The organism is Gottfriedia sp. NPDC057948 (genome assembly GCF_042887255.1).
In the GTDB taxonomy this organism is placed as follows: domain Bacteria; phylum Bacillota; class Bacilli; order Bacillales; family Bacillaceae_G; genus Gottfriedia.
On record NZ_JBHVPN010000023.1, the window covers coordinates 1 to 55,506 of the forward strand.

Below are 55,506 nucleotides of genomic sequence, written 5' to 3' on the forward strand. Positions count from 1 at the left end.
GTATGTCTTTCTAATTTTCCCCATAAATAAATTCCCCCTATAGTAGACAGTACAGCACCTTTCTTTTAACTGTCTACTATAAGGGGATTATTACAACATACTTAAGTCCTCATCGTTAAAAAAGTATAAGCCTCAGTCGTAGTTTTCGACCAAGACATTCAATTTTTTAATCTGTTCTTCTACACCAGTATCCGCATTTACGAATATTTGATATGTGTCATTACCTCTTGTTCCTACAAATTCATAGCAAAGTACTTCTTGATTCAATTTATTTAAAATGATCGCTTCGCGCTCTTCCATTATTTTTAAGTTTGAACTAACACTATTTCTCGCTTCTTCAACCGATATTTTCGGCTTTGAAATCGTTCGTTTTGTATATGCTGCTAAGTAATTTCTTGATGAAAATCCTACAATACTTCCGTCATCAAGTGCAATTTTCATCGTAACAGATTCAGGATAGATTCTTACACCATCCTGCTTTGTTACATATGTAAATACACCAATCGTATCATATTGTGAGCTTTCAGTTAGCTCCATATTAGAGAATTTATTACGTTCTAAAAATTTAAGCCCATTAATAGAAGCCTGATTTAAATCGATTTTTTGCGCCTTAATATTTCGACGATCAATCACCCAAACTGGATATCCTCCTTTTTCGGTAATATCCATATAAATTTCGCTATTTGTTTTTGGTTCCCTAATTTCTAAGCTATAATACCGATCTGCTAATTTTTCCCCTGTAAGATCTACTTTTATTTGTGCTGTACTATTTAATTCAAGAAACTTTTTTGCAATGTCCTTCGCTTGCTCTGTCGTTATTTTTTCTCCTTTCACATTCGAAAGGCTAGCACGATTTACTTTATAATTTGTCAGTGAAGGATCTGCATTTGCATCGGAATATGTCATTACATTCCTTTCCACTGTCTTAAATCCATCAATAATTACGTTATTTTTTGGATTTTGATCTTTTGCATAAGCAAGCTCTACATCCATCCAACGTAATTTATTCTCAAATACCATATGCTGAACTTTCCTAATCTCACCTTGAATTTCAGCAGAGTTATCATATAACTTTTGCAGTGTTGCGTATTCATTTTGGGTCAATGGTTCTTTATCTAAATCTCTTACCGCAGTTCGATAACTAAAATCACCAATATTTGTTAGAAATTCCTCCGTTTTATTAACTGGTAATAGTCTCAAAGGAAGTTGCCCTACGTTTGATCTAGCTTGAGAAGTTAGTCCCCATACTTCGACTAGTGCTGGAGAGAGGGATGACTTTGATTTCATTGCTAAAGTATCGCCAATTTTATCATGTAATAAATCTAATTCATAGGATAGTTCATGAAATGCCCGTTGATAGTTGTTTTCTGCCTGGATATTTATTTCATTTTTAGCCTTATGCTCTGTATAACCCCAGTACGATGTTCCGATAAGTCCAATTGCTAACACGCCTATTGCAGCTTCCTTAATCACTTAAAACACTCCTTTCTTATCGGCAAAATATATGTCTACCAATTTGTTTTATTTGTGGTCTGCTCCAAATCCAAGCACTTGTGGCTGTGTCTGGATTAAAATAATAAAGTGCACTTTCACTAGGATCCCAACCATTTACAGCGTCTAAAACAGCTTTTTTGGCCGTCTCATTTGGAGTTAAATAAATTTGTCCGTCAGACACTGCCGTAAATGCACCCGGCTCAAAAATCACACCTGACACTGTGTTTGGAAACGATGGATTGCTAACGCGATTCAGAATTACTGCAGCAACTGCTACTTGTCCGATATATGGTTCACCACGTGATTCACCATAAACTGCATTAGCCATTAGCTGAATATCATTTTGCGAATAACCATTCGGAACATTTGATCCAGCACCTGCATTTTCACCTTTTTCATATTTTGTAGCTTTTACGAGCATCGCTTTTGTCTTAGCTCCAACAATTCCGTCGACAGGCATTCCGAAATTATTTTGGAAATTCCTAACCGCCCAATATGTGTTGTATCCAAATACCCCATCGACCTTGCTAGTGTAATAGCCGTTGTATTTTAAACGAGACTGTAATTCAATAACATCTTCTCCTGTAGCACCCATTTGAAGGACTTGGCTTGTAAAAGCATTTACATTTTTAAGTTGAACATTACAAAAGAAACTAAAAAATACGATTAGTAATATTAAAGGACCTTTTAAGAAAACTAGTTTCCTCATCTCAAACCTCCTAAAGTATAATTATCTCTTTTTGTATTTTTATCAAGAACCACCAATTTATGTAAATACTTTTGAAAATGCAATATGATTTCTTTCCGAGGTCTAAAAACAAGTCAGTTTTTTACCCAATAAAAAAGGGACCTTTTGGTCCCATTTTTACATTTTATTAAAGGTTATACCATCACCATATACTCGATCATAGATTACCCAATCCCAAATATCATTTGAATGATTTTGAAGTACCCAATCATACCATGAATGTTCAATCTGACCGTTTGTTAGAACTTTCATTAGAAGGGGGGCAATTTCGTAGGATTCTAATTTAAGATTTCCTTTTTCTAAAAATGGCTTCGAATAGTTTCTAATCTTGTCCATTGTATTTTTGTCATTACTCCAAATCCACATCGGTGTTTCATTATACCAATCTTCTCCTTCACTCTTCTCCACTGGTGCTCCCCAATGCTCGTATGTTGCCTTTTTATCGCCAAATGTAGGACGATGGTCACCATAAAAAAGGACGATGGTTGGATTCTTACGTTTTTTTATTTCTTGCCATACTGAAACAAGAGAATTGCCGCTTTTATAGATACCACTTGCATAACTCTCCACTTTTCCTTTTAACTCCTCATCCATAGGTACTCCACTAACTCTCATGTTCTCTTCAGGAAAATGACCTTTACGCCAATCAAAATGATTTTGCATTGTCACAAAAAATACAAATTGACTCCCCTTTTTATTAATTAGAGACAATGCTTTTTTCGAGCTACACTCGTCTGATAAATAGGAGCCAAATTTTTGGCAAGAAGATAAATTTGCTTCTGACAAGAACTGATTAAATCCTATGTTAGGATAAACTGCTTTTCGTTTGAAAAATGATGTTTTAAATGGATGAAGGGCTATCGTATCCATACCAAAGTTTCTAACATCTCGAATGAAACTAGGTGAAAGTCTATTCCCCATTTTACCTTCTTGGTATGGTGTTCGATCTTCGAATTTACGTTTTAATTTTAGACTAGTTAATACTTCAAACTCCTCGTTAGCCGTCCGTCCTCCAAATGTATTACTAATTAGAGTTCCATGAATACCTTCATTTATAGAGCGAAGAGGTGCATTTGGATCAGTGTTCCATTTTAATTTCATGTCATCTAGATTACTGTATGCCTCACTTTGAATCACTAAAATATCTGGTAATTGTTTAGGTTTAGAAAGTGGTTTTAAAGAATTGATTTCTTTAATGACCTCATTTTTCACTTTATTAGATACTTTAGGTTCTTCACGTTTGCTATTTACATAAGTTACTAAAAATGCTGGATACATACCATATCTTTCAACACTAGTCTCGTAATTCCAAGGTATATATTCTACATTTGAGTTTTTTACAAAATAAGCATAGCCTTCTTTTGAACCAAATGTAAAAAAGACCCCAAGTAATACGATTAGTAAAAGACGTAGACTATTTTTCCTTGCAGTAGCATTTCTCCATTTTTTATAGGCAAAGAAAGTCCCTAAAAAAAGAAATGTTATGATTCCAATTAGCCCTCCCCATTTGAGAAGAAATGGAAGCTTTGAAAATTGTAAAAAGACAATTGGGTCACGCAGGAAAAATAAATCACTTGGATGAAACGGCTCTCCAGTATATTTTATTTTCTCTGATAATGCATATGAAAAAAAACCAATTGATCCTACAATCGTAATTAAAATCCACCAAACATTAAAGCCTAGTACAGAAAGTCCAATTACTAGTATTGAAACAACAACTGACACAATCATAAAGTTCCACTTAAAAAAATCCGTGATGATCCAATTCTGATAAAGATTTACATTGTTTTTCCACAAATAATTATGAGACCAAATAACAAGTAAATAGCTACAGACCAATCCGATTAGAATTGGTCCTAGCAAATTAAAACTCTTTTTAATCATGAAGAATCTACCCTTTACAAAATTATTATCATTAACTTTGTTTATTTTCTTTTTTACATTAATTTCTCATTAGGTAATGCTTCATCAAGTTTGTTGAATTGTTGAATTAATTTCTCCGTAACTAATGATTCAAACACTTTAGTAGCACCTTCAATATCGCCAATTTCAGATTTGTATTTTGTTTCAAATCTACTGAGAATACTGCCTTCTTCAAAAATTCCCCATATATTATTCCCACTACCTTTGTAATCACTCAACTTAGAAGGTAAGTATGGATTAATATTTTTATAATCCTTCGTAAACGCATCATTAACAATTAGACAATCGAATTTTGTTGTAAAATTTAAAAACTCTAAAAAGTTAACATATGGATTTACTTTTACATGTTTTTCAATTATTTCTCCCGATAGTTCATTTGCAAGCGATTTTGGATCTGAAGTGAATACATGAAGTTTAATTTTATCTCTTAAATCAGGTTTCGTTAATTTAAGTCCCTCAATTATTTCATTTAATTTCCTCGTTTGATAAAACGTTCCGAAGTACCCTAGGTTTACCTTGTTTTCATCAATTCTATATTTACTTGCTTTAACGTGATAATATTGCTTCGGTAATGTCGGTTGATTACAAATTCTAGCTTTATTTAAAATAACTTCTTTCATTTCTTTCATTGGGAACATTTCAGACATATATTTCAATTGATTTTCATTTGTAAAAACAATTTCATCTGCAAATGCATAAGCAATATATTCACACCAAAAAAACATATTGTTATTTAATGCTAGTGGGAAGTTTTTTTTCTTTAAAAGTGCATTTACTTTTTTATAAAACCCTAAATCAATAATTGCTGACTTCCGTTCATTTCCATGAATATCTAATAGGATCGGATCAGAGAATTCTGCAACCCATTTTGCCTTTGGATTTTTTAATTTATACTCAAACGCTAAAAAGTGTGAAGCAGGCCATAGTGCTCGGCTATAAATTTTATGGTATGTACCATTTCTTTTTTCTTTCAATTTAATTTCCTTAAGGGATTTTTTAATAAAGTCTTTCATTGATTTCCACTGTTTAAAGCTACTAGTTGATGATATTTCCATCCGATTATTAATAAAACCATCCACCATTGCATTTTGTCGATAATCAGTTTCCCTTACCTTCGACATATTATTATAAATTACGTCTACCACTTCATTATTTTCGATAATACGTTTAGCCATTACTGTACCACTTGTATCAACATATGGTGGAAAACAATAAGAAATAATTAAAGAACGCGTCTCTCCATTGTATAGCTTAAAATAAGGGAAATAGACGAAACTGTGTTTATTTACTTCTTCAATTACTGTTTCTCTCAATTCATTTTTATTGTTAATATACCTGTCTATAAAGCCATATTGAGCATGTATTTTTCCTTTAATGAATTGTTGGATTGTAGGACTATTCGTTTCTCCTAGTAAAACATCAAGATGTTTCATGACTTCCAAACGTTCTTTTACATTAAACTCAAATGAATTTTTACGTCTAGAAACTGAATTATCTCTTAAAACTCGATAATAAATTGCCTGCTCTTCTAATGGAACAATCTTTAAATGAAAATGATGTAAAGCAAACAATTTAGTAAAAAACACTACATCTTCTCCACTTTTTAATCCGAGTTCGTAGCGTTGGGTTTTTACTTTCTTTGTTGGTATCAATTTACAAGCATTCATTGTTAAAACACTATTTAAATCAGTATAAGTATAAATTTTTGCATCCAACGCTTTTTTAATTTGGGAATTAACAGGATTATTAGGATTACTATTACCTTCTAGATCTACGTCCACAACTTGTGAAATGACAACAGATTCTTCATCAGCATGATTGAATAGTTTTTCAAGAAAGTTAGGTGAAATATAATCATCGTCATCCAAGAATGTAATGTATTTTTTTGATGCTTGTTGAATTCCCAAATTTCTTGCAGCTGAAACACTAGCTTCTTCTGAATGAAGAATGTTGAAATGATTAATATCATGTTCCTTAATGAAATTGATCAATATCTCTTCGGTTAGATCTTTTTCTCCATTGATAATAAAGATCACTTCAAAATATTTTGGTGACAAAGTTTGATTTTTCAATGATTCAATACATTTTTTTATCACTTTTTCACCTTTGTAAGTTGGTATGATTACGCTAATACCGTTTATTAACTTTTTAAAATGATATTTTGAAAATATTAAGTCTTCCGGGATTTCCTTATTCATTCGTTGGTAAATTTCAATCTTTATTCTTTCAATTTCTTCTAATCTTTGCTGAATTTCAAACTTGTTCAAAACCTACTCACCAACCTCTTATCTTTCTAAAAAGCCATCTTTTAGCTTTCCAATAAAACTGAATTAATCTGCCAAGCTTTGAGTGCATTACTTTTCGATACCGTTCTTCCATTATTTGAATTTCATTCTCTAGCTTTTCAATATACTTTATATTTTTATAATGCAGCTCTAACGCTGTTTCTTCATTAATTAATAAGGTTAAGAATTGTTCATAAAACTGAGACTCTATGTCCAAATTATTTAAATTTGATTTAAACTTGTTTAATTTTATAAACCAACTAGGTATTTCTAATTCATTCTCAATTGTTTCTGCATTTAATGAATGAGTTCTTGGATCGATTGTCATCTTTGATGAGTCCTTCCTAATAGCTTGAATACTTAATAATATGCCCTAAAAGAGCAGTTTTTTTTCATGAAATGATGAATTAGAATTCATTTCTTACGATAAAAAAAAAGACAATCACTTTATCGGTGAATTGTCTTCATGTTGTTGAAAAAAAATTTGTCAGTTATATTGTTGATAAATAAGTTGTATGATATTGATTTCCACTACAGGGTGCTCGCTTTCCATGGGGCGAGACCTGAGCCTCCTCGGCGCCGCCTGCTAAGGTCTCAGCCTTCCCGCTAATCCCATAGGAGTCGAGCACCCTTTCATTCCAATCAAGTTCTTGATAAATAAGAACAATCTTAAAAACAAAAATTGAACGAATGAATGATTCTTTATAAAGTTAACCTCTAATTAAATAAAAAAACCGCCCCAAATGGAGCGGCGATATCTACTTCTTTCCCAAAGTTAGAGTAAACTGCACGAGCTAATGATATGTTAATTTTTGCAAGTTAGCTAAAGTATTTATAAATCAATTAAAATCACTTGTTTATCAATAAGATGAAAGATAAAACAAATTTAGAATTGGATTTGATTATCCCTTTTAAATTTGCGAGTTACATCTTCATATACTCCTGAACCAAACAACACACCTATTAAAATTAAAATAAATCCGACTACTTGAGTTAAAACAATTTTTTCACCTAAAAATAATACCGCACCAATAAGTGAAAAGAATGGATTTAAATTTAAAAATATAGCCGCCTCTGTTGTGCCAACCTTACCAAGAGCAAAATTATATAGCATATGCCCCATAGCTGTTGCAACAACTGCTGATGCAAAAAATACCGCCCAAATCCCTACTGAATGATGCACCATACTAGCCATTCCACCTGGTTCAAGTATTTGGCTAATTCCGAATAAAATAATCGAACCCATTACTAACATATATCCAGTCATTAATCTTGGATCTAATGTTTTCGAAACTTTTTTTATTAAAACAAAGCTTGATGCTTGAGCTAAGATTGCTAAAAACACATAAAAATCTCCATGCGAAACACCATGAAAACCTCCACCGCTCTGGAAAACAATAAAAGCAACACCTGCAAAACCAAATAAAACGCCTAAAATTCTTACAAAGTTCATTACACTTCCTAAAAAGAAAACTGACAATAAGGCTGTTAAAAGCGGCCCCATTCCAAGAATTAGTCCCCCGTTTGATGCTGAAGTCTGGGATAGACCGATTGATAAAAAATAATGATGTGCAACTACATTTAATAGCATCGCAAAAAATACATACCCGAACTCTCTCTTAGTAAGCAAACGAACTTTTTTTATTAAAAATAAAATAATAAAAACACTTACTCCAGCAGTGAAAACACGGATAGCTGTCATCGTAACTGGCATAAAGTTCTCTACTAGAACTTTTGTTGCAATTACATTAAATCCCCATACCACCATAATACAAAATAAAATGATATAAATTTGTTGCTTCTTCAACTTCCCCACTTCTTTCTACTGGCCTAAATATAAAAAGAGGGCAAGTACCCCTCTTTTAATTTACTTTTTCTAATATAGTAAATTTTTAAGATTTATTCAAAGTGTATGCTCAGATTCACTAAAAATATGTTCCTCGTTTTACTTAAAAATAAATACTACCCTAGAAAAAGGTAGTATTTGTACTATAAAAAATATAAGAATATAATCATGTACCACAGAAAGTCTGATAAGGACGATCCGGATCAGGAGGTAGTGTACAATAATTTATCTGTTCTTTTGATTCAATAAAAGGATTAGAAAGTGCTTTAAGCAATTTCTCCATCACGGTATAATCTCCGTTCTCTACCGCTGCTTCTAAAGCTTCTTCTACGCGATGATTTCTTGGGATTACGGTAGGATTGTTGTCTCGCATTAATTGAAGAGAAGCTTCTTTTGATTCTGATTGTCTACTCAACCTCTCCTGCCACTGCTTCTCCCATTGGTTATATTCAGATGATGTAAACAATGGTAGTTCATCTTGATTACCATATGATAATGCTCTAAATGTATTCGTATAGTCTGCTTTATACTTTTCCATTATTTCAAGTAACTCATCAATTAATGACTTATCCTGTTCTTCTTCATTAAATATTCCTAATTTTTTCCTCATGCCTGCAATCCAATTATCAACATAAATAATAGGGTATTCAGAAATTGCATTCTGAGCTATTTCTAAAGCTTTTTCCTGATCATCATGCAATAAAGGTAATAATGTTTCAGCAAATCGTGCAAGATTCCAGCCAGCCATTTTTGGTTGATTTCCATACGCATAACGACCGCGAAGATCAATTGAGCTAAATACAGTTGCTGGATCGTACGTATCCATGAATGCACATGGACCATAGTCAATTGTTTCACCACTAATTGTCATATTGTCAGTATTCATTACTCCATGTATAAAACCAACTAATTGCCATTTGATAATTAGGGAAGCTTGGCGCTTAATGACCCCTTGGAGCAATGAAAGATATCGATTTGGATCATTTAGGTCAATTTCCGAATAATGCCTTTTGATTGTATAATCAGCAAGTTCTTGAAGTTCATTCAAACTACCCCATCTTGAAACATACTGAAACGTACCAACACGAATATGACTAGCAGCAATTCGGGTCATAACTGCCCCAGGTAATCGAGTTTCACGCTGGATTTGTTCACCTGTCGTTACAACAGCAAGACTTCGTGTTGTTGGTATCTTTAGTGCATGCATCGCCTCACTAATAATGTATTCGCGAAGCATCGGGCCAAGTGCTGCACGACCATCTCCACCTCGTGAATAAGGTGTTCTACCTGAACCTTTAAGTTGTACATCAAATCGCTCGTTTTTTGGAGTGATCTGTTCACCTAGTAATAATGCTCTTCCATCACCAAGCATATTAAAGTGTGCAAACTGATGCCCTGCATATGCTTGGGCAAGTGGCAATCCACCCTCTGGCACTTGATTCCCGGCAAAAACATTTACACTTTCTTCGCTTTGAAGTGATTGAACATCTAGACCAAGTGATAAGGCCACTGGTTTATTTAGAACAACCAATTTCGGTGAACTTACCGGATTTAAGTCTTGAGTAGCAAAAAAGAATTCCGGTAATTTTGAATAACTATTATCAAAATTCCATCCTGCATCATTTTTCACATTTCTCTGAGTCATCTTATCCCCCTTTTCCACTTCTTTCTTTTTTATTATTTACTCTCTACATATAACAAAAAAACCATAGATTTACTATGATTTTGTTTTCACAATCCATTCCTCTGGTTAGTGTCTACTCACAACTTCAATATATTCTAACATTGAATGAAAAAGGGCATAACTTCATTTAAATCATTTAACAAAAATAACGGCTACTCTACAGCAGCCGTTACTAGTAACGAATCCCGTGTAATCGTACGGTTCAACTTTCTCAATTTTAAAATTCCTGTTTATCAACAATTTCTCTATCCTGGACACTGCTTGATGTATTTACGATAAGTTTAGTATAAACCTTATCACAAAGCTTGATAACACAATAGCCAAGCAATCCTCCAGAGGTATTTAGAATTAGATCATCCACATCAAAAATCCCTAGAGAAAAAACAACCTGTAAGCTTTCTATGCATAAACTAAAACTCAAAGAACTAACGAATACGCTTATGAATGACATCCCTCTATTTTTAGATAATAGAACAAGAAACATTCCAAATGGGATGAATGCTATGATATTCCCAATCAAATTACTAAAATCAGGCCATGATGATAGACTCTGAATATTAATGAATATCGTTTTAAATGGGATAAGATTTCCCATTTTCAATTCGTTTATGAGATTAACAGGATTCCCGAGATTATTCTTAAGTTGATACAAAAGAAAGGACAGATCTCTCCAGCGGAATTTAAATAGAATGACTCTAATTATTGCATACATATAAAAGACAAATAGTACTGAAACAAAAATTTTGTTCATTAATTTGATTATTTTCATTCTGCTAAACTATCCTCCTTAGTATGTGCCCCGCTGTTAAATATCGTCACAATCACACCATCCATATTGTTACCTGATATATCATAACGAAGATTGGTAGGCACTTGAATGGTCGTATTTTTAGTATCAGGGTAATAAGATATTTCGTATTTTTGGCCATTTATAGTAGTAGATATAGACTTTTGTTTTTTTAAGAAATCCAAATACTCTTCTAAAGAAAAATTCTTTTCCTCCATGATCACACTATGCGGTAATCCAACGTAGCGAATATGCCAAGGTTCATATTGAATGCCTGTAATTGCCGTTTTATCCTTTGGATAGCGTATGATAAAGCCATATTTCCAAGCATTATTTTCTAGCCACTTACCTTCAAGTGCCTCATTCATTTTCATTTTGGTAGATCCTACATCAAGTGATAAACCCAAATTATGTTCACTATGGCCTGCAGGCAAGGCATAGTCTGAGCCCATTTCTTGATAAAGTGCATTTTGCTCATCAAAGTCTCGAAAGCCACTATTAATTGTAAAATGACGAACTCCTTCTTTTCTAGCATCAACGATCATCTTCGAAAATTTACGGGCAACATCCTGTGACAATTCAATTTTCGTATCAAGCAATTCGTATCCTTTTTCCAATTCTTTGTGAGTGAATAAGTTTACAACATCTGATTTTATACTTTCCTCGTGCACAGGATATTTTTTGTTTATTAAGACTAAGTTTCCTTTATAGACCTGTTCTTTTGTAATGGCCTTTGTTTGGAAACTTTCTGAAATCTCACTGTTATCTAACTGTACATTGTTAATTTTTTTATATGTTTGAATCTCTACTTGATCTTGAAGCGACGTTTCTTTATTAACGAATGTAAAAATCAGGCAAATTACTAAAGTAACTAAAAATCCCCACTTCTTCATTTTCACGTTCCTCCTAATACTGATTAATTCTAGAATAGGAAAAACTTTTTAAATAAAAAGTGGGGTAAACTTTAAATTTTTCTTAAATTCTTTATGAAACATTTAAACTTGGTCAATTGGGATAGTTTCCTGCGGTAATCGAACTTCAAATACAGTCCGGATTATACTACTTTCAGCCGTAATTGTTCCATTATGTTGCTCCACAATATTCTTTGCAATGAATAAACCAAGCCCTGTGCTATCTTCTTGATGAGTTCGTGCTTTGTCACCGGTATAAAACATATCAAAAAGATATGGAAGTTCCTCCGGAGGAATACAATCCCCATAATTAACAACCTGAACAATCACTTCTTGCCCATCAACAAACCCGTTAATATCTACAAACTGACCATCATATCCATATCGATTTGCGTTGGTTAAAAGATTCTCAAACACACGAGCTAACATCTCTCCATCACCCAAAATAGGTAAATTGGGCAAAAGATTCATTCGAGCGCTCAAATTATTTTTCTCGAAGACAGGGTACAATTCTTCTTTTAGTTGAAAAAGTAAATCACTTAAATTAATTTGCCTTTTTACAAGAGGTAACATGCCATAGTTCATCCTAGTTATTTCGAATAATTCATCAATCAGTTTTTCTAAACGCTGAGATTTAGTAAAGGCAATCGTTAAAAAATGCTTGACTTGTTCCTTAGTTAGCTTCTCATCCTTAAGAATTAAATCTAAATAACCTAACACAGAAGTTAGCGGAGTACGCAAATCGTGTGCCAAATTTACAACTAATTGTTCTTTACTGTTTTCTGAAAAATCGCCTCTTTGTACGGCCTCTTCTAATTTTTCACTTGCTAGATTAATTGCTTGAGCAATATCTTCGAACTCATCATTTGACTGGATCGAAACCCGATGTTGAAAGTTGCCACGTGCAAGATTATGAATTCCGTTTGATATTTCATTAAAATAAGTTGAATAGGGCTTAGTGAGTAAATAGAAAAACAATATCGAAAGTGGGATAAATAGAAATAGAAAGAAGTTAACGTCTCCAATACTCTGTATGAATCGACGAAGCTGGGCCAAGGGATCACCATAACGAACCATCGTGTGATAATAAAGCTGTAATCCTTTAAAAATTATGTAAGTTATAATACCAGCCAGAGTCATACTTAAAGCAAATAATACGATGATTTTGGAGCGAAAACTGCGTATTATCTTATCCATTAAATGAATACCCCACTCCCCAAACCGTTTTGATTAGCTTATTTTTTCGCTTATCTTCTCCAAGTTTTTTCCGCAAGGTGCGAATATGTACCATTACTGTATTACCACCTTCAAAATATGAATCACCCCAAACCTGCTGAAAAATATTTTCTACACTAAAAACTTTCTTTGGATGACTGGCTAATAAATACAAAATATCAAACTCTTTCGGTGTTAGCTCGATGTTTTCACCATAATGCAAAACTGTCCGTTGATCAGGGGAAATCATTATTTCACCAAACTCCAAAAGAACTTTATGATCATCTACTTTCGGTTGGTTTAACTTCATAAAGCGCCGTAATTGAGCATTCACACGTGCAACCAATTCAATGGGGGTAAATGGTTTCGTTATATAATCATCTGCTCCAATAACCAATCCTTGTACTTTATCGAAATCAGATGTTTTAGCACTCAAAAAAATTATTGGCATATTATGCCGCTCGCGAATGAGCCGCGTTACTTCATATCCATCCATTTTCGGCATCATAATATCCAATATCAACAAATCAATTGACCCGGTCTCGACTACATGAACAGCCTCCTGTCCATCCGAAACTTTAATAATTTGATAACCTTCTTTTTCTAAATGTAAGGCAATCAGGTCAGCAATCTCCTGTTCATCATCCGCTATTAAAATAGATATAGGCTTCATCAACAAATTTTCCTCCTATTTATCGTTACATCCAGTGGATGATTATCCTATTAAATATACTAGCTTTAGTTCTCCAATAAACTTTAGACTCTGTATTATTTTCTATTATTTCCTCTTATTCTTCAAGAATATGGTCCATTTTGGAATAAGGCAACTTTTTCAAAATTCTTAAAGTCATAAAAAAATACCCCTTTAGATCTTCACATCTAAAGAGGTATTTCTTCACTACTTTTATATTCCACACTTCAACTGAACTTGGCAATTATCACATGTATTACAACCACCATGTTCAACTACAGTACCAGATAGGCAGATTGGACAAGTGTCTCCGTTTTCTACACCTACGTTACCTGTTTTAACTTGAGCAGTTACATCAGTATCGTTTGTCGTTGCATCTTTACTATTTTCAACTGTTTCTAGTTCTACATTTGTAAAATCATTTTCTTCATTCGTTAGCGATAATACTTGGGCATCACGTGAACCGTCTACATAAACAGTCCCGCCTTTCGCTCCACCTTTGTGTAATCTTTCATACACTTTTGCTACTTGTTCAACAGAATAACCTTTCGGAGCATTAACTGTTTTACTAATTGAAGAATCAATCCATCTTTGGATAATACATTGTACATCAGCATGCGCCTCTGGAGAAAGATCCATTGTTCCAACAAATTGTTCAGGAAGATGTTCAATCATCTCATAAACATTTTCCTCAGTTACTTCATATCCATTTGCTTCTAACCATTCTAGTGCGATATCAGCTACAACTGGAATGAATTTACCTAAACGTCCTGAACGGAAGTATACGAAGTTAAAATAAGGCTCAAGTCCAGTGCTAACATTCATCATCGTTCCAGTACTTCCTGTAGGAGCAATTGTTAATAAGTGTGAATTACGAATGCCACTTTCTAAAACAGCTTCACGAATTTCTTCAGGCATTTTCTTCATATATCCCGAGTTAATAAAACGTTCGCGTCCATCTTCAAAAGTCGATAAGAATGGGAATTCTCCCTTTTCTTCCGCTAACTCAATTGAAGTATTATAAGCAGTAGTTGCAATCACTTCAAAAATTTGATCAACTAGTTTGTTGCCAGCTTCCGATCCATATACTAGCCCACAACGGATTAGTAAATCATGTAACCCCATCACACCTAATCCGATACGACGTTCACCTTTTGCTTGCTTCGTATTCTCTTCTAGGAAATACGGCGTTGCATCGATTACGTTATCTTGCATTCGCGTTCCGATTTGAACAGTTCGCTTTAATTTTTCCCAGTTAACTTTACCATTTTCCGTCATTTCCGCTAAGTTAACAGCTGCTAAATTACAAACAGAGAATGGCGCAAGTGGTTGCTCTCCACAAGGATTTGTTGCAACTACTTTTTGACCATAAGACACAGCGTTTGTCATTTTGTTGGCATTATCTAAGAAGAAGATACCTGGCTCAGCAGAATACGTTGCACAAACATTGATTAAATCCCAAAGTTCTTTTGCTTTTATTGTGTGGTAAGTTCGGACACCATATCCACTTGCAGCCCATTCACGTACATCTCCACATTCCTGCCATTCTTGATCATAAATTAAACGCATTTCATCATCATAGTTTTCTAAATCAGGGAATTGAAGCTTGTATTCTCCATCATTTTCTACTGCTTCCATAAAATCATCAGTTAAACAAACAGATATATTTGCACCAGTTAAAAAGTCAGGGTTGTGAACTGAGTACTTACCACCGTCATTTAGCAGTTCTTTTGCCTGTTCTATTTCAGGTGTATTTAATTTCCCTTCAATTGTTGCAATATGAATTAAAGCTTCATAAGCTGCTTTTTCAGTTGCACTAATAGGTTCGAACTTTAATTTACGCATTACTTCTTCACGAATTAATTTCGATTTTGTAGTTTGCGCAATATAGCGTAAAACCTTTGGATTTTGGTTCTTTGATACGATGAACTCTACAATATCAGGATGGTTGACGTTCATCATAATCATTTGCGCACCACGTCTTGAACCACCTTGAATAACTAAATTTGTCAATTCAGATAAATCATGTAACCAAGATACTGATCCACTTGAGCGTCCATTCACACTATAAACAATTGCATCGCGAGGACGTAAAGTTGATCCGTTTGTTCCAACGCCACCACCACGTGACATAATTTCCATTACCTTCTTACGGTGTTCACCAATCCCATCACGAGAATCGTGAATATGAGGCATTACATAACAGTTAAAGAATGTTGTTGAAGCTCCTGTACCGGCACCAGCCAAAACACGTCCCGCTGGTACAAAAGTTTTGTTAGCTAAAATTTCATAAAACATCTCTTTTACTTCGGAGAATTTTTCTGGAGTTTCTGCAGATGCAAGCCCACGTGCAACACGGTCTGCAATCTGTTCGTAGAAGATTTCAAGTGGCTTGTCTACTTTATTAAATGCAACTGTAATGAGTGCCCCGTCTTCAAACTGAGAATCTAATTGAACAGTTACTTCTTCCTGACTATTGTCAATAGCAATTACTTCACCATAACCACGACGAGGAAACTTTGGATCATCCTTATATGTTAGTACAACTAGGTCACCTACACCTAATGTAACAAGCTTAATATCTTTAAATGCGTATCGATCTAACATAACCGTTCTAGATACACCTTTAAATGTTGTTTTATGCATCTTTGGATTAATAGGTGTAATCATCGGAAAATGCATTATGTCTTGATTTAATTTCTGTATATTCGCAGGTAATTCAGCATCAATTATTGTATTTATCATCACCTGTTCCTCCTCGCAAAAGATTATATCGATTTTACCATATATCGATATATAGGTGTTCTCTTTCTTTTTAACACCCATATGTAGTATTCATCCCGTCTCAACAAGATATAAATATACCGACTTAAGAAGTAAAAGTCAATGTAAACGACTGAAATAAACTTATTTAAATTTGCACCATTTCCTACAAATTTCATTGACAAATATAAAATTTTAGTACGGGATGTTTAAAAACAACTACAAGAATTCCTTATACATAAATATCCTTCAATGAAAAGTTTGTTCATATAATTTTTTTATTTAAGTATGCTAATTTCTTTATTAAATAGTGTACAATTTATAGATATTAAAGAATGGAGAAATCACATGGTAACTTGTAATGAAACAAGAGTCATTAGAACAAATTTAGTTCTTCCCAATGATGTAAATAGTCATAACACTTTGTTTGGTGGAAAATTAATGAATGACTTAGATATTATCGGAAGTATATCAGCAATGAAATTCTGCCGATCTTCAATCGTAACTGCTTCAACCGATTCAGTTGACTTTCTTCACCCGATCACGATGAAAGATTCGGTTGCATTCGAAAGTTATGTAACTTGGACTGGTACCTCATCGTTTGAAGTATTCGTTAAAGTAACTGCAGAAAACTTAAAAACGGGTGAAGAGAAAATCGCAGCAACTGCCTTTTTAACTTTTGTTGCCTTGGATCAAGATGGAAATTTAGTTAAAGTTCCACAAATCGTTCCCGAAACTGAGGAAGAAAAATTCCTATATCAAGGCGGAGAAGAACGCGCTAAAATCCGTAAAAATAGAAGACTTAAAAGCAAGGAATTAGCAGACTTTTTTTATAAAAAATAGGCTCTTTATAAGTAAATTATTGACCTTTTGAACAAAAGAAAAAGACCACATAATGTGGTCTTTGCTTTCTCTACGAACCCAAACCCTCTTGCTCTTGGTATTAAAACCTTTGTTTGACTTGCCTATCGGCTAGGGAGCTCCTCAAAATTGGATAGGCCATTAATTTGTGAAATGTAAGTTAATAATTGAATCTACAGTTTCTAAAATTGAAATAATAGCTGTTTTTTTTTGTTTATTCACTAGCAATAAAACATCGTACTTATTATTTAATTCATTAAGTTGTAGACTTAATGGTGTAACAAATTCTTGTAAGATTGTTTCGTTACGATATTGTATAAATGCTTTCTCAGCTGTTGAATATCTTGTCCTAACTTTTTCTATTTCTTTTGTTAAATCCACTAACTCTTTATCTAGTCTTTTAATTTCTGCGTTTAATTCTTTCTTCCATTTAAGTAATCCATGTACATTCGTATTACTCAATGTGTATTCCTCCCTAATTTCGAATACTACATCGTACTCCATGGGAGACTTGTTTGTTCCTGATCATATCTAACAAACAATTGAAGATATGAAGTTCGTGCCGCCGACTTCCTTCAGATTCCATTTCACCACGACACACTTGTTTTTAGCTAAACATTACTACTGCCTTCATGGTACGGGACTTGCACCCTATAGAGTATGCACATGCTAGGCGCACATATAAAAAGTCCCATATTGCGACTCATGATCTTGATAAACTAACACAATCAGTTATGTCGGCCGTTCCAAGTAGATTCCTATATTTTTTTATAACACCTTGATAGGTGTCCTACACAGCTTGTACCACAGTGCATAAAATAAACAAGTATATTAAAAGGAAGTGATTGAATGAAGGCAATAACGACGGGTGCATTTTTGGTTCCATTGACTAACCAAAGTGGCAGCCCCAACAACACGTTGTTTATTCTTTGGAAAAATCCAACCAATAAACCACTCACCACGTATTTACTCGGGGAAAGAACCGAATTCCCTGTTACTACTACGGGAGTTCAAAAAGAGATTGAACCCCCTCATTTATTTAAAGTCATCGTTCCTGCACATAGCTTTAAGCCCTTTAACGCTGGAAACCCTGCTGGATTTTTTATTCGATTTTCATTTTTTGGAAATATCGGTCGAGATGAGGTTAAAAACCGACTCAGTGTGGAGGTAATCGCTGGTACATCAGCCCCTGGCGGTGTAACATTATCAGTTGCTGATCCTACAGTTTTTTTCAGACACGCAGACATGCTAGAAGTGGACATCAAACCACCGAATAACCCAATCCCAATTCCAGATGCCCCCCTAATAAATATGTTCCAAGAATGATGAACACGGTGATCGTTCCAACAGCGTTCTTTTGGCATGAAGACTTTGTGGATGAGATATTGATCCGAAAAGTGCCACCTTGCCGCAACCAAGGACAGTATCTATCATGTAGAACAATCTTTTACCGTCAAAATTACGAATTAATGACAGGCGAGTAATGAGAATTAGTGATTGCTTATCTAGTAAATGTGCTAGGATGTAAATTGCATTTTAGGATCAGATTTTGCTAATTCTGCTATCCTTAGTAGTTTTGTTTCCATTTATTATAGGGCAATAAAAATGGCATGCGAACTGACATCAGTATTGGCACGCCAATTCATTTAAGCAATATTACCATATTATTTTTAAGTTTTTATTAAAAAATTTTCAAAGTCTAATTCAACTAAACTGCCATTTAGTAATTTATTTAATTTTATTCTTTTATTAATAAATTTAAGGTTATCTATTATTAACTTCATACGCTGTTCTAATTCCTGCTTCAATCGCACCTTGCATCCAACCAGGAGTAGTAGATGAATGTGATCCTGCGAAATGAATTCTACCTTCCGGTGTACTTATATATTGACCTAATTCTTTTACTTGGTCAGGTTTAAACATAACAAAAGCTCCCCCATAATAAGGAAATTCTGACCAATTATGTGAATACCCTATTAGAAACTCCGAAAATACTTGATTACCAAATATAAATGAAAGATCATTCAAAGCAATTTTTATACGCTCTTCTTGTGTCATATTATCCCAGATGCTTGAATCGTCTTCCCATGTGTAACTAGCCAACATAATTCCTGTACTGTGCATTGCACCAGCACCATGACTAGGAAAGTATGCAAACTTGATTGGGAGATCAGTAGTTAATTTACCACCATATATCCCATATTTTTCCCAAAATCTCGTTTTAAATTGTAGACCTATTTTGGTTGAATTAGCATAATGTATCTTTCTAATGACTTTTCTCTTTTCATATGCTACGGATTCAAAGGGAAGTAAATCTACAAAATTCAGCAATGTATATGGAATTGTAGAAATAACATAATCGCTAGTCAGTTGATGCTCGGTATTTAGTATTTGATTTTCCGTATATATTGTTACGTTTGCTTCTTGTTGTATGATTTTTTTAACTCTTTGATTCGAAATAATATCGTCTTTAAGTTGTGGTAAAAATCCATTAATAAGATGATCTGTTCCCCCTGTAATTTCATAAAATTTAAGTTCCTTTGTTAAGAGTACCAAAACTTCTCTTAATATAGCAGTAAATGCAAGTTCGCTAAATCCTTCTAATCCAACCATCGTTTCAATCATATCGATTGCTTCTGGTGATAAGGATACACTAACAGGGTTGTATTTTAAAAAGTTAGCCATTGAATAATGATCATACAAATTTATAACGATTTCCCAATTTTTTTCAGGATCTTGATTAATAAAATCAATTACAGGTCCAATTGCTAATAATAGTAATTCAGTTGCAGTTTTCCCTTGTTCACTTGGGTAAACTTTAAAGTTTAGTTGATCTGGATTTGCTTTATAACTGGTTTCATTTGTTAATACATTATTAATGAACATTAAATCATTTGGTGTACTATTTATAAATTCATTCACTTGAAGATTGAATTTTTTTATATACTCCAAAACTAGGTGATGATTTGAAGGTATGCGCATTGCACCAAGATCTATATATTGATTATTAATAAAAGGTTCCCTTTTTGTATATATTCTTCCTCCAATTCTGTTATTTGCTTCAATTATAGTAATCCGGTGTCCAGCTTCCTTTAAAAGTGAAGCAGCGACTAATCCGGATATACCTGCACCTATAATGGTTACATCCTTTGGTGAATTTGTTTTTTGTAACCCATTATGAATAATGTAGATCATTTGCTCCATAGAAAGCAGTAATTTTTGAATCATAGAAATCACCTCAACTTGCAATATATAAATATCCATATCATGATATTCGTTTACAAATTGAAGTAGAATTTAAAAATTTATTCTTTTGATTAGTAACTATCCTGACAGTTGCATAATAAAAAATAGACTGAGGTAGCAGTCCGTCGAAAATGAACTAACGCACCCGTTAGTTTAAGAAGATTTTTTTTCTTCTTTCTTCCGTTTCCTCCTGTAGAAAAAACGCCATATATAAAAGATAGCCAAAAACGCCCAAAAAAGAATCCACTGATAATAATTTCGTTCACTATAATATATAATGATGATTCCTATAATAAACGTTGGTACAGCCAAATAAACCCACATTCTGTCTTCCTTGTTTTTAAACATATGCTTCCACCCCTCGTTTATAACTTTCTTAAACTAACCTGCCATTTAGGACAATAAAAAAATCGACCATTTAGCCGACTTTTTATACAACATACGCATGAGTTAGTTGCATAAGGTAATATTTTGGGTACTACTTTTTTTATTATTCAATTCAAATGCCTCTTCAGATTCATTCCATTTTACGTTTACTTGTATGACTTCATCCTTGTCTACTTTTGCTCCACCTTCGGAACCCCCTCTGGAAGTAAATACACGTTCTTTAGGAGGTTCAGTGAATTTCTCTATTGATTTCCCATCAGAGCTATTTGTCTTGAAGGAATACTCTAGGTTTTTCATAGATGACAACTCTTTTAAAGAACCCTTATACTTTAATACGAGTTCATAATGATCTTTATTAGAATAAGATGCTTTACCCTTATCATTTTTCCACTTTTCTGTTCCTTTATAAATATATTCAGCTTTCCAATGTTCGCTTTCTCCGATAAATTTATAATTATAATTAGTAGTCTTATTGTCAGTAACCTTATTATCTGTTTTTTCTGTACATGCTGTTAAAGCCAGTATTGTAAATAATAATAGCGTGAGTATTTTTTTCATTTTATTTCCTCCCTTTTTTAATTTGAATTTACCATATAATCCCATTTTACTTATAGATTTTATTCGATATTAATTGTTAAAAACCTTGTTTATACGAATAGGTAAGGGTTTGAAGTTATCGCTCCCTTTTCCCCTCGTCCACACCAGTACGTGCGACTTTCATCGCATACGGCGTTCCAACTAATCCAATTTATTCTTTTCTATGTATTAAGCAGACGAGTGCTTTTCTTCCAATTTAAATTATTTGATTTTGACATCTAATCCGTAAAGTATTTACTTTTTCCTTCTGTATACGAGTAAGTTTTAAGGAGTTTAAAAGAGTTTCTATTTTAACTTTATCCTTTAGATGAATCAGTTTATGTATAGATTTATCTACAATAATAAGATTTGAATAGCTATCATCTTTTGAAAGATGATAAGGGTTAATGTGATGGCATTGCCATTCATTTATCCCTAAATCCACTCCTAATATGGCACATTTTCCATATTGGGCAATAAATTTACTGATTCGATTGTCATTATATTCAATTGATCGATTTGGAATGTAGTTTCTCATGATGTAAGAAAGAATATTTTTATCGATAGCTTTTAAGCTATTATGTATTTTTGCTCTTCCTTCGGCAGTATAGTTACACGTGGTTTGTGAAAAACAACGTGGTAATTTCCACCGTTGGGCATGGATAGGGACAAAAACCATTTCCTGTATCTTAAATAACTTACTTTCATAACCTTTGTACCTTTTCTGTAAGGTTTTAGTCATTTCATGAAAACTTGCCTCTGTTCTAATATTCTTTAGTTGATTATATAACGTTTTGCGTAGATGATAGTTTAACTTATTTAGATTAATAGTAATTTGAGAGGCAACAGAATAATAGTTTTGGATTCCCATTACCACTGTATTAAAATTCCAGACAGTCTGAGTGCCAGGTTTTTTCTTAACCAATTTTATAGCTTCCTTTATCTTTTGGAAGGCGTTGGCTTTTGCCTTCTTCGACATATCGGACCTTGCTACATACGTTTTTCCTTTTCTCATGGCTTTTACTGAAAAGCCAAGAAACTCGGAAGAGTTCTTCTTTAAGTTGATAATTTTAGATTTCTCTTCACTAGTTTCTAGATGTAGTCTGGTTTTAAGAAAGTCTTTCAATGCGTAATTCATTTTTATTGCCTGTGACCTTGTCCTGCACATTATCTTGAAGTCGTCCGCATAGCGGACGATGAAGCACTCCTTCAAAGCTGTTCTCTTTAAGGATTTATACTTGCTGCCATTGCTTAAATAAGTATGTTTACTTTCAAACGTTTCCCATTGGTCACTTATCCACCAATCCAACTCATTTAATACAATGTTAGAAAGTAGAGGAGATAATATTCCTCCTTGTGGGGTACCTCTTGTAGGAATACCTACACCTTCAATCTCTGCTTTTAACAGTTTAGATATAATAGAAAGAAGTGGTTTATCCCTTATACCTAGCGACCACATTTGTTTTAGTAATTTACTATGATTAACGTTATCAAAGAATCCTTTTATATCTACATCTATACAATGGTAGAGTCCCACTCGATTTATAAGAAACTCAAATCTAGCTTTGGCATGATGTGTGCTACGATTCGGTCTGAATCCATAACTATGTTTGTGGAATTTTGCTTCACATATTGGCTCTAAAATTTGAAGGATACATTGTTGAAAGATTCTATCCCAAATTGTTGGAATCCCCAAAGGTCTGGTTTTTCCTTTTCCTTTCGGAATAAAAACACGCCTTACTCTTTGCGGCTTGTAACACATGAACATTGTTTGAACCCTATTTACTACCTCTTTAATTGACAGATGTAAAATATCGTCAATCGTTAATTTATCTGTTCCCGCAGTTTTGCTACCTGTATTTCTTTTAATGTTTCGGTAGGCAAGTCGAATATTATCTTCAGAACACATTAGTGCTGTTAAATCATAGAAGTGATGACCACTGACACTTTGGGCATAAAGTATGTCAAAACAAGTTTGCATACTGTAATATTCACTGTGTCTCAGTTTCTCCCGTTTCAATAAGTCGGTTGCTCCTTTCGAAGTTAAACCTCTTTTAGTCTCACAAGAACCTTATTAACCGATAAAGAACTGCCTTACATGGTTGAATAAATCTTCATTAGTCTAGTGGCTATCCCTCCATGAGGATTAAACATTTCAATGGTACTGTGCCACCACTTTCACTGATATAAAAACAAGTTATACAGTAACTAATGTCATTAATGTTTTCCTTGTCAACGTTTCATAGGGAGTAAGCCCTTCACGTTATCAGCTTACAATGTTGAATTATATCTATTATAGAATGAACTTAGATGCTTCCTGTAAGCCTGTTAGCGTTCATACGCCTGTAACGTATTATGGATTTTCATATTAGTTAGTTTTACTCATCCACATCTAACCTCACAATTTGGTGATATACACATTTCTATGTATCGCAGATATAGACCCGTACATTCAGAAGTTCGTCAGCTTAACCTTTTGTGATAGGTTTATTCGCATTCTCACCATATTCATTCAACTCAAGCGCCATGAATTACACCACTCCATCGAGTAGGCTTTCGTCAGCCGAACTGGTACGGTAATTTCTCACGCCTTTTCACCGAGCTTATAACACGATCATTCTTACTTAATCCAGTGCTATTCGACTAAGAGAGAACCCTTCAAGGCGTTACCCAATCATTTGATTCTTCGATATAATCCTTCAATTCCGAAAGGAACTGTCTAGCCTTTACTAGAGTAATGTGACCATTCTCCATTTAAGCTAGAAACATTTCGCACAACTAATCTGCCATTTTGTTGAATAAAAAACATTATTTTTTAACATAGCCAAAAAATAAAAAATGGAACGACTAATGTCGTTCCGATTTTAGTTTGTTAAACAGTCATCTTCCAACTAGATAAAGCTAACCAATTTTCTCTTTCCTTATATTCTGGAATAATTTTACCGACAAGTCGCCAAAAGGACCTGTCGTGATTCATATGAACCATATGGCACATTTCATGAACAACTACATAGTCAATCACCTTCTGAGGTGCCATTGCTAGTTTCCAATTAAATGTTAATTGCCTTTTTGAATCACAAGTCCCCCAGTTTGTTTTACTATCGGTAATACGAATTGATGATGGCTTTACTTTAAAATTACTTTGATACGTCTGAATACTCTTTTCAACTATTGCTTTAATTTGTTGATAATAAAACCTTTTAAGTGCTTGTTTTATTCGTTCATCCTCTAGTTGTTTTACAATAATATTTAACTTATTTCCTTCAAAAACTACCTGATCTTGTTGAATACTCTCATCGTGTGAAATTTGTATTGGATATGAATTTCCTAAATAAAGAAATGTCTCACCGAATTCATAAGTCCGTTCTTTTGGACCACGAAGTCGCTCCTTCATTTCATTTGATTTTTGAAGAATCAACTCCCAATTAGCCTCTAAAACTTCAATGACACTTTTATCAGGTGTATCTTTAGGAGCCTGAACCTCAACGTTTCCATAAGCATCTATATAAATACCGATTGATTTCCGCTTTTTATACTTTATATTAAAACTGATTGTTTCGTTTAAAAATGTATGTATCATTTATTTATCACCTATCGTTAACCTTTTAATCCTGAATCTTTACAATTATATAATATACTACAGTAGAAGATTTAATTTTTAAATAGTAAAAACAACACTCTAATAAACGAGTGTTGCGTTAAAATTTTTATTCTATTATAACTGGCAGTTCTTTATACCCATACACAAATGTACTAGGTATGATTCTAAGCTCTTTTGTTTTATCCAACTTCATATTTGGTAATGCCTTTAACATCTCAGTAATACATATATTCGCTTCCAACCTTGCAAGCTGTGAACCTAAACAAAAGTGTACTCCCGATCCAAATGCTAGATGATTATTTGGAGAGCGATTAATGTCAAAATCCTCAGGTTCGTTAAATACAGTTTCGTCTCTATTTGCTGAGCCTATCCATGCCATGATTTCTTGGCCTTTTTTTAGGTTTATCCCATTCAAATATATATCTTCCGTTACAAAGCGATTCATGCTATGAACAGGAGAGCGAAAACGTAGTGATTCTTCTATAGCTGCTGATATTAATGATTTATCTTTATATAATTGATCAAGTACATTAGGTCGCTCGAACAATGTAAGCATTGTATTCCCAATAAGATTTGTAGTAGTTTCATTACCTGCAACAAGTAACAGGAAACAGAAGTTTAATAGCTCTTCAACAGATAATTTCTCACCATCTACATTTGCAGCAATTAATGTAGATACTAAATCATTTTTAGGATCATTTTGCCTTTTTTCAACGATTTGATAAAAATATGCCTGCAAGTCATATAATGCTTTCCCTTGCTTTTCCATTAAATCATTCATCTCATCAGGAGAGAGGGATTGAGTACTTGAGACTACAATATTAGACCATTCTTTAAACTTTTCACGATCTTCACTTGGTACGCCAAGCATTTCAGAAATTACAATAACAGGGAGTGGAAAAGCAATATCCGCAATGATATCGATCTCAAGTTTGTCCTTTATTGATGCTATTAATTCTTTTGTAAGTGACTCAATTCTTGGTGCAAGTGCTTGAATTGCTTTTGGAGTAAATGCTTGACTTACAATATTACGATATCTTCGGTGGGTAGGCGGATCTAAGTCTAGTAAAGTCGGAAATAGACCATTTCGATTTGAACTAAATTGCCTAAAGTTTTGTAAGACCATTTGGACATCCTTATAACTAAATACATCCCAACAATTTCTATCCGGATCAAATGAAATAGGAGAGCTTTTTCGCATTTTTTTAAACCAATCGTGAGGGACGTCCGTTTCAACTAACCCTCTTGGTCGAACTAATAGTCCAAAGCTCTTTTTTTGTTCCTCCATCCTTATTCCCCCTTAATATGTAGCCTTATTACCATTCTTTCAGAAAAGAAATGATACATGGTAGCGCTATGTAACTATACAATTTATGCAGTTTATTTTTTTCCTATAACCCATACCCATCTCTATAATTCAATTGTCTAATCTACTTACTCTCTTTAAACTTACAATTGAATACCACCAGTTGAAATTGTTTCAAACCGGGTATGATTTAAAAGATCTAAATTTCGTTCAATATTTTTGGATTCGCGAAAACGAATTGCCCATAAACCAGCCTTCAGCATCCAACTACTTGGCCGTGCGACCATGTTGCCAATCGATTCGACCTCATGATCATGCAATTTAATCAGCCCTTCCCACTCACTTTCATTAGATGCAGCAAGCTTTTTCGCAAAATCCCACGCATAATTTCGAGACTTTTCTAGACTAAAGTTTATGATTGCCTTTGAAGCTTTTGGGTCAACATGATCTAAAAAACCAATCCAAGGTGAAATTCGATCCATGTCATCCCTTACCTCGTCAACCAATGATGCCAAAATTCTATTTATTTTCATAAAGTCATTGTAAAGTGATAAAATATCAGAGCCATGGCATACCTTCGCAGCAGCTACTCCTAGATCCAAATTAATATGTGCGTTAATACCTAACAATAAATGCTGTAGCAAAATAGATTGACGGTTTTCTGCGTGACGAAACGCTAATCGCCAACTGAGACTTAAAGGTTCACCATTTAGATGGCTTTTAAGTGCTTTTAAATAGAAATTTGCAAAGTTCACATCCAAACTTTCCATTCTTGCTCCGTCTTCGAACTGATTATTTAAAATTCCAACTTTCACTTTAATTGTTACCAAGCGATATAAAGAAGCAAAATATCCTAGTTTGCTTTTTGTTTGATTGCTCATTGAAATAATTTCATCTAACTGTTCAATTACATCATCAATTGTATTTGCGTTTCCTATATGATTTGATAGACTATTCATTGCTCACTCTCCTAACTTTTATGACAAGTATGTTGTATTAGATTTGTTAATCAATATGCTATTTGGTTTAAAAAGATACTTTTAATAGTGGGGGATATCTTTTGATATTCAGTATGTCTTTTGAGAATTCCTTTGTATGGCGAACACTTCATGAACTTTGCTTAAATTACAAAAAAGGAGCAACTCATCATGAGTTGCTCTTTTTATTTATTTTTGACCAATATTTTGTAACCAAATATCAATTGCTTTTATAGAGTAATATGGCTTACCCTCAATTTTAATGATAGGCATTGGATTTTTGCTATTTTTATATTGATCTATTAATGATGTTAGTTCACTTTCCGTGAGACCTAAATACATTTGTAAATCTATTTCATTTATTAATTGCGAATTACGCGTTAAATCTTTATTATTCATTTCAATTTGTTGATTTCTTGTAATACTATCCAAAGAATTAGAAATTAATCTTGCACTAATTAAAAAACAAATACTAAAAAAAATAATGGAGATAACTAATAAATTGTTCTTGTATTTCAATAACTTTCTCCTTAATTTATAATTTACCTTATGAGTTTATAAATATTTCTAATGTTTGTTGGCAGATTTGTAGATAAAATTTTTAAAAACCACCAACCCATTAAACCACCTATTGTATTTAGAAGTAAATCACTTGTATCGAATACTCTACTTGGATAACCAGTAACCAATGAAATACATAACTGGGTAATTTCAATTAATAAACTATATAAAAAAACTAGTAAAATTACATTATTAAATAAATAATTAGATTTATATAAACCGATAAAAACACCTAATGGTACAAACATAATTATATTTCCAATAACCTGGATCCATAGTCCTCTTGTTAGAGAAATAAAAATACTACGAAATGGTAAAAGTTCGATATATTGATTTAGTACATAAATATTTAATGGATGTTTATCACCTAAAAAAATATGAAATGGAAAAATCGCTACTTTAACTAGTCCAGCTACGTATAAAAAAAGACCCAAACACACTATATATTCAATAAGCATTTTTTTATTTTTGTGTTTAACAATATTAATAGCTATATAGATGATAAATAGAGCTATTACAATTTTCAGTATTATGAATAGATTAGGATCAATAATTATTTCCATTAGTAATTAATTGTTACATTTCCGCTAAAAAATTCTTTTCCTGAAGAGTGATTTTCTAAGTAAAAATAATGAGGTTCAGAATATTCTACTTTAATAGTACTAGAATCTGAAACATGCGCGTAATCCCAACTTTCACCTACACTTATATATCCATAACCTGTTTGTTGATATAGATGAGTTCCAATTTTATATTTCCCTGAGGCTCTATTATCTTTGTTTGGTGTAGTAGTGAACCTAACGACGTTCCCTTTTTTAAGTTTAACGCAAACCTTACCTAATACTCCATGATACATTTTATATGTTGAGGAATAAGATGCGGCAAATGCTGTAGGGGCCATCATAACAAATAATAAAGCTAAACTAGATAATGTTACTAAGAATTTTTTCTTCATTTTAATTCACTCCTTGGTATGTATTTGACTTTTATTATATTTCAGTTTCTCTATTAATTGGTTTCAATAATGTGAAGGTAAGATGAAATTAAATCATTATTCTAAATTTGTTCACAATTTCTGATGACTACAATTGAAAAAAATCCACAGGGCAATTACCTTGTGGATTTTCTTTATATATAATCAATGAAGCACAATTGTTTCAGCTAGTTCTGATCGCTTTCAGGTAATTTATCAAAACCCTTAAGCAATCCTTGAATATTTTTCTCATAAATAGAACCAATCTTTACAGTAGGTGGTTCAGGACGCGTACGTGCATAAATGCTTTCGTAAATATCTTCTATTTCTTCCCCTGTTAAGTCGCCTCTTTTTAGTAGCTCTTGTGCGATTGAGTGTACAAAATCGGCGTGTTCAGTAACAAGTTTTTTTACTTGGCTCATTTGGTCCTTTAGAAGAAGGTTAATTTTTGGTCGTAGTGCTCTAAGTCCTTCTGCTTGTGAGCCTAATGCATTCCAGCTGAATAACTCATCGCCCATTCCGACTAAACCTAAATATGCACCACCAAGTAGGGTTGCTTGTTGTAGATCAGATGTGACACCGTTTAATTTCTTGTGGAGAAACTCTTCTTCTACTGCTCTTGCTGCCAAACAAACTTGGATTGCTGCAAGTATTTCGCTGTCGCTTCGATTATATCTTTCTGTTGTTGGCTTAGTCGCAGCCAGACCAAGTGCGTCACCCCTACGAATAATGGTTACCTTCCATACTCGATCATGTGGCTTTAACAAATATTGAGCTACTGCGTGACCTGCTTCATGATACGCTACATTTCTCTTCTCATCTTCACTCATGGATCTAAGTGGCTGCTTAAGTCCCCACTCATACGTTTCCATTGCATCTCGGAAGTCAGTGTAATTTGCAACATCAGCACCTCGCTGATGAGCAATTACGACAGATTCATTCACTATATGTTTAATTTGTGCTGGACTATATCCAATCGTATCAAGTGCAGCTCGCTCTGGTGTTAAAGATGAATCGATTTTTACCTTTTTTAGATAATATTGAAAAACATCAATACGTCCATCATAATCAGGTGAATCTACCCAAAGTTTTCGGTCAAAACGCCCTGGTCGTAGTAATGCTTGATCAAGTACATCAGGTAAATTTGTTGCTGCAATCGTCAGAACTGCGGGGCGCTCTGCTTTCTTTTTACGTAACCCGAGTGAGCGAAGAAATTTTGCTATTTTTGAGCTATCAATGTTTGGAGGATCCATTTGCAGTAATAGCTCATTCAATAATCCAGAACCCATTCCCATACCGAACAATCCACCACCACCGGCTCCTCCTCCTTGACGAGACATACCAATTGCGTCGACTTCATCGATAAAAATGATACACGCTCCGTAAATATTAGCTAACTTTCTAGCCTTTTTGTATATTCCCATTACTTTCAAATTCCCTACACCAAAGAACATGTTTTGAAAACTTGGAGCCGAGGCATAAGCAAAAGGTACTTGGGCCTCATTCGCAATAACCTGTGCAAGATAAGATTTCCCTGTACCAGGAGGACCACAAAGCAGCAATCCACGAATTGCCTCTCCTCCCATCTCTTTAAACGTTTTAACACCTTTTAATAGTGTTACGATTCGTTTTGCATTTTCAACAATCTCAGGGTTTCCACGATAATCATCCCACGTCGATCCAGTCTCACCAGGTAAAATCCAATAAGTACGACCTCTGGCTAGAAACCAGAAAATTGCTACAAATTGGATAATCGCCATGAAAATCATAACAGCGAACTGAAATAAAAGACTAACAATCGATATTGCTACACTCCAGTATGTTGGCCCCCCTTTAGTAAGCACAACACCAATCAAAACAATAACAGCTAACCAAATTAATACTCTTCGCCATTTAACCCATTGATATTTTGTCATAAACATTACTTCCTTCTAGGGAATTTTTTGAATATTCTATGAAAAAAATAGCCCATTGGTGCCTAGAAATATATGTATGCAAAAACTAAATAAATTTGTGTATTTAAATAAAATAAAAAAACTCTCTATCATAGCCATTTAAGTTTGTTTAAAAAGTCCAAAAAATTTGATTTCAAACTAAAAAGCCCCCATTAAATGAGGGCTTCAATATTTATTGAAATTTACTAAATATGTCTTTCAAATACTTAATAACGATTGCGATTCCAGCAATGAAATAAAATGTTATTAAAATCCATCCTGTAGGATCAAGTCCAAACATTGTTATTAAAAACTTCAGTGGAAAAATGAAGTATAGAATATCCTTTAAATATCCTAGTATAAAAGATGTATCGAATGAACCTTTCCAGAATGAACGAATAAATGCTATTACAAAATCAAGAATCATTAATCCAGTAACTGCCCAAATAGTATATAGCATCCAATCCGCAAGTCCGAAGCCTAAATCCATAATTATCACCACCTTACATCATACTATTCAAAGAAAATAGGCTGGTGATATGAATTCACTTAATTTTCAGATAATATTTTTTAAACCTTTTAAAGACCATTGTTCTGTTCTTTATCCATGTGTTTATCATATTAATTTAATAAGAGATTAATTGCTTAAATGAGTCTTTAGTTCCCACTTCATATTTACTAAAAATACTCTTTTACTAAAATTTATTATATGGAAAAGACAGACCATTACACTCTTCAAATTTCTTAAGCAATCGTTGTTTTCAGCTACACAATAGCCCAACTAAACATACCCAAGTTCCCCCATCTGTACTTGAACATAAAATATTAGTAAAAAAATATAGAAGGGGAGAAATAGTAGTGGGATTATTTATCAATAAGAATGAACACCCTGATGTCTTTAAAAATAGTGAAACAATACAAACACCGAATCAAGGACTTGTTCGTCATAATTACTTAGCTGAACTAATGGAAGAACAACAAAAAAATAACATGAGCCTGGAAAAATCACTCTCTGAATTAAGGCCACGATATGAGCAATTAGAAGAATTGCAAACAAATCAGTGGAATCATGTTAAAAATCAAATAAATAGTCTCATCGGTAGTAACCGTGAACGTGAGCAATTTGAAAAAATCATGATTCAGCGGTTAAATACATCAGACGCAAATGAAAGTCTGGAAAAACAATCATTAATTACCCAAATGATTAGTTTAAATGAAGCTTATACAGAATTGGCAAAACGCTTGGAAAAAAGTGAAACTGATAACCAAGCTCTCTCATTACAACTAGATAAGCTAATTGAAAAACAAAATGAAGTAGCTCATGGATTATTACAGCAAGAAGAATTTCAACATGGGGTTTTAGATCGTCTTGATACTCAAGAAGCAATGATGGATAGAATCTCTCACCAGCTCAACAATTTACGCTCGATTATTTTTGAACGAGCAAGCTATATCACGACAAAACTAGAAGACAGCTATAAACTAACAACAGACTATATTTATAAACTTATAAATGGATCCGATAAGCCAAAATCCTATACTACTACAGTGAGCAATAAAAAAGAGGAAAAACAAAAACAAGCAGACTAAAAATATGGTAAATTCTCAATTTAAAGTGTTCGAAAACTTTTTTAGTTTAATTAGATCGAATATAAAAAAAGCTTCTCGTAGTCTTTATCGAAAAGCTTTTTTTATGTTCACTTAAAAGTAGACTAATGCGATTTTTTCTTTCTCTTCTAAGTTTTCAATCATTTCACACCAAGACTCTGGTTTATTTGATAACACTGTATAATAACGCTTTAGAAACTTTACAATCAAGTCTGATTGAAGCTCATTCATCTCCCCATCCATTGGAAGGAAACAAAGATCTAGACCTGTTACCGCTTCACCGTCATTGTTCCATGATGGATGAATATATTCAAAATCCAGACGCTTATAACCTAGGTGAGCTAATACTTCCCTGCGAACATATGGATTCATAGGTTTAACGCCACCAAACTCATGGTGTTCTACTTGATATGGATCGTAAATTTCAGCAAACATACCTGATAACGTTATATTATTTTCAGTTGCTAATGTCTGTAAATCTACTAATCTATTTTGTGCCAAATATGGGCCGATTCCCAAACCAGCTTGGCCAATTATTGTAAAGTCTGTCATGGCAACATTAAAATCTTCATAATAGCGGTATTCTGTAGCTCCTACTACTCTATCTTCATGGACAGCAACAAAAACGCGAATTCCCGGATCCTCCAAAGGCTCTTTCCAAAGATCAAATTCTAATACTTCTTCTGGAGGAAATACATCTTGCATTAATTGATGCATTTGTTTAAATAATGGGTCATTGATATTTGTTATTCTTTTATATTCCATTTTCTTTCTCTCCCTTTAATTAGAATGTTTAAATGGATTTTTCCATTCCATTAGAGTCCCATAATTGCATGATTGTTCGTCCTCTAAATAATTCGCTACTACTTTAACCGGGGTACGACCACATCGAAGTAAAAAACTAATAACTGGATCCTTCAGCTCCCCTTTTATTACAGCATCTATGTACTGCTCGGGTGACGAGTTATCCGCCTCTTTATGATATCCTGGCATCCTACCTCCACCAAGCAATCTTTCCAAACCAAGATGTACAACAACATCATACATAGAAAACATTAACCATTTGCCTAAACCTAATTTTCGATAGGACGGTCTGACGCCAATATCAACGACATAAAGTGTATTTCCGTTTGGGTTGTGGTTACGAATATAACCATGATCAGTAACCTCTTCCCATGAATGGTCAGGATGGCTAGGGTCAAACTGAACTAGTAGACCTGTCATAGAACCCGCCATTTGACCATTTACTTCTATACATAAAGCTCCCTCTGGAAAAAGAGTTACATGGTTCTTAAGTTGCTCCTCATTCCACCATAGTTCCGATGGGAATGGTGGTGGAAAGCTTTCTTGTTGAATGCGGATTAAATCAGTAAAATCATTCTCATTATAATTTCGGATTACCACTGGGACTGGTTTGTCTTGGTCGAAAACAAAAAATTCCTTTCGATACATGTGCTAAAACTCTCTTTTCTATTTAAGAATTAGTTTACCAATCTGGATAAAGGTCTGTACGTCGATCGCGCCATGTTGTAACGGATCCTTTTTCCCGAACTTTGTATAATAAATCTAAATTAAGATCAGCTGTAACAATCATATCCTGATTCATTTCACCTTCTACCATAATTCCTTTTGGAGGAAATGGGATATCATTAGGAGTGATTACAACTGCCTGACCGAAATTTGCACGCATAAAATCAACAGTTGGAAGTGAACCAATTGTACCAGTATTTACAACATATACTTGATTTTCAATTGCTCTTGCATGGCATGTATAACGAACTCGGTGGAACCCATGGCGATCGTCTGTGCATGATGGACAGAAAATGACATCTGCTCCTTTAGCTTTTGCCATTCGAACGATTTCTGGGAATTCAATGTCATAGCAAGTCAACATTGCAATTGTTCCTTTCTCTGTCTCAAAAACCTCTAAACCGTCACCTGCACTCATATTCCACTCATTTACCTCTGTTGGTGTAATATGTAGCTTTGCCTGCTCACCAATTCGGCCATCTGGATAGAACAAATGTGCAACATTATATAGTCGATCGCCTTTTTTAATAACATGCGTTCCTCCAATAATGTGCATATTGTATTGTTTTGCCAACTTTAAAAATAAAGAACGATATTGCTCAGTAAAGTTTGGTAAATCTTGAATCGTTAAAGCCTCACCTTTTTCATTACCAATTGACATAAGCTGTGTTGTAAAAAATTCAGGAAAAATGATAAATTCAGCTTCAAATTCTTCTGCTGTCTTAATATAATGCTCTACTTGTTTTTCAAACTCTTCAAAGGAGTTTATTGTGTGAAGATGATATTGAACCGCTGAAACTCTTAATTGCATATAATCCCCCCTCTTCCCATTAACTCTTTTTCTCTTACCAATATTATTGAATAAATAGAAGGAACGGGCAAGTATGTACTCTTTTTTACGTCTAGCAAAATTTTACTTTGCACTATTTACTTAATATATCTACACTATTATCTTTACCTAGGGTGATAACCAGATCAGTCATCCCAACAAATAATCCATTTTCTACCACACCTGGAATTAAATTGAGCTCTCTTTCTATGATTTGAGTTTGAATATGATTAGGTATACTGCAGTCAAAAATATAGTTTCCATTATCCGTAATAAACGGAGTCGCTCCATTTAAACGAAGTTCAGGACTTAAACCGATTGCTTTAATATGTTTCATTGTCATTTCCATGCCAAATGGAATAACTTCTACTGGAAGTCGGAACTTCCCTAATCTCTTTACCATCTTAGTTGGATCAGCAACTACTATAAATGTTTTAGCTGCCTTCGCAATGATTTTCTCTCTTAATAGAGCGCCTCCCCCACCTTTAATAAGCTCAAAGTTTAGATTAATTTCATCGGCACCATCAATTGCTAGATCAATCTGTTCAATTTTACTAAAGTTTACGAGTTGGATACCCTCCTCATTAGCAAGCTTTTCCGTTTGTATGGAGGTTGGAATACCCTTTATATTCAGTCCTTCCTGAACTAATTGCCCAAGCTTTTTTATCGTATATAAAACTGTAGATCCCGTACCTAATCCAACTACCATTCCATCTTTTACAAATTCTGCTGCCTTTTCTCCTACAATTTGCTTATCATTCTCAAACATATTTACACCTTCTATTTTATTGTTCTATTTCTTAACTAGTATGAGTAATAAATCCAAATTTCATTTTTCGATAGGATGTTCAATTTAAAAATAGTTTGAATAAAGAATTTTAACTGAGAAAAACTAAATGAAAAAATACTAAGTAAGGTGATGACTAGATGGATGTCCCTAATTTTGTACTTAAGTTTTGCATCATTATAATGATTTTACCTGTGACGATCTTGTGTTGTTATTTCGGTTACTTAGATAAAAACTACCAAATTGTTATTTTCGGTTTTGCACTGCTATTATTTTCAATACTCGGTAATTACTTTGTCTTTACAAGAGGCAATAAAAGTAGTAAATCGGAGCAATAAGAACCATTTGTTAGTAACCTTAGTTATAGAAAAACCGATCAATTTGGAAATTCAATCGATCGGTTTTTCACTACTTTTTTTGAATTTCCCACTTTAAAACCAACTAATAAAAGGCGGAATACTTTGGGGAAATTTAAATAGATTGAATGGATCATATTCTCGTTTCACAACTCTAAGACGATTTAAATTCCCACCATAATATGCGGTTGGCCAATCTCTAATAAACCAATCAGGCCAATTTACGTAGTCACCAGTAGTGTATCTTGATAAAGAATTCCTTAACTCTTCGACCCATTGATTGTTTTTTCGTTCTTCTTCAGGTTTACTCCAATTAGCAAGATACTCTTGTGCGATAATAGCATCCCTGTAATAGTAGGCAGTTTCATCTGGGCTAATCCGCTTTACTGCTCCTCCAAGGGATTGGTGCCAAATACTTGATTTTCCATTTGGTGTATTTTCTAGAAAACTTTTCATAATTAAGATTGCTCTCTTTGGAAAAGTTTTATTTAGAAATGATCCTGATCTCTTTTTAAGAGCTGGAATATTACCACTGGGATCATCAAAAAAATGAACAGCTTCTATATAAGGCACTTCCTTTACCATTACTTTTATAGGTGAACCAGTTTCTGTTAATGGCCGTAACAGTTCGTTCAGCTTTGCTACTGGGCCTACAAATTCCCCTTGAGCAATAATTTGATTGACTTCCCTAGATTTTAGTTCAATTTCTGAAGTTAGCTTAAAATCCGTGTTAATTGCCCAATTTTGCCAAGCATCAAAAGCGGCTTCAAAGTCTTCCCACTCCCAAATAATCGAGAAGATCGAAACAGTTGAAATTGGGTGTACTTTAAATTTTAGCGACGTGACAATGCCAAAATTTCCGCCTCCACCGCCACAGCAAGCCCAAAAAAGATCACTATTCTTGTTCTTATTTGCTTTAATCAGTTTAGCTTTCCCATGCCCATTTGATACAACTATTTCTACTTCAAGCAGATTATCACATGTAAGACCATACAAGCGCGACAGCATCCCGATACCTCCGCCAAGTGTAAGACCGACCAGGCCAACACTACTTTCAGTACCTGCTGGGATTGTCGTACCATTTTCCCATAGTATATTATATACTTTCCCTAAATCAGCCCCGGCTTGTATTTTTGCAGTCATGCTTTTGCAATCTACACTAACTGTATTCATCTCACTAACATCGATCACAAGACCACCATCTACGAGTGAAAAATTTTCATAGTTATGCCTGCCACTTCTTACTCTAAATGGCATATTATTTTCCTTCACCCAATTCAAAGCATTTAATACATCTCGTTTGTTTTGACAAAATACAATTATTTTAGGGAATTTTGGATTATTTAAAGTATTATTTGTTCTAGCCTGTTCATAAGCCACATCATTTGGTGTAACAATCCGTCCAGTAAGTTTTGTTCTTTCCAAAAAATATCCCCCCTTCAAACATACTGTAAAGAGAATGCTATATTATATGAAAATACTCCTGGAAAAGAAAATCCGCTTATTTTCTCTTTTTTACAATCATACGCAATCCATCTTTCGGACGAAGTGTGATCAGTGGTTCCGTCTCCACTTTATGATGATTAGGAGCTAGTTCAATCGTATAATGCTGAACGATCGTTGCTAATACTAAAGTAGCTTCCATAATTGCAAAATGATTTCCGATACAAACACGTGGCCCACCACCAAAAGGAAAATACGCATATTCAGGAACACCTTCAACCTTTCCATTCTTAAACCGCTCTGGAAGAAATTCTTCTGCATGTGAGAAATACTTTTCAGAACGCTGCATGATATAAGAACTCATCATGACTGTCTCACCTTTTTGAATTTTGTAATCGCCAATGCTAACATCTTCTATTGCTTTTCTACTAATAAGCCATGCAGGAGGATATAGACGTATACTTTCCCAAATAGTTTGCTGAGTATAGATTAAATCTTTCATAGAATGATAATCTGCTCGTCTTTTGCCTAGAACACGATCTACTTCTTCATATAATAATTTAGCTTTGTCGGGATGCTTAGATAAAAGATATAAGCACCAAGATAATGCATTCGCTGTCGTTTCATGACCTGCCAGGAAAATCGTCATTGCTTCATCCCTTAATTGTTGATTCGTCATACCTTCATTAGACTCTTCATCCCTTGCTTGCATTAATAGTCCTAGTAAATCTTCTTTTGTTTCTGAGCTATTTCTTTTTTCAATCATTTCATATAACACCTTATCAATTGCCTTAATAGCCTCTGTTAAAGATTTATTTTTTGGTGTATTCAGTTTGAGTGGAGCTTTTAAAACAGATCGAATTCGCTTAGTTGCAATATCCATAATAATGTCAAAGTGCTTCCCAACACGATCATGTCCTTGATTCAGATCCATACTAAACATTGTTTTTGCAATAATAGCTAATGTCAGCTCCATCATATCTCTACTAATGAGACGCTCTTCCCCATCCTTCCAAGAACTAAAAAAATCTTCCGTGAGCAATGTCATATCCTTTGCATAGGATTGGATATGCTGCTTCGTAAATGATGGCTGAATCAAACGCCGCTGTCTCATATGTACTTCATCTTCACTCGTTAACAATCCCTCACCGAGCAAGGTTTTCATCTCTTGAAATGGCTTTGACTTATGGAAAGAATGCTGCTTAGTTACTAATACCTCTTTTATTAAATCCGGCTCTAATAGCAAGTTCATTTTACGATGAGCAAATCGAAATGAGACAATCGTTTCATGATTTCTATAAAGTTCACTTAAAAAAAATATTGGATCTTTCCGAAACTCATTCAAATGCCCTAATGGTGAATAAGAAGCCAGTCCTTTTACTTCAAGCATAAAATTCACTCCATTTCAGGAAATTTTTATCTTAGGATACTCTTATTATATTAAGAAGAAGAGAAGGCTAATGCTTTTTATATTTTGATATACATGTACTTAAATTTAACAGACTTGTATATTAGGAGTTATTTTTAGAACGAAGAAGCATTATCGTTAATTTCTCTATTACATTCGCAGTCTGTTTCACCCAGATCAACTCGGATGAAACTCTATATGTGTTTGCTTATACATTTTCATCATTTAACAATTGGACTGTTTTCTCAGCATTTGGCTTGAATTTTTCTTTTTTTTCAGTAGCAAGCTGCATATATTCCTGTATACTTCCATTGTAAGATTTCACTAAACTTTCACTGCCACTCAGATCAATAAAAAAAAAACCGAATTTACATTCGATTTTTTTGTAAACAATAATGCGTGATTTAGTTTAGTTTTCCTTTTTAAAAGGTTCATCAAGAAAATGATTTATAGCCTTTATGCGTATTGTGAATGTTTGACCTCATTTTTTTATATTGCATTCTTCTACATGATATAGACTCATGCTTTTAGTTAGAGGTCCGATCTTTTTTAAAACAAATGAATGTTTTCCTTCCTACATGTTTCTCGCATTTCATCAGGCCATACAGAAGATTGAACTTCACCAATATGCGCTTTACGTAAGAAGAACATGCACATTCTTGATTGCCCAATACCACCACCAATTGTTAATGGAAGCACTTCTTCCAAAATACCTTTATGGAAATCATACTCACGTTTGAAATCTTCACCTGTCTTCGTTAACTGCTCATCAAGTGATTTGCTATCAACTCGGATACCCATTGATGATAATTCAAATGAGGATTGCAATACTGGATGCCAGAATAAGATATCTCCGTTTAATTTCCAATCGTCATAGTCAGCTGCACGTCCATCATGTTTTTCACCAGAACGAAGTAAATCGCCAATTCCAATAATAAAAACTGCACCGTGCTCTTTTGCAATCGCATGCTCACGATCTTTCGGTGTTAATTCTGGGTATTTATCTTCTAATTCTTGGGCTGTGATAAATACAATATTTTCTGGTAAATACTTCCCAAGGTACGGATATTTTTCAAATAAATAATTTTCCAAATCTTTGAAGATTCCATAAATTGTTTGTACGGTTTCTTGTAAATAATCTATTTTACGCCATTCTTTTTGAATAATTTTTTCCCAATCCCATTGGTCAACATATATTGAATGAGTTGCATCAAGTTCCTCATCACGGCGAATTGCGTTCATGTTTGTATATAAACCTTCACCAGCTTCATAACCATATTCATGCAGTGCAAATCGTTTCCATTTCGCTAGTGAGTGAACAATTTCTAACTCTTCTCCTGAATGTAGCATATCAAATTCAATTGGGCGTTCTACACCGTTTAAGTGATCGTTTAAACCCGATTTTTTTGTTACGAATAATGGTGCAGATACGCGGAACAATCCAAGACGTTTTGCTAATTGATCCTCAAAAAATGTTTTAACTTCCTTAATTGCGATTTGTGTCCCTCTTACTGTCATTAATGATTGATACATGCCTATTTCCTCCTAAAATGTTTGGATGTAGTAAAAGAAGCCAACAAAAAAAGCCCTTCTTTCCCAAAAAACTGGGACGAAAGACTTTGGTTCCGCGGTACCACCCAAATTAGCAACAGAGGTTGCTCACTTATTCAGTACGGAGATTAGAGAGATCTCGATACTGTTCTTCTTTAACGGCGAAGTTCACGGCTAAGTCTACTTTCCTTAAAAAGGATTTCGGTTAGCGACTCCAGGAGGTTCTTCATAACAGGCTTCGTATCAGGCTCACACCACCCCTGACTCGCTTTGTCTACGTCCTACTACTACTCGTCCTTTCACAGTCGTTTTGTTGTCACATCTCTGAAACATTTTATTAATGATTATTTTATAGATAAAAATGAGAAAGTCAACACTTTTTTCAATTTTTATTTTATTCTAAACAAATAAACAAGATAATGAAATGTACTTAAACTGTTCTCTTTTGTGTTTTTTCAGTCAGTAATGGTAAGTTTCATTCATTGTTGCGAACTCTTGTTTCATTGGTGGCTAAAGATTAACTACCGCACTGCATAAGGTCAATTTGAATGGTTATAATTTTATTCTAATTCCCCAATAAACCAAAGCTCTCCCTCATAAGTAACTGCAATTTCATCGGTATCTTCTACATAATCAGAGATAATACTACTCTTTTTTCATCCCAACAGACTCCTTCACCTCTTTTTCTGGAAGGTAAGATATGGTAAGAATTTAAAAATAATAAAAAACTAATTATAATTGAACCAAGCATATAAAAATAAATCTGAAACAGAAAATCGGTTAATACTAACAGAAAACATGATTGTGATTAACAGTAAAAAAAATCCAAATATTAGGTGAAAATACACCAATTGAATATTCGCCTTATATACTTTCATTTTCCCTTTTGTTTCCTCCAATTAAAAACAATCATTTTATGAAAAATAGAATTATTTGCCTAACAAAGCGAGATAGACATCATTAAAAACCCCAGTATAAACTTCAAACATTCTCACTCTATTTAATTTATACTAATGATAATATAAACCTATAAATTTTAATTAATACACTCAGTTTTATTGTATCTCAATTAAATCTCTAATTTTTATTTCACATTAGAATTTGTTACCTTATTCCACTTAGCTCATATTGTTCAAAAAGAAAAGACCGACAATTCGTCGATCATGTTATTCAACTAAATCATGATTATATGTAGTATCTTTTTTACCCATATACAACGTAAATAAAGATATAAAAACAGCCTATTTTCTACCTTTATTTACTTATTATATTTAGTAATTAATTATAGTTTTCAACGTAAACAACGATAGGACTTTACTTGGAGAGGTGAGTATGATAGGCTCGTTTGCCTGATGAAACCATAGCATCAGCCTTTCAAGACAAATCGTACCCACAGAGGCTCCAAGTCAGGTCCTTAAACGCCTATTCTATGGATACATATAAACAATGATAAAGGGTGCTTTCTATCAATGTTTTTTTGTTGATACTATATATAAGCTTGCGTTAGTTGAAGTTCCCAAAGGCTAGTTTATAGCCTTTTTAAAATGTGTAATACCATTTTCACGGAATAAAAAATTGTATAATTTGTTAATAGTTTTCTTGTAATGTCAAAAAAGACCACTCATAAAATCAATGAGCGATCTTTAAAGGAATATGTATTAAAGTTTAAGCAGCATCTTTTATTTTTTTTGTTTTCTGTGCTAATAGTTTATCTTTAATGGTTGGAATAATCATACCATCTACCCCGTATCGCCCTGCATTCATTGCAGATACTAGGATGAACATGGAAAGTAATACCATTTGCGGATTTGTACTTGTCGTGCCGCTAAACATATAAGAAAAATTCATCATCATACCGAAAAAGACCGCTGTTTTTGTGAAGCACCCGATCAACAAACCAATCCCGACCAGTAATTCTCCATAAGGAACTAAAACATTGAATACTTCTATGTTAGGAATAATTAAGTTTTTCAACAATTCAACCCACCATCCTTGGACAGCAGGGTGCTCTCCAATGGCATTTGCAAGTGCACCCTGTAAAAAACCAGATGCATCAAATTTTCCGTTTGCTACTTTCCCCCAACCAGCCATAACCCACGTGTATCCAAGATATACACGTAACACGGCCAATAGTATAGAGACATTTTTATTTTGCCTTAAAATATCGATAAACATAACTCTCCTCCTAGGAATTAACATAATGATTTCTATTTCCAAAGAATATAATAAAGTAAATGATAATGATATTCAATATCATTAATATTAAATTTCTGTTACATAAATTTTTTTAAAAGTATTTATTTAATGTCACACATTTTACAGATAAAAAAGAAAGATAGAAAAGCAGATTCTACTTCTGCTTTTCTATCCTACTAGTTCTACAAATGACCTCATTTTTACAACATCAATATTCTTGTATGCTATGCTACTAATGCAATGCGTTAGTTGAATAACTTTTATTGGATTTTATTAATTTCAACAGCAGTACGAATTCCTGATTCAATAGCGCCTTGTATCCATCCAGGAGTAGATGATGCATGTGAACCTCCAAAATGAATTCTTCCTTCTGGTGTCCTAGTAAAGTTGCCAAGTTCTTTTTGTTGGTTTGGCTTATACATGACGAATGCTCCACCAGAAAACGGATAGCGGGTCCAGCTATGTGAATGTCCTACTAAAAATTCTTTAAAAACTACATCTCCAAAGATAACTGAAAGATTTTCCAATGCTTGTTCAATGCGATCATTATTTTTCATATGATCCCAAATTTGAGCATCGTCTTCCCAAGTATAACTTGCTAATAATACCCCTGATTCTGAGTCGGCATGACTAGGGAAGTATGAGAATTTAATTGGCAAATCAGTTGTTATTTTTCCACCAAAGAATCCTAGTTTCTCCCAAAATCTTGTTCTAAACTGTAGAGCAATTTTAGTTGAATCTGAATAATGTAACTCTCTAATAACTTTCCATTTAGTATACGAAATGGACTCATAGGGAAACACCTTTACAAAGTTAAATAATGTATAAGGGATAGTAGATATAACATAGTCACAAGTAAATTGATTCTGCCTATTAAGTACTTCATTTTCTGTATAGATTGTTACCTTTGATTCTTCCTGCCTAATTTTTTTTACAGCTTCATTCATTATAATAACTTCTTTCAGTTGAGGTAAAAATGCTCTAACTAAATGGTCAGTTCCTCCTGTAATTTCATAGAATTTTGTATTCGGTGTTAAGAGAACAAGAACTTCCCTCAATATAGCGGTAAAAGCAAGTTCAGGAAATCCTTCTATTCCTACAATAGTCTTTATCATATCAATTGCTCCAGTTGATAAAGAAGCCCCAACAGGGTTATTCCTTAAAAAATTTTCCATTGAATATTGGTCAAACATTTCAATAACGATATCCCAGTTTTTGACTGGATCCTGATTTATAAAATCAATTACTGGACCTATTGCAGATATTAGTAATTCTGTTGCAGTTTTTCCTTTTTCGTTTTGAGTAACAGGGTATCCCAATATATCTGGATTCGATTCATAAATTTTTTGATTTGTTAGTACATTATTAACGTAGATTAAATCATTTGGAGTGCTATTGATAAATTCATTTACTTTTAGATTAAATTTATTTATATATGCAAAAGTTAACTGATGTAGAGAAGGAATACGCATAGCACCAAAATCCATATACTCGTAATTAAGAAATGGTTCTCTTTTTGTATAAATTCGACCTCCTATTCTTCGATTTGCCTCAATGATCGTAACTTGATGACCTGCTTCTTTTAAAAGTGAAGCGGAAACTAAACCTGATATACCTGCACCAATAATTATTACATTTTTTGGTGAGATCGTTTTTGACAATCCGTTTTGAATTATGTTAATCATTTGTTCCATTGAAAGCATTTCATGAACCAGAAGAATCACCTCTACTTGTAAAAAAATAACATTCAATTTACATTATTCAATTACAAGGGGAATTAGTATTTATCTAATTATTTGGTTTAAACTATGCATAAAATATTCAATCGGATTTGGAGTTATCAACTACTTAAACATTCCAGACATTTTGAGTTTTGATTCCCTTGATTAACTAAACAGCCAAATAGCCAAATAGATAAAGAAAAAAGTAGGGAAACCTTTCTCAAGGCTTCCCCCTTATCAAACCGTACTTGCCCTATTAAGGCATACGGTTTACCCATATGTTATATTGATTACCAAGAAGTTGCGTTCCAGGCATAATGCATCCCCTCTTGACTCAATACGTATTCCACGCCTTTCCTTAATGTTCATCCAATCGGTTCTACCGCAGTAACTCGATTTTTAACATAACATCTTGTCAATGACATGGAGCCATAGGTCGTTCCCCTTCCGTTCATTAGATGTTATGGTCATCGAACTACTTCCGTACTATGAGAACGTCTGACTTCTCCACCCGTTCTTCATCACTTCGGATTACCCTTATAGATTAGAACCCTGCCTGTTCGGTAGGGTGGAGACCTCACGGGGTCATCGCATCTTCCTTCAAGACATACCCTGCACCATCACGTTATAAGCCACATTTTCTCGCTCTGAATTCTAAAGAAAATGCCGTTTTAGTGGGCTTCCTCACTTTTCGCAGAGTCGCCAACTTATCCCGCCGCCGTGCTTCACACTTCTTGCATTAGGGTCTATCTTTTCGTCTACGGGTCTCTCGATTTACCGCATCTCCTTCAGACACTACCTCGCGATAATGCCCTAGATTAGACTTCTCGAGCTAGGTCAGTCTCCTCGAGTATGGATTTTCGCCATCTGGAATTCATTATTTTATCCTTCATCCAGTCGTTACACCGAGGTGTCGTCTCTGTCCAGATAAGAAAATGAAGGGCGCCGACTAAGTCAGCACCCTATGCGACTGCCCGTCGCACAAAAAGCAGCCAATGGCTACTTTTTAACTTCAACTAACGCATGATTTAGTTGTATAACAAACGCGGACTAAGTTATTTTTTTGAATTTCACAACAGAAAACAAAATCAATATAACTATAACTAGATACCCAATTAAATAAATTAAGGGATATTCTTCAGAGATAGAATAAATGTGTTTAAAAATATTGTGTAAAACACCTAATATTGTGCCAATTATGACAAAAATCACTAAAGATTTCTCCGTAACTTTATATCGGCTTTTACAATAATTACAGGATACTGTCATTTTCTTTGTAAACAACGATTTTAAAACGGCTTTTTTCTTAATTTTATTATGGCATTCATCACATTTTATCCTTAACATAAATTAACAATTTCCCTTTCAAAAACATTTTTTATTAATTATATCAACTCAACAATTTTTATAGTTTGGGGGAATTTTACCTTTTTAGATATAATTTCAGATAATCCTTATTGAACTAATCTGCATTTTAGTTAAACAAAAAAAATCGACTATAAAGTCGATCATACAAATGCACCACGTTATTTCCATAAGCTTTTATTACGCTTTTTTAATTTTTAATCCAAGTTAGCATACGTAAGATAAGAAAAGGTTCAAACCAAGTAATTAATAAAAATATGATAAAAAACGATGATACTGCAAAAAATTTAGTGTTCCCTCTTTCTCTTTTGGTAATTGCTATAAAGCTACAGATTGCCCCAATTAATAACAATAAAAAACCAATTAGTGCAATAAGCTCGTTGAAGCCTGGAATTACATAAATTATGCCAAACAAAATCACTCCAATGATTAATAATATTAGTGAAATTATACTGAAATTTTTCATAGTTTCACCTCTTTTAATAATTATTATTTTTTATGATAGCTACTAATATATTAACATATATTTCCATTTTTTTGTTTTCTTTGTTCAACTATCTTGCTTTTTTAACAAAATAAAAAACAGAAACAAGCCACTATAATCGGCTGTTTCTGTTTTAATATATTATTTCCCTTTATTACGTGTCATTACGTCAAATACAACCGCAAGAACAAGTACTGCTCCTCGAATGATGTATTGGTATGAAATATCAATACCCATTAAGTTCATCCCACTTGTTAATGAAGCCATTACGAATGCACCAATAATTGTACCTGTTACTTTACCTACACCACCAGCAGCAGAAACACCACCTACATAAGCTGCAGCAATTGCATCTAACTCAAACATTGTACCTGCTTGGGGAGAAGCAGATGCAAGTCGAGCTGTAAACAATACGCCTGAAAGGGCTGCAAGCATACTCATTGAACCGAATACAATGTAAGTGATTTTCTTTACGCTAATTCCACTTAACTGTGCTGCTTCAGGGTTTCCACCAACTGCATAAATGTGACGCCCTAAAGGAGTTCTTGTTGTAATGAAGTGGTAGACTACTACTACAATAAACATGATCACAGCAGTCCAAGAAATTCCTTGATAGCCTGCAAGAATATAGGAAATGTAACCAATGATACCGGAAATAAACAATAATTTTATGATTTGCATTGGCATTGAAAGTACTTCAAAACCGTACTTTATGTTTACGCTTCTCTTTTTAAAGTCGCTCCATATAAGAAGAATAATACAGATGGCACCAATTAATAGTGTTGAGATGTGTAAACCGTTCAAATCTCCTAAACTAGGAATATAGCCATTTCCAATTGCCTTAAAGCTTTCGTTAGCAACAATAATCGTACCAGTTTTAACAAGAGACATTAGTAGTAATCCCTTGAATATTAACATTCCTGCTAGTGACACTACGAATGATGGAATTCCTAAATTAGCAACGAAGAATCCATTTATTAAACCAATAATAGCTCCAAATACTAGAACTGCAATAATAGAGATCCAAACTGGCATTCCATGTGTTAGAAATAGAGCAACCACTGCCCCTAGAAAACCAGCAACAAACCCAACTGAAAGGTCAATATGACGAATGACAATTACTAGTGTCATCCCTACAGCAAGAACAGCTACATAACCTGTCATATTGATTAAATCACTTAAATTACGAGATGACATAAATAGTCCATCTGTATTTAAAGTAAACACTAACATTATTACTGCAAGTGCAATATACATTCCATATTCACGGATGTTTTTCCTTAATAACATGCCTGCTTCTTGAAAAAAGTTCATTTTATTCAACCTCTCTTAAACGGTAGCTAGAGCCATAACGCTCTCTTGAGTTGCTTCTTCTCTTGATAATTCCCCGGTTATTTTACCTTCTGCCATAACATAAATTCGGTCACTCATACCAAGGACTTCTGGAAGTTCAGAGGAAATCATGATAATGCTCATGCCTTGTTCAACCAGTAGATTCATAAAACTATAGATTTCAAATTTTGCACCTACGTCTATTCCACGAGTAGGTTCATCGAGTATAAGTACGTTTGGATTTGTAAATAACCATTTACTCAATGATACTTTTTGCTGATTACCACCACTTAATTTTCCAACGATTGAAGTAATTGAAGGAGCTTTTATGTTTAACTTGTTTAAGTAATCATTTGCAACGACGATTTCTTCATGTTGATTAATCACGCTTGACTTAGATATTTCAAATAAGTTCGTAATCGAAATATTATTTTTAATATCTTGTTCAAGGATTAAACCATCACCTTTACGATCCTCTGTCACATAGGCTACTCCAGCTTTAATTGCATCTTTTGGATGTTTAAAACGCTTTTGCTCACCTTGCGCTAAGACGGAACCGTCAAGTTTGAAATTTGTAGGATTTCCAAAAATACTTTTCGCAAGTTCGGTTCGACCTGATCCCATCAATCCAGCAATACCGATAATTTCACCTTTTCGAACATTTAGATTGATATTATGAAGAATCTTTCGACCTAATTTTGGATCGTATACATTCCAGTTTTTTAATTCTAATGCAACTTCACCAAACTTTTGGTTTGGACGTTTCGGATAAATATCGTCAATTTCGCGACCAACCATGTGCTTTATTATTGTGTTTTCGGTGATTTCTTCTTTATTTAAAGAGCAAATTGTTTTCCCGTCGCGAAGTACAGTAACCGTATCTGCAACAGCAATTACTTCTTTAAGTTTATGCGAAATCATAATACAAGAAATTCCTTGATTTTTTAATTCTCCCATCAAGAAAAGTAGGTTTTCACTATCATCTTCATTTAAGGCAGCAGTGGGCTCATCGAGAATAAGTAATTTAACATCTTTACTAAGTGCTTTTGCTATTTCAACAAGTTGTTGCTTCCCTACACCTAACTCTTTAATTTGCACGTCAGGATTTACATCTAGTTTTACTTTTTTAAGCAATTCAATTGCTTTTACAATCGTTTCATTGAAATCAACGGTCATTCCCTTTTTAATTTCATGTCCGATAAAAATATTTTCGTATACAGACAGCTCTGGAAAAAGAGATAACTCTTGATAAATGATTCCGATACCCTTTTTTTCACTATCGCTTATTTTTGAAAACTTTTGAACTTCATCTTCAAAAACAATATCGCCTGTATATGTTCCAAATGGATAAATACCACTTAAAACTTTCATTAAGGTTGATTTTCCAGCACCATTTTCACCAACTAAGCAATGTATTTCCCCTTTTCTAACCTTGAAGTTAACATCACTTAATGCTTTAACACCTGGAAACTCTTTTGAGATATTTCTCATCTCTAAAATAAATTCACTCATATGATCAGTCTCCCGAATTTGCCATCTACTTGAGTCATTGATTAAATTGAATAATTAACAAAATAGTGACGGTTAGACCATCACTATTTTGCAAGGTTTTCCTTCTATTAATTACTTCAATCCAGTGAAGTCTGAAGCACTATAGTATCCAGAATCAACTAAGTCTTTCTTCACTGTGCTTTGATCAACAACAATAATATCTGTTTGTTTTGTTTTGATATCAGCTTTACCGTTGTTTGTTACGCCTGAAGCATCAGGTGTTTCATTTTTTAAGATTGAAGTTGCAGTAGCGATTGCATCTTTAACTAAAGTACGAACATCTTTGAAAACAGTCATAGATTGTTTGCCATCGATAATGTATTGTACAGAAGCTTTTTCAGCATCTTGACCAGAAATTACATATGAAGATATGTCTTTATCTGATTTAAATGTATCTGCGATTGAACGAGCAGTTCCATCGTTTGGAGCAAGAACTAATACATCGCCTTTATCAGCTTTTGAAGCTTTTGTTAAGTTAGATGCAGTTAAGTTTTTAGCTACATTGAAGTCCCAGTTAGTTGTAACTTGACCGATAATTTTTGCTTGCTCATCACGAGTTAAATCAGCTTTAGCTTTTAAGCTATTTGCAGCTGCTGAATTCTCAACTTTGAATGTACCATCAGCAATTTTTGGTTGAAGAACTTTCCAAGCACCTTGGAAGAATAAGAATGCATTGTTATCAGATGCAGCACCTGCATATAGGTATAAAGGTTGACCTGATTTACCTGAAGCATGGTCTACAAGATATTGTGCTTGTGCAGCACCTACAGCAACGCTATCGAATGATACATAGTAATCAACTGCGTCAGTACCTGTAATTAAACGATCGTAAGAAATTACTTTAACACCAGCAGCTTTTGCAGCTTCAGCTGAAGCAGCAGCAGCAGCACCGTCTTGAGGACAAATAATTAAAACTTTGATGCCTTTTGCAATTAAAGAATCAACGTTTGCTTTTTCTTTAGCAGAGTCACCTTGTGAGAATAAAATTTCAACTGAATAATCTGTATCTTTTAAAGCATTTTTAAAGCGAGTTTCATCTTGAGTCCAACGTGGCTCATCTTTCGTAGGTAAAACGATACCAATATCAACTTTACCATTTTTACTTTTCTTACCAGCAGAAGTGCTATCACTTGATGTTGCTGAAGATCCACATCCAGCTGCAACAAGAGTCATTACTAAAAATACTGAAATTATTGCAAAAATCTTTGATAACTTTTTCAAAGTGTTTCCCCCTTTTTTTCTGGTTACGCTTACATAAATAAGGTTATCACGATTTTTATTGGAAACGCTTACCCATTTCCTTCACTCTTTTGTCTATTATCTGCACTAATTTACCTAAACTCAGAAAACGTTTACATTCAGAATATTAAAACTAGCATTATCTTAACTTCGGGACATATTAGTGCAGATAATTTCGTTTAAAACCAAAAAAAGAGTCAAACAGAAAACTCAATAAAAGTATGTACAAATTAAAAAGCAATTCGTAAATACGATCATTAAGTATGTCGTTAGACTCTTTTAACAATAAATATTCAAATACAGTAAATAATCGTTTATCAGTTCAAATTCAAGTATTCAAATTCTCCTCTTATTCTCTTTAAATATTCATTAATACCTTTTTTCGATATTCCTTAGGAGATTCATTCGTACATTTTTTAAATACTCGGCTAAAATAATTTGGATCATTATAGCCCACTTGGTAACAAATTTCTTTTAAATTCAATTCTCTTTTTTCCATTAATTGTTTTGCTTTATTGATTCTCAAATTCATTAAATAATCACTGAAAGTCTCACCTGTTTGCTTTTTAAATAGTTTGCTAAAGTAGACTGGATTCAATTTTAAATAATTAGCCACTTGCTCAAGTGAGAGATCCTCAATGAAGTGATGAGCGATATATTCCCTCGCCAGTATCATCAGATGATTCGTTTTGATTTCTTTTTCTCGATCGATCTTTGTAATTAAATTAATGATTTGTTGCTCCACAAACATCTTCAATTGACTGATTTCATTAATGTCTGGAATATGAAATTTCTCAACTTCAATCGATGAACTACGGAGAGATTGGAAAATTTGATTAAATAGTGAATTTAATTCCCTTCTAACTTGCTTAACATGATAATTAACAAATCTTTCATACAAATTATTAAATTGGTTCATAACTTCTTCCAAATCAGCTTTTCTAAAAGTATCAATTAAAACTTGTTTTTCCTCATCCGGTATACTTAAAGAAAGATTTACTGAATGCAGATTAACACGTGTTAACTCATCACATTCTAAACTTGCATGAAATGCCTCATTATAAGATTGTCGTAATCCTTCAATTCCTTGCTTTAAAGACCCAATACCAATCACTGTTTGATAACCAGTTTGATTTTCTATGTATTCAATGGTTTTTAAAGCATCTTGATAAAGTACAAGTGATTGAAGATCGGCTTCTCGATTTGGCTGTACTGGAGTAAATATCGCTAATTGGCCATCTACAACCGGGCTAATTAAACAATTCCTCGAAGATTTCATAAAATGCCTAACACATTCATAAATTCTCCTCTGCTCCTTGTCATTTTGACTAATTTCTTTAGGCAATTTAATGACGTTCGCATAACCTAACTCAATTTCAAAACCTAGAATACCAGACAATTGAGAAACGTTTAATTCTTGTACAGTATTAAACATTAACATTAACGTATATTCATTTTCAGTGAGAGGACGTATAATCGATAAATTTTCAATAGCCTCTAACTCTTGTAGTCTTTTCTTATGGTCCTCTTCAATTTCATCGATCATCTTTTGAAGTAAAGAGATGATATGATCCTTTTTAGCAGGCTTTAAAATATAATCTTTAACACCTAAGGAAATGGCTTCTTGTGCATACGTAAAATAGTCATAGGCAGTGACAATGAATATTTTTGTATCAGGTAGTTTTTGCTTTATAACCGATACAGCTTCAAGCCCTTGAATACCAGGCATTTTTATATCCATAAAGATAATATGAGGCTGGTATTCTATTGATTTTCCAATCGCAACTCGTCCATTTTCAGCCTGTTCAAATTGAAATAGATTAGGCATTGAACGGTTAATCATCAGTTCAAGTCCCTCGCGCTCTAATGGTTCATCATCAACAATTAATAAACGATACATGGGTACCTCCTTTAATTTTAAAATTTTGATGAGACAGGAAGCTTTAATATAATGGTTGTCCCTTTATTTATTTCACTTTTGATATCAACAATATCTTCTTCTTCAAAAAAGAGGCGCCAGCGTTTAAACACATTTGTTGTACCTAATCCAGTTGAGCTTTTTTGAGAGATGATCGGCATAGACGACGTTAAAAGAGCCTCTCTAGTCTCTTCTTTCATACCAGCACCATTATCATAAATTTCGATGTAAATATATTTTTCATGATTCTTGATTGTAATCCCTATTACTGCTCCTTGCTCCATCCCCTCGATACCGTGTATAAATGCGTTTTCAAGAAGTGGTTGCAATGTTAAACAAGGAACTTTATTTCCTAAACAAGACTCATCTATATTTAATTCAAAGCGTACACGATCTCTAAACCTCGCCTTTTGAATCGAAAAATATTCCTCGGCATTTCTAACTTCTTCCAAAAGAGTTACAGGCACGTCTAATTTTCGTAAATTATAACGTAGCAAATTCGAGGTCGATACAGTTAGATCGCTCGTTTGCTCAGCCCCTTCAATATAAGCTAACTTAGATATAACGTTTAACGTATTGAACAGGAAATGCGGGTTGATCTGACTTTGTAAAGCTTTTAACTCAAGCTCCTTTACAAGGCGATCCTTCTCTACTATTTCAATATTTTTTATCATTAAATTACTTAGGTTTTTAGACATTTCATTGAGAATCTTACCAAGAATACCGATTTCATTATTTCGATACAATGTAGGTGGGTCCACATTAAAATTACCTTTACCAATTTGTTTAGCCATATAAACTAATCGATTGATTGGAATGACGATACTTCTAGACAACCAAATGGCAAAAACAATACTAATGATCGTCGTTATAACGAACAACTGGACACCTAATTGATTCATTGACTGAGTATTTGCAATAATCTTTCGAAAAATAGGCTGATAATTACTAAGCTCTAAATCAACTAAGTTTTGACTATCCTCTCTAATAAACCCTGATATTTTCTCTATATCTCGGTATTGATCTGTATAACTTGAAAAATTTTGTGAGACTAAATTATCTGTAATCGATGATTCTAACTCTAGAAAAGAATCAATCATATGGGTAAAGTTTTCTAACACAAGCTGATTATTTTTAGTAGCATTATGTGTTAACAATTCCTTTTTTAATTTTTGTAAGTTGCTTTTATGCTGCAAAATTGATCGATAGTTTTTTGGCTGCGGATTAATAATATAACTACTAACTAAACTTAAGTTTTCCTGAGTTTCAGAAGAGATTTGTTTATATAAAAATATTTTATTAATCATTAAATTATAACTCTCTTGAACCTTCTTACCATTTTCAAATATAAAAAATGAAACTAGATTTAATAAAATAACTAAAATAGGAATAAAAATAAATAACTTTGTCCTAATTTTCAACGTTTCTCCTCCTGATCAACGTTTCTTTCGTCACCACCTCGGTTGGTGTAAAATTTTCTTTATTAATAACTTTTCCATGTAACCAGTCGATTAATAAACCTACAGATTGAAAGCCCATTTCATATGGCTTCTGAATAACCGTTGCTTTAATCGCATCATCTTGAACTGCTTGGAGTGTACCTTCAATGTTATCAAATCCAAAGATCTCAACTTGATTTAACTTTAAATTTTTTGATGCATTCAAAATGCCAATCGCGTCTAAAGCACTCGTACCAACCATAACTGAAATGTCTTTATTATTACGAAGCATACTTTCAGTTTGAAGCTTTGCTTGAATAATCGATATATTAGAGGACTCAATATCCTTTACTACTAATTTCGGATGCTTTTTAACAATACTTAAAAATCCGTTTAGTCTCGCCTGCTGACTTTCCGACTTTTCACTCCCTATAATAACGCCAATTTTCCCAACACCATTCGTTTCCTCTACAACAACTTTTCCTAACTGCCCTCCCGCCCTAAAATTATTTGTACCAACATAAGCAATGCGCTTACTTTTTGGCGCATCTGTATCAATTGTAATAACAGGAATATGTTGTGTAACCGCTTTATTAATTACGGGCGAAAAAGTATTCTCATCCAAACTTTGCACGATGATACCATCCACCTGAGAAGCAATTGCCTTTTCTAATAACTTAATTTGTTCTTCCGGACTTGTACGTAAAGGACCGATGTACTCAACATTCACTCCATATTTTTCTGCAGCAACATCTGCCCCTTCTTGTACTTTCCTCCAATAAGGATTATCAAACTCCTGCGAAATAAGGACAAAATGGAGTTTTTTCTTCGGTTCTACTTCTCGATCCTGTAATTTTTGAACTGAATTTTCAATATTTCTAGCATTTATTTCAAAATGAATAAGTACATAAACAAACAATAAAAAAAGTACGCTTAAAATAATCGACCATTTTTTCTCTTCCATAACGTCCCCCAGTCCTATATTAAAATAGTACATTTTGATTATACAGTTTACAAGACTATTAAACTTTACAATTTTTTCCCTTTTATTTAAATGAACGAATGGCTTCATAAACAGATCTTCACAAAATCGGTCTTTAAGCTACATTTAAATCGTTATATTGGAATTTTTTCAAAAAAAAATAATCCCCTTTCTATAATTGGGGATCTTCATCTTAAAACTAATTCAACTCTAATGCTCACGGCGATAATATAATAGTAGAAAGTGTATTAGGAAATGGTAGTACATTTATTGTTCGATTGCCGATTTGAATATGTATTTGATTTATCGAAAGCAATGAATTGAAATTTGCTGCTTCATGAGGATGTTAATTAGCTGAAAAGTGAAATATACTTCCTCATACCTGGTTCATGAGGAAGTTAAGTAGATAAAAATTGTAATTTGCTTCCTCATGACGGGTTCATGAGGAACTTAAATAGCTAAAAATCGTAATTTACTTCCTCATGACTGCTTCATGAGGAACTTAAATAACTTAAAATCGTAATTTACTTCCTCATGACTGCTTCATGAGGAACTTAAATAGCTAAAAATTATAATTTGCTTCCTCATGACGGGTTCATGAGGAACTTAAATAGCTTAAAATTGTAATTTGCTTCCTCATGACGGGTTCATGAGGAACTTAAATAGCTAAAAATTGTAATTTGCTTCCTCATGACGGGCTCATGAGGAAGTTAAATAGCTAAAAGTTGAATTGTACTTCCTCATAACTGCTTCATGAGGAAGTACAATAGCAAAATGTTGAAAAATACTTACTCATAACTCGTTCATGGTTATGTACTTTTGCAGAAAACTAATGACAAACTCATTTTCACCAATTTAAAGCCACCCTATAAGGTGGCTTCAGAGTGTTGAAATATAAAATCGTCAATAGGGGAAACGGAATTTAAGTGAACATTTTATAATGATAAAATTAGCATTTTTAGATCTTTAAATGTTAATATGTTTGAGCAATTTCATTA

General features: G+C 33.6%; 44 protein-coding genes and 1 other annotated feature. Of the genes, 3 read left to right on the plus strand and 41 right to left on the minus strand.

Features of this window, described 5'->3' with window-relative positions:
• Positions 1-132: 132 nt before the first annotated feature.
• The 12 genes from ypeB to ACFVRR_RS22030 all read right to left on the minus strand — a co-directional run bounded on the left by ypeB (position 133) and on the right by ACFVRR_RS22030 (position 16,329).
• Positions 133-1,473, minus strand: coding sequence for a germination protein YpeB (gene ypeB, locus ACFVRR_RS21975; protein WP_387332643.1), 1,341 nt, complete (start codon positions 1,471-1,473; stop codon positions 133-135).
• A gap of 16 nt (positions 1,474-1,489) precedes the next feature.
• A complete protein-coding gene (gene sleB, locus ACFVRR_RS21980) occupies positions 1,490-2,203 on the minus strand; it encodes a spore cortex-lytic enzyme (protein WP_098233190.1) in 714 nt (237 codons plus the stop codon).
• A gap of 156 nt (positions 2,204-2,359) precedes the next feature.
• Positions 2,360-4,126 (minus strand): LTA synthase family protein, encoded by a 1,767-nt coding sequence (locus ACFVRR_RS21985; RefSeq protein WP_387332646.1) that lies wholly within the window; start codon positions 4,124-4,126, stop codon positions 2,360-2,362.
• A 53-nt stretch (positions 4,127-4,179) separates the two neighbouring features.
• Positions 4,180-6,432: a glycosyltransferase gene (locus tag ACFVRR_RS21990; protein WP_387332648.1), complete on the minus strand. Its 2,253-nt coding sequence runs from the start codon at positions 6,430-6,432 to the stop codon at positions 4,180-4,182.
• Between the two features lie 7 nt (positions 6,433-6,439).
• The gene (locus ACFVRR_RS21995; RefSeq protein WP_097978227.1) at positions 6,440-6,778 is read right to left on the minus strand and encodes a hypothetical protein; all 339 of its coding nucleotides are present in this window, start codon (positions 6,776-6,778) and stop codon (positions 6,440-6,442) included.
• A 558-nt stretch (positions 6,779-7,336) separates the two neighbouring features.
• Positions 7,337-8,257 carry a DMT family transporter gene (locus tag ACFVRR_RS22000; RefSeq protein ID WP_097978226.1) on the minus strand — a complete coding sequence of 307 codons (921 nt, stop codon included), beginning with the start codon at positions 8,255-8,257 and terminating at the stop codon, positions 7,337-7,339.
• 205 nt (positions 8,258-8,462) lie between these two features.
• A complete protein-coding gene (locus ACFVRR_RS22005; RefSeq protein ID WP_387332651.1) occupies positions 8,463-9,941 on the minus strand; it encodes a protein adenylyltransferase SelO in 1,479 nt (492 codons plus the stop codon).
• Between the two features lie 256 nt (positions 9,942-10,197).
• On the minus strand, positions 10,198-10,749 hold the full coding sequence (locus tag ACFVRR_RS22010; RefSeq protein ID WP_387332653.1) for a VanZ family protein: 552 nt from the start codon (positions 10,747-10,749) through the stop codon (positions 10,198-10,200).
• Positions 10,746-11,660 (minus strand): VanY-A/VanY-F/VanY-M family D-Ala-D-Ala carboxypeptidase, encoded by a 915-nt coding sequence (gene vanY, locus ACFVRR_RS22015; RefSeq protein WP_387332655.1) that lies wholly within the window; start codon positions 11,658-11,660, stop codon positions 10,746-10,748. Before vanY ends, ACFVRR_RS22010 begins: the two co-directional genes overlap by 4 nt.
• A 102-nt stretch (positions 11,661-11,762) precedes the next feature.
• Positions 11,763-12,875 carry a HAMP domain-containing sensor histidine kinase gene (locus ACFVRR_RS22020; RefSeq protein ID WP_387332657.1) on the minus strand — a complete coding sequence of 371 codons (1,113 nt, stop codon included), beginning with the start codon at positions 12,873-12,875 and terminating at the stop codon, positions 11,763-11,765.
• A complete protein-coding gene (vanR, locus tag ACFVRR_RS22025) occupies positions 12,868-13,566 on the minus strand; it encodes a vancomycin resistance response regulator transcription factor, VanR-F/VanR-M family (RefSeq protein WP_387332713.1) in 699 nt (232 codons plus the stop codon). Before vanR ends, ACFVRR_RS22020 begins: the two co-directional genes overlap by 8 nt.
• 231 nt (positions 13,567-13,797) lie before the next feature.
• On the minus strand, positions 13,798-16,329 hold the full coding sequence (locus tag ACFVRR_RS22030) for a vitamin B12-dependent ribonucleotide reductase (RefSeq protein ID WP_387332659.1): 2,532 nt from the start codon (positions 16,327-16,329) through the stop codon (positions 13,798-13,800).
• 366 nt (positions 16,330-16,695) lie between these two features.
• Here ACFVRR_RS22030 and ACFVRR_RS22035 point away from each other — a divergent pair, with 366 nt between their 5' ends.
• Positions 16,696-17,190, plus strand: a complete 495-nt coding sequence (locus tag ACFVRR_RS22035) for an acyl-CoA thioesterase (RefSeq protein ID WP_056468078.1) — start codon at positions 16,696-16,698, stop codon at positions 17,188-17,190.
• A gap of 159 nt (positions 17,191-17,349) precedes the next feature.
• Here the strand turns inward: ACFVRR_RS22035 and ACFVRR_RS22040 are convergent, their stop codons facing one another.
• The gene (locus ACFVRR_RS22040; protein ID WP_387332661.1) at positions 17,350-17,670 is read right to left on the minus strand and encodes a hypothetical protein; all 321 of its coding nucleotides are present in this window, start codon (positions 17,668-17,670) and stop codon (positions 17,350-17,352) included.
• Between the two features lie 414 nt (positions 17,671-18,084).
• On the opposite strand from ACFVRR_RS22040, the gene ACFVRR_RS22045 reads away from it, so the two are divergent.
• Positions 18,085-18,534 carry a hypothetical protein gene (locus ACFVRR_RS22045; RefSeq protein ID WP_387332663.1) on the plus strand — a complete coding sequence of 150 codons (450 nt, stop codon included), beginning with the start codon at positions 18,085-18,087 and terminating at the stop codon, positions 18,532-18,534.
• Between the two features lie 438 nt (positions 18,535-18,972).
• Here the strand turns inward: ACFVRR_RS22045 and ACFVRR_RS22050 are convergent, their stop codons facing one another.
• From ACFVRR_RS22050 to ACFVRR_RS22100, 11 genes are all read right to left on the minus strand, one after another.
• The gene (locus ACFVRR_RS22050) at positions 18,973-20,436 is read right to left on the minus strand and encodes a flavin monoamine oxidase family protein (protein WP_387332665.1); all 1,464 of its coding nucleotides are present in this window, start codon (positions 20,434-20,436) and stop codon (positions 18,973-18,975) included.
• 468 nt (positions 20,437-20,904) lie between these two features.
• Positions 20,905-21,399: a hypothetical protein gene (locus ACFVRR_RS22055; RefSeq protein ID WP_387332667.1), complete on the minus strand. Its 495-nt coding sequence runs from the start codon at positions 21,397-21,399 to the stop codon at positions 20,905-20,907.
• A 235-nt stretch (positions 21,400-21,634) separates the two neighbouring features.
• The gene (gene ltrA / locus ACFVRR_RS22060; protein ID WP_483867350.1) at positions 21,635-23,437 is read right to left on the minus strand and encodes a group II intron reverse transcriptase/maturase; all 1,803 of its coding nucleotides are present in this window, start codon (positions 23,435-23,437) and stop codon (positions 21,635-21,637) included.
• Positions 23,438-24,289: 852 nt separating this feature from the next.
• Positions 24,290-24,997 carry a M48 family metallopeptidase gene (locus ACFVRR_RS22065; RefSeq protein ID WP_097973062.1) on the minus strand — a complete coding sequence of 236 codons (708 nt, stop codon included), beginning with the start codon at positions 24,995-24,997 and terminating at the stop codon, positions 24,290-24,292.
• A 127-nt stretch (positions 24,998-25,124) separates the two neighbouring features.
• Positions 25,125-26,306, minus strand: a complete 1,182-nt coding sequence (locus ACFVRR_RS22070; protein ID WP_387332670.1) for a cytochrome P450 — start codon at positions 26,304-26,306, stop codon at positions 25,125-25,127.
• Between the two features lie 161 nt (positions 26,307-26,467).
• Complete coding sequence (locus ACFVRR_RS22075) at positions 26,468-27,283, minus strand: DUF5995 family protein (protein WP_387332672.1); 816 nt, start codon at positions 27,281-27,283, stop codon at positions 26,468-26,470.
• Between the two features lie 207 nt (positions 27,284-27,490).
• Positions 27,491-27,820, minus strand: coding sequence for a hypothetical protein (locus ACFVRR_RS22080; RefSeq protein WP_387332674.1), 330 nt, complete (start codon positions 27,818-27,820; stop codon positions 27,491-27,493).
• A gap of 23 nt (positions 27,821-27,843) precedes the next feature.
• Positions 27,844-28,296, minus strand: coding sequence for a VanZ family protein (locus ACFVRR_RS22085; protein WP_387332676.1), 453 nt, complete (start codon positions 28,294-28,296; stop codon positions 27,844-27,846).
• A 128-nt stretch (positions 28,297-28,424) separates the two neighbouring features.
• The gene (locus ACFVRR_RS22090) at positions 28,425-28,817 is read right to left on the minus strand and encodes a hypothetical protein (protein ID WP_387332678.1); all 393 of its coding nucleotides are present in this window, start codon (positions 28,815-28,817) and stop codon (positions 28,425-28,427) included.
• Positions 28,818-29,023: 206 nt separating this feature from the next.
• The gene (locus ACFVRR_RS22095) at positions 29,024-30,751 is read right to left on the minus strand and encodes an AAA family ATPase (RefSeq protein WP_387332680.1); all 1,728 of its coding nucleotides are present in this window, start codon (positions 30,749-30,751) and stop codon (positions 29,024-29,026) included.
• 211 nt (positions 30,752-30,962) lie between these two features.
• Positions 30,963-31,259, minus strand: a complete 297-nt coding sequence (locus tag ACFVRR_RS22100) for a hypothetical protein (protein WP_069035332.1) — start codon at positions 31,257-31,259, stop codon at positions 30,963-30,965.
• 368 nt (positions 31,260-31,627) lie between these two features.
• Between ACFVRR_RS22100 and ACFVRR_RS22105 the strand changes: the two genes are divergently transcribed.
• Positions 31,628-32,359, plus strand: a complete 732-nt coding sequence (locus ACFVRR_RS22105; protein ID WP_387332682.1) for a hypothetical protein — start codon at positions 31,628-31,630, stop codon at positions 32,357-32,359.
• A gap of 111 nt (positions 32,360-32,470) precedes the next feature.
• Here the strand turns inward: ACFVRR_RS22105 and ACFVRR_RS22110 are convergent, their stop codons facing one another.
• From ACFVRR_RS22110 to ACFVRR_RS22190, 17 genes are all read right to left on the minus strand, one after another.
• Positions 32,471-33,142 carry a GNAT family N-acetyltransferase gene (locus tag ACFVRR_RS22110; protein ID WP_387332684.1) on the minus strand — a complete coding sequence of 224 codons (672 nt, stop codon included), beginning with the start codon at positions 33,140-33,142 and terminating at the stop codon, positions 32,471-32,473.
• Positions 33,143-33,157: 15 nt separating this feature from the next.
• Complete coding sequence (locus ACFVRR_RS22115) at positions 33,158-33,829, minus strand: GNAT family N-acetyltransferase (protein WP_387332686.1); 672 nt, start codon at positions 33,827-33,829, stop codon at positions 33,158-33,160.
• A 34-nt stretch (positions 33,830-33,863) separates the two neighbouring features.
• Positions 33,864-34,718, minus strand: coding sequence for a carbon-nitrogen hydrolase family protein (locus ACFVRR_RS22120; protein ID WP_335484259.1), 855 nt, complete (start codon positions 34,716-34,718; stop codon positions 33,864-33,866).
• A gap of 112 nt (positions 34,719-34,830) precedes the next feature.
• Complete coding sequence (gene rpiA / locus ACFVRR_RS22125) at positions 34,831-35,505, minus strand: ribose-5-phosphate isomerase RpiA (protein WP_387332688.1); 675 nt, start codon at positions 35,503-35,505, stop codon at positions 34,831-34,833.
• Between the two features lie 449 nt (positions 35,506-35,954).
• Complete coding sequence (locus ACFVRR_RS22130) at positions 35,955-37,304, minus strand: FAD-binding oxidoreductase (protein ID WP_387332690.1); 1,350 nt, start codon at positions 37,302-37,304, stop codon at positions 35,955-35,957.
• A gap of 76 nt (positions 37,305-37,380) precedes the next feature.
• A complete protein-coding gene (locus ACFVRR_RS22135; protein ID WP_387332692.1) occupies positions 37,381-38,712 on the minus strand; it encodes a cytochrome P450 in 1,332 nt (443 codons plus the stop codon).
• A 567-nt stretch (positions 38,713-39,279) separates the two neighbouring features.
• Entirely contained in the window at positions 39,280-40,263 is a 984-nt protein-coding gene (gene asnA / locus ACFVRR_RS22140) for an aspartate--ammonia ligase (protein ID WP_387332694.1), read from the minus strand.
• Positions 40,264-40,332: 69 nt separating this feature from the next.
• Positions 40,333-40,593 (minus strand) — a binding site (T-box leader).
• A 1,353-nt stretch (positions 40,594-41,946) separates the two neighbouring features.
• Complete coding sequence (locus tag ACFVRR_RS22145; protein WP_387332696.1) at positions 41,947-42,456, minus strand: DoxX family protein; 510 nt, start codon at positions 42,454-42,456, stop codon at positions 41,947-41,949.
• 281 nt (positions 42,457-42,737) lie between these two features.
• Complete coding sequence (locus ACFVRR_RS22150; protein WP_387332717.1) at positions 42,738-44,171, minus strand: flavin monoamine oxidase family protein; 1,434 nt, start codon at positions 44,169-44,171, stop codon at positions 42,738-42,740.
• Positions 44,172-45,248: 1,077 nt separating this feature from the next.
• A complete protein-coding gene (locus tag ACFVRR_RS22155) occupies positions 45,249-45,545 on the minus strand; it encodes a TIGR04104 family putative zinc finger protein (RefSeq protein WP_387332698.1) in 297 nt (98 codons plus the stop codon).
• Positions 45,546-45,753: 208 nt separating this feature from the next.
• Positions 45,754-46,029 carry a hypothetical protein gene (locus ACFVRR_RS22160; RefSeq protein WP_387332700.1) on the minus strand — a complete coding sequence of 92 codons (276 nt, stop codon included), beginning with the start codon at positions 46,027-46,029 and terminating at the stop codon, positions 45,754-45,756.
• A gap of 159 nt (positions 46,030-46,188) precedes the next feature.
• On the minus strand, positions 46,189-47,361 hold the full coding sequence (locus ACFVRR_RS22165; RefSeq protein WP_097973430.1) for a sugar ABC transporter permease: 1,173 nt from the start codon (positions 47,359-47,361) through the stop codon (positions 46,189-46,191).
• A gap of 15 nt (positions 47,362-47,376) precedes the next feature.
• Positions 47,377-48,891 carry an ATP-binding cassette domain-containing protein gene (locus ACFVRR_RS22170; RefSeq protein WP_387332703.1) on the minus strand — a complete coding sequence of 505 codons (1,515 nt, stop codon included), beginning with the start codon at positions 48,889-48,891 and terminating at the stop codon, positions 47,377-47,379.
• 111 nt (positions 48,892-49,002) lie between these two features.
• Complete coding sequence (locus ACFVRR_RS22175; protein WP_387332705.1) at positions 49,003-50,151, minus strand: sugar ABC transporter substrate-binding protein; 1,149 nt, start codon at positions 50,149-50,151, stop codon at positions 49,003-49,005.
• A gap of 376 nt (positions 50,152-50,527) precedes the next feature.
• Complete coding sequence (locus tag ACFVRR_RS22180; RefSeq protein WP_387332707.1) at positions 50,528-52,069, minus strand: response regulator; 1,542 nt, start codon at positions 52,067-52,069, stop codon at positions 50,528-50,530.
• A 17-nt stretch (positions 52,070-52,086) separates the two neighbouring features.
• Positions 52,087-53,508 (minus strand): sensor histidine kinase, encoded by a 1,422-nt coding sequence (locus ACFVRR_RS22185; RefSeq protein WP_387332709.1) that lies wholly within the window; start codon positions 53,506-53,508, stop codon positions 52,087-52,089.
• Positions 53,498-54,490, minus strand: a complete 993-nt coding sequence (locus ACFVRR_RS22190; RefSeq protein WP_387332711.1) for a sugar-binding protein — start codon at positions 54,488-54,490, stop codon at positions 53,498-53,500. The genes ACFVRR_RS22185 and ACFVRR_RS22190 overlap by 11 nt, the downstream gene beginning before the upstream one ends.
• Positions 54,491-55,506: the final 1,016 nt, after the last annotated feature.

Coding starts and splice junctions, on each gene's coding strand:
- sleB (WP_098233190.1), bottom strand. CDS start 2,203: ATGAGGAAACTAGTTTTCTTAAAAGGTCCTTTAATATTACTAATCGTA.
- ACFVRR_RS21985 (WP_387332646.1), bottom strand. CDS start 4,126: ATGATTAAAAAGAGTTTTAATTTGCTAGGACCAATTCTAATCGGATTG.
- ACFVRR_RS21995 (WP_097978227.1), bottom strand. CDS start 6,778: ATGACAATCGATCCAAGAACTCATTCATTAAATGCAGAAACAATTGAG.
- ACFVRR_RS22005 (WP_387332651.1), bottom strand. CDS start 9,941: ATGACTCAGAGAAATGTGAAAAATGATGCAGGATGGAATTTTGATAAT.
- ACFVRR_RS22010 (WP_387332653.1), bottom strand. CDS start 10,749: ATGAAAATAATCAAATTAATGAACAAAATTTTTGTTTCAGTACTATTT.
- vanY (WP_387332655.1), bottom strand. CDS start 11,660: ATGAAGAAGTGGGGATTTTTAGTTACTTTAGTAATTTGCCTGATTTTT.
- ACFVRR_RS22020 (WP_387332657.1), bottom strand. CDS start 12,875: ATGGATAAGATAATACGCAGTTTTCGCTCCAAAATCATCGTATTATTT.
- vanR (WP_387332713.1), bottom strand. CDS start 13,566: ATGAAGCCTATATCTATTTTAATAGCGGATGATGAACAGGAGATTGCT.
- ACFVRR_RS22030 (WP_387332659.1), bottom strand. CDS start 16,329: ATGATAAATACAATAATTGATGCTGAATTACCTGCGAATATACAGAAA.
- ACFVRR_RS22035 (WP_056468078.1), top strand. CDS start 16,696: ATGGTAACTTGTAATGAAACAAGAGTCATTAGAACAAATTTAGTTCTT.
- ACFVRR_RS22050 (WP_387332665.1), bottom strand. CDS start 20,436: ATGATTCAAAAATTACTGCTTTCTATGGAGCAAATGATCTACATTATT.
- ACFVRR_RS22055 (WP_387332667.1), bottom strand. CDS start 21,399: ATGAAAAAAATACTCACGCTATTATTATTTACAATACTGGCTTTAACA.
- ACFVRR_RS22065 (WP_097973062.1), bottom strand. CDS start 24,997: ATGATACATACATTTTTAAACGAAACAATCAGTTTTAATATAAAGTAT.
- ACFVRR_RS22070 (WP_387332670.1), bottom strand. CDS start 26,306: ATGGAGGAACAAAAAAAGAGCTTTGGACTATTAGTTCGACCAAGAGGG.
- ACFVRR_RS22075 (WP_387332672.1), bottom strand. CDS start 27,283: ATGAATAGTCTATCAAATCATATAGGAAACGCAAATACAATTGATGAT.
- ACFVRR_RS22090 (WP_387332678.1), bottom strand. CDS start 28,817: ATGAAGAAAAAATTCTTAGTAACATTATCTAGTTTAGCTTTATTATTT.
- ACFVRR_RS22095 (WP_387332680.1), bottom strand. CDS start 30,751: ATGACAAAATATCAATGGGTTAAATGGCGAAGAGTATTAATTTGGTTA.
- ACFVRR_RS22100 (WP_069035332.1), bottom strand. CDS start 31,259: ATGGATTTAGGCTTCGGACTTGCGGATTGGATGCTATATACTATTTGG.
- ACFVRR_RS22110 (WP_387332684.1), bottom strand. CDS start 33,142: ATGGAATATAAAAGAATAACAAATATCAATGACCCATTATTTAAACAA.
- ACFVRR_RS22115 (WP_387332686.1), bottom strand. CDS start 33,829: ATGTATCGAAAGGAATTTTTTGTTTTCGACCAAGACAAACCAGTCCCA.
- ACFVRR_RS22120 (WP_335484259.1), bottom strand. CDS start 34,718: ATGCAATTAAGAGTTTCAGCGGTTCAATATCATCTTCACACAATAAAC.
- rpiA (WP_387332688.1), bottom strand. CDS start 35,505: ATGTTTGAGAATGATAAGCAAATTGTAGGAGAAAAGGCAGCAGAATTT.
- ACFVRR_RS22135 (WP_387332692.1), bottom strand. CDS start 38,712: ATGCTTGAAGTAAAAGGACTGGCTTCTTATTCACCATTAGGGCATTTG.
- asnA (WP_387332694.1), bottom strand. CDS start 40,263: ATGTATCAATCATTAATGACAGTAAGAGGGACACAAATCGCAATTAAG.
- ACFVRR_RS22145 (WP_387332696.1), bottom strand. CDS start 42,456: ATGTTTATCGATATTTTAAGGCAAAATAAAAATGTCTCTATACTATTG.
- ACFVRR_RS22150 (WP_387332717.1), bottom strand. CDS start 44,171: ATGGAACAAATGATTAACATAATTCAAAACGGATTGTCAAAAACGATC.
- ACFVRR_RS22155 (WP_387332698.1), bottom strand. CDS start 45,545: ATGTTAAGGATAAAATGTGATGAATGCCATAATAAAATTAAGAAAAAA.
- ACFVRR_RS22160 (WP_387332700.1), bottom strand. CDS start 46,029: ATGAAAAATTTCAGTATAATTTCACTAATATTATTAATCATTGGAGTG.
- ACFVRR_RS22165 (WP_097973430.1), bottom strand. CDS start 47,361: ATGAACTTTTTTCAAGAAGCAGGCATGTTATTAAGGAAAAACATCCGT.
- ACFVRR_RS22170 (WP_387332703.1), bottom strand. CDS start 48,891: ATGAGTGAATTTATTTTAGAGATGAGAAATATCTCAAAAGAGTTTCCA.
- ACFVRR_RS22180 (WP_387332707.1), bottom strand. CDS start 52,069: ATGTATCGTTTATTAATTGTTGATGATGAACCATTAGAGCGCGAGGGA.
- ACFVRR_RS22190 (WP_387332711.1), bottom strand. CDS start 54,490: ATGGAAGAGAAAAAATGGTCGATTATTTTAAGCGTACTTTTTTTATTG.